Below are 54,402 nucleotides of genomic sequence, written 5' to 3'. Positions count from 1 at the left end.
ACCGGAATCGTCCCCAATCTGTTCCGCGAAGGCTCCGGAGTGGTCGCGGAAGGGCGCTTCCAGCCCGACGGCCGCTTCGTCGCCAGCGAGATCCTCGCCAAGCATGACGAGAATTACATGCCGCCCGAGCTGTCCGACCGCGGCCTCCACAAGACGGAGACGATCGAATGATCGCCGAAGCCGGCCTCGCCGCATTGTGGCTCGCGGCTTCGCTGTCGCTGCTGCAGATGTTCCTCGGCTGGGCGTCGGTGCGCCCGGGGCAGGAGGCGATGCTTCGCTTCGTCCGCCCGCTCGCCGTGGCGCAGGGCGCGCTCGCCGCCTTTTCCTTCGTGATGCTGCTGTGTCTGTTCCTGCGCACCGACCTGTCGGTCCAGCTCGTCGTCGCCAACAGCCACTCCGCCAAGCCGTGGATCTACAAATTGGCCGGCGCGTGGGGGAATCACGAAGGCTCGATGCTTTTGTGGGTGACCGTGCTCGCGGTCGCCGGCGCCGGCGTCGCCCTGTTCGAGCGCAAGCTGAGGCAGGACACCCATGTCGCGACTCTCGCGGCGCAGGCGACCATCTCGCTCGGCTTCTACGGCTTCCTCTTGTTCGCCTCGAATCCGTTCACTCGCATCTTCCCGATCCCCATGGACGGGAACGGCCTCAACCCCTTGCTCCAGGACCCCGGCCTCGCCTTCCACCCGCCGACCCTCTATTTCGGCTATGTGGGCGTCTCGGTCGCCTTCTCCTTCGCGGTCGGCGCGCTCGTTACCCGCGACGTCGGTCCCGCTTTCGCCCGCGCGATGCGGCCCTGGGTGCTCGCGGCCTGGATCTTCCTCACGCTCGGCATCGTCGCCGGCAGCTACTGGGCTTATTACGAATTGGGCTGGGGCGGCTGGTGGTTCTGGGACCCGGTCGAGAATGCCTCGCTGATGCCGTGGCTCGCCGCCACCGCTCTTCTCCACAGCGTCACCGTGCTCGCGACCCGCGACGGGCTTCGCGCCTGGACGGTGATGCTCGCGGTGATCGCCTTCTCGATGTCGATGATCGGCACCTTCCTGGTCCGCTCGGGAATCCTCACGAGCGTCCATGCCTTCGCGGTCGACCCGCAACGCGGCGCCTTCATCCTGATGCTGCTGTGCGTCTATATCGGCGGCGCGCTCGCTTTGTTCGGCGCCCGCGTCGGCACGGTGAAGGAAGGCGCGGCATTCGATCCGGTGAGCCGCGAGGGCATGCTGGTCGTCAACAACCTGTTGCTCTCGATCATCCTCGGAATCGTGATGGTCGGAACCCTCTATCCGCTCGGGGTCGAGGCGGTGACCGGCGAGAAGCTGTCGGTCGGCCCGCCTTATTTCAACAAGGCCGCCGGCCCGGTCGCTCTCGTCCTCGTCGCCTTGATGGGGGCGGGGCCGCTGCTGCGCTGGCGCCGCGACAGCGCGAAGGCGCTCGCCCAGCGCATGGCCGTGCCGATCCTTGCCGCCGCCGTCTCGCTTCTGCTCGTCGTCCTGCTCGCCCCCGGAATCGGGCTTCTGCCGCTGCTCGGCCTCGCGCTCGCGCCGGCGGTGGCGGTGGCGAGCCTCGCGCCCTTGTGGGGCCGCAACCTGCGCCGCACGCCGCTGATCACCTGGGGCATGGTCATTGCCCATCTCGGAATCGCCGTCAGCATGGCCGGCATGGCGGCTGAGAGCGCGTTCACCAAGGAGACCCTGATCGCCGCCCGGGTCGGCCAGCAGACCAGCGTCGGCCCGTGGACCATCCGCTTCGAAGGCGTCGAGCCAGTCGCCGGCCCGAACTGGACCGCGATCGCCGCGCGCCTCGTCGTCCGCCGCGGCGACGGCCGCGAGCTTCTGCTGCGCCCGCAGGCGCGCATGTTCAGCTCGCCGCCGACTCCGACCAGCGAGGCCGCCATCCTAACCCGCCTCGACGGCCAGCTCTACACCGTGATCGGCGAGCCTGACGGGCAGGGGCGCTGGCAGCTGCGCCTGTGGTGGAAGCCCGCCGTCACCCTGATCTGGTATGGCGGCGGCCTCGTCGCCTTCGGCGGCTTCCTGTCCCTGATCGGCCGCCTTCGCCGCGCGCGCCGCACCAAGCGCCAGGACGAAGCCGAGCCGACTCCCGCGTTCGAGCCCGGCCGCGAGGCGCTGGCATGAAGCGGGGCCTCGTCCTGTGGGTGCCGCTTGTCGTCTTCCTGGCGATCGGCGCCGTCGCCGCCTGGAACCTCTATTCGCCGTCCGACCGGCTCATCCATTCGCGCCTCGTCGGCCAGCCGCTGCCGGCGTTCGTGCTGCCCGCGGCCTTGCCGGGCCGGGCGACCGTGAGCCGCGCCGATTATGCCGGCGAGCCGCGAATCCTCAACATCTTCGCCAGTTGGTGCGTGCCGTGCATCGCCGAGGCGCCCCAGTTGATGGCGATGGCGCGCCGCGGAATCCCGATCGACGCGGTCGCCATCCGCGACCGGCCGCAGGACATCCAGATGTTCCTCAGCCGCTGGGGGGATCCCTATCGCAACGTCGCGCTGGACGCCGACAGCAGCCTGCAGCTGTCGATCGGCTCGTCGGGCGTACCCGAGACCTTCGTCATCGACGGCAGCGGGACCATCCGCTTCCAGCATATCGGCCCGATCACCGACGCCGACATGGCCCGGCTGATCCAGGAATATGAGGCCGCCCGTGTCCCGTCCTGACCGGCTCTTCATGATCGCGCTGGCCCTCGCGGCCGCCAGCCCGGCGCTCGCCGATTCGCTGCTTCCGCCGACCGAATATGCCAACAAGCAGCTCGCCGATCCGCGCCAGGAGGCGGCAGCGCGCGAGCTGATGCACGAGGTGCGCTGCCTCGTCTGCCAGGGCCAGTCGATCGCCGACAGCGACGCCGACATGGCCGGCGACATGCGCAACAACATCCGCCGACGCATCGCCGCCGGCGAGAGCCCGCAGCAGATCCGCGCCTGGCTCATCCAGCGCTACGGCAATTGGGTGACCTATGATCCGCCGGTCGAGCCGCTGACCTGGCCCTTGTGGTTCGCGCCGATCGTCCTTCTCGGCGCCGGCCTGTTCCTGATGCGCGGCCAGTTCAAGCGGAGGAAGAAGAAGGCGTGATGGGCTGGGTCGTCATGCTGGTTCTCGCTGTGCTGGTCGCCGCCGGCCTGTGGCGGTGGATGCGCGGCGACGTGGGGCTCGTGCAGTTCCTCGGCGCGGCCCTGCTGCTCGCGCTCGCCGGCTATGCCTGGCAGGGCCGACCGACCATGGCGGGAGCGCCCAAGGCCCCGCCCGCGCCGGCGCAGCAATTGCCCGACAGCGCCTTCGCCGAGATGCGCCCGGACCTGATGGGCCAGTTCAACAACGCCGCCCACTGGCTGAGCCTGGCGGAGAGCTACCAGCGCACCGGCAACACCAAGGAAGGCGTCGAGATCATCCAGAACGCGCTTCGCCGCACGCCCGACAATGCCGATCTGTGGGTCGGCCTCGGCAACGCGCTGGTCCAGCATGCGGGCGGGTTGATGACCCCGGCGGCCGAATTGGCCTTCGACCGCGCCCTGCAGATCGCTCCCGACCATCCCGGCCCGCGCTTCTTCTACGGAATCGCCCTCGCCCAGGGCGGCCGCTTCGACGAGGCCGAGCAGGTGTGGCGCGAGCTTCTCGCCTCCGCCCCGCCCAGCGCCAACTGGCGCGGCGCGATCCAGGAGCAGCTCGACGCGCTCGCGCAGGCGCGGGCGTCCGGACGCATCCCGCCGTCGGCGGCACCCGCGCCGGCGCCCGCGCCCTAGAGCGTCATCCCGGCGGAAAGTCGGGACCCACGAACCCGTGTCTGGAATTGAAATCGGGGGCCGGAGCGATGACTCCGACCCCCGTGTTCATGGATTCCCGCCTTCGCCGGGAATGACCCCGCGCGCTTAAGCCGCTTCGTAGGGCAGGCCGAGCGCCTCGGCGACGGCCTGGTGGCGGATCTTGCCGCCCGACACGTTGAGGCCCTCGGCGAGGTGCGGGTCGGCCGCCATCGCCGCCTCGGCGCCCATGTTCGCAAGCCGAAGCACGAACGGCAGGGTCGCGTTGTTGAGCGCGAAGGCCGAGGTCCGCGCCACCGCGCCCGGCATGTTCGCCACGCAATAATGGATGATTCCGTCGATCTCGTAGACCGGGTCGCTGTGGGTGGTCGGGCGCGAGGTCTCGAAGCAGCCGCCCTGGTCGATCGAGATGTCGACCAGCACCGAGCCGCGCTTCATGGTCTTGAGCATGTCGCGGGTGACGAGCTTGGGCGCCGCCGCGCCGGGGATCAGCACCGCGCCGATCACCACCTCGGCATGCTTCACCGCGTCGGCGATGGCGGCCTTGGAGGCGTAGGCGGTCTTGATCTGGCTGCCGAAATGCATGTCGAGCTCGGCGAGGCGGTCGTTGTTGATGTCGTAAATGGTGACGTCGGCACGAAGACCGGTCGCCATCTGCGCGGCGTTGATGCCCGACACGCCGCCGCCGAGGATGGCGATCTTGGCCGGCGCGACTCCGGGGACGCCGCCGAGCAGAACGCCGCGGCCGCCCTGCTCCTTCTCGAGATAATGGGCGGCGACCTGGATCGACATGCGGCCGGCGACTTCGCTCATCGGCTTGAGGAGCGGCAGAACGCCGGAGCGCGACGTCACCGTCTCATAGGCGATGCAGGTCGCGCCCGACTTGATCAGACCGTGCGCCTGATCGGGATCGGGCGCCAAATGGAGATAGGTGAACAGGGTGTGGCGCGCCTCGAGCCGGGCGATCTCGACCGCCTGCGGCTCCTTCACCTTCACGATCATGTCGGACTGGGCGAACACCTCGTCCGCGGTCCCCACGATCCGCGCGCCGACATTCACATAATCCTGGTCGCTGAAGTCGATTCCGGTCCCGGCATTGGTCTCGACGACGACCTCATGGCCCGCCGCGGTCAGCTCGGCGACCGACGCCGGGGTCAGGCCGACCCGATATTCGTGAACCTTGATCTCCTTCGGCACGCCGACGCGCATCGTTGTTGCTCCCGCTGATTCTGTGGAAATTGCGGTGCCCTATAGCGACGCACTTCGGCCTTGTCGCCTGTGCCCCTTGTTGCACCCCCCATAAGGGAATGTTAATGCGCCGCCCGCTTCGGCAGGCCGAGGCGGCTTTTGATGAAGGCAGGTTTGGACACGTCCCCTCGATGAGCGACAGCGCCGCACCTGCCGCGCCCGCGGAATATTCCGCCGGGCACCACCACTCCGATTCCGGCCTTCTCAAGCTGTCGATCGGGGCGATCGGCATCGTCTTCGGCGACATCGGCACCAGCCCGATCTACGCCTTCCGCGAGACCTTCGCCGGCCACCATCCGCTCGCTCCCGACGCGCTTCACATCCACGGCGTCCTCAGCCTGATCTTCTGGTCGATGATGATCGTGGTGTCGTTCAAATATGTCTCGATCATCATGCGCGCCGACAACAAGGGGGAAGGCGGCAGCCTCGCGCTGCTGGCGCTGATCAGCCGGCGCTCGGGCGCGACGATGCGGTTGAAGACATCGGGCATCGTCCTGCTCGGCGTGTTCGCCTGCGCGCTTTTCTACGGCGATTCGATGATAACGCCGGCCATCTCCGTGCTGTCGGCGGTGGAGGGCCTGACTACGGTTCAAAGCGCCTTCGAACCCTTCGTGATTCCGATCGCGGTGGCGATCCTGGTGGGGCTGTTCGCCATCCAGTCGCGCGGCACGGCCAGGGTGGGCGCTTTGTTCGGCCCGATCATGCTGGTCTATTTCGCGGTGCTGGCGGCGCTCGGCATCTTCCACATCGCCAAGGACCCGAGCATCATCCTGGCCACGCTCAATCCCTGGAACGCGATCCAGTTCTTCATCACCGACCAGTGGCGCGCCTTCCTTGCGCTCGGCTCGGTGGTGCTTGCGGTGACCGGCGCCGAAGCGCTCTACGCCGACATGGGCCATTTCGGCCGCAAGCCGATCGGCCTGTCGTGGCTGTGCTTCGCCATGCCGGCGCTGATGCTCAACTATATGGGGCAGGGGGCGATGATCCTGTCGCTCGATGCCGCCGCCGCAGCCGAGACGATCCGCAATCCCTTCTTCTTCCTCGCGTCCGAGGCCTATCGCTTGCCGCTCGTCATCCTCGCGACGCTCGCGACGATCATCGCCAGCCAGGCGGTCATCTCCGGCGCCTTCTCGGTGACCCAGCAGGCGATGCAGCTCGGCTTCATCCCGCGCCTCAGGATCCTCCACACCAGCGCCTCGGCCGCCGGTCAGATCTACATCCCGATCGTCAATTGGGCGCTGATGGTGATGGTGATCCTGCTCGTCCTGTTCTTCCGCAGCTCGAGCAACCTCGCCGCCGCCTATGGCATCGCGGTGACCGGCGCGATGTTCATCGACACCTGCCTGCTCACCGTCGTCCTTTTCTCGCTGTGGAAGTGGAAGCCGTGGTTCGCGGTGCCGCTGCTGGCGCTCTTCTTCCTCGTCGACATCGCCTATTTCACCGCCAACCTCACCAAGGTGCCCGCCGGCGGCTGGTTCCCGCTGCTGGTCGGCCTCGTCGTCTTCACCATGCTGACGACCTGGGCGAAGGGCCGGCGGCTGATGATCGAGCGCATGAACGAAGGCACCATGCCGGTGTCGATCTTCATCAAGTCGGCCGCGGCGAGCGCCGCCCGCGTCCCCGGCACGGCCGTGTTCATGACCACCACGCCGGACGGCATCCCGCACGCGTTGCTGCACAATCTCAAGCACAACAAGGTGCTTCACGAGCGCGTGTTGCTGCTCACCGTGAAGATCGAGGACGTGCCCTTCGTCGATCCCGAGAAGAGGATCGACCTCAAGGAGCTGGGCAGCGGCTTTTATCGCCTCATCCTGCGTTACGGCTTCATGGAGGAGACAGATGTTCCGGCGGCGCTGGCGAAGGTCGAGAGCTGCGGGCCGCAGTTCAAGATGATGGACACCAGCTTCTTCCTCGCCCGCCAGACCCTGATCGCCTCGTCGCGGCCGGGCATGGCGCTGTGGCGCGAGGGCCTGTTCGCCTGGATGCTGCGCAACGCAGAAAGCGCGATGCAATTCTTCAAGCTGCCCACCAACCGCGTCGTCGAGCTCGGCAGCCAGGTGGAGATTTGAGCGGCCCGCTCATCGTCACCGCGACCTTCGGCATCGACGACCATGCCTGGCTCGAGGGCCTGCGCCGCGCCCATTATCCGGCCGAACTCAACCGGGTCCCGGTCCACCTCACCCTGTTCCATCACCTGCCGCCCTCGACCGAGCGCGAGCTCGGCCAGCGGCTCGGGCATCTTGCCGCCGCGGCGCCCCCGCGGGCGCGCATCGTCGACGTCATGGACCTGGGGGAGGGGACCGCCTTCCGTGTCGCGAGCGACGAGCTCGATGACATCCGCCTCGATCTCGCCGAGGCGTTTCGCGGCCTGCTGATGCCGCAGGACCAGGCACCGTGGCGCCCGCACGTCACCGTCCAGAACAAGGTTGTCCGACGCGACGCGATCGCGCTGCAGAAGGAGCTTCAGGCGGGAATCTTCCCGAAGCCGCTGGCCATCCGCGGACTGGCGTCGTGGCGCTACATGGACGGCCCGTGGGAGCCGGTCAGGGCCTATCCGTTCCGGGGCTAGTCCAGCTGCCCCACGTCGTCGCAGCTGTAATCGAACGCGGCGAGGCCGCTCTCGAGATTGCCCGCCAGCGTCGGCATGTTCATCAGCTCGTCGATCCGCTCGTCGGCGTCGAGGTCGTTGGCCTCGGCGCAGGCGTCCTCCCATTCGGTCGAATCGAACGTCCCGACGCCGACCCAGGCAAGTGCCAGCACCTCGGCGAGCTGGTCCTCGGCAAGGTCGTCGAGCGCCGCTGCGATTTCCTCTTCGACGCTGTTCATTTCGTCGTTGAGCACCGACAGCACCTGCGCCGGATCCTCGTCGTCGTCCGACGTGTCGTCGACATTGTCCGGATCCTCGTCGGGATCCTCGGCCGGCACCTGCGCTTCCATCTCGCGGGCGCGAAGGATCAGGCGGCAATAGGTTTCGAGCGGCGTCAGCAGGTCCATCTGCCCTGTTCTCCGATTGAGCTGTGCCTCCCGAAACGACAGGGGGTGCGGCGGGTTCCGGCCTTGATTTCGTGACGCGCTCTCGCCAGTTGACCGGCCGGGCGGCGCTTTCTATAGCGCCGGCTCGCCGAACGGGGCGGAGTAGCTCAGCTGGTTAGAGCAGCGGAATCATAATCCGCGTGTCGGGGGTTCAAGTCCCTCCTCCGCTACCATTGCCACCCTCGTCGACAAGGGTGGCCGTGGAAAGGTGAGTACAGACGCTAGTCGGCGGCTCGCTCAGAAACGCTTGCGGGCAATTCCTCGATATCGTCGCCGACGGGCACTTCCATCTCGAGTTGATCCCTGTCACGCCCCGTGGAATCGAGGCGATCGTAGAGCTCCTCGCGGCGCGCGCGCAGTTGCTGGCCGAGGCCCACGAGATCGATCCTGCCCTGCTTCCATGCCTCCTTGGCGTGGCTCGAAGAGCTTGGAATCCTCCTCGTCGATGTGGTGCATAGTCTCTTCGCCCAGCACGTGGACCTTCGATTTGAACAACTCCTCGCGGCCGGTCATGCCGGCGATGTCGAGGATGAGGGCCCCCGCCACCTGATGCTCGACGATGCCCTCGTCCACTTCCTCGACACCGATGGCCTCCTTCAGCGCCGGATAGAGGATGTCCTCCTCGATCTTCATATGGATGAGGAGCCGGGCGCCGATCTCTCCGGCCAGCGCGATCAGCGCGTCACCTTCGGCGGCCTCGACCCGGTCGAAGAGCTCCCGGAACAGCTGATGCTCTTCCTTGATCAGAACGATCGACGGCGGATCATCGCCCATGATGGCGTGGGGCGGTGTCCGGCCGCGCGCTGCATAGTTGCTCATCTCTGGCCCTCTCTTCCCGTCACGCATCGACCGCCGCGGCCGTCCCAGTTGCGCCCGACGCATAGCCCGTCCCGCGCTTGCGCCGCGCTGACCGTCGTCAATGCCGAGCGCGCCGATGACGGGCAGGACGGGGCGGCGCCTCGATCGAGGGCGCCGCGCGCCGGCGACCGCGCCGATCGCCGGTGCCGACCGGCGCCGCCCGGCAGGCAGGGAGAAATCGCCGTGGACTATCGGGAATTCGTCGGGTTCGTCGAGGACCGCAGCGGGCTGACCCACAGTGTCGCCAAGCAGGCCGCCTGCCTGGTCCTGCGCAGGATAACGAGCCGGATCAACCGGGGGGAACGCAGGGACATCGCGGCCTTGCTGCCGCATCCGCTCGGCCAGTGCATCCCGCTCGGCGAGCGGATCGAGAAGTTCGATCTCGACCGGTTCATTCGGCGCGTCGCCGAGGAGCTCCACGTCGATCGGGCGACGGCCGGACGAACCGCCGCCGCCGTGCTCGCGGCGCTGTTCGCCGTGATCGGCGACGAGGAGTTCGCCCAGATGCGGGTGCAACTGCCGCAGGATTTCAAGCCGCTGATCGAAGCCGCCGAGCGAGCGGCGCCTTCGTCCGCAGAAGCCGCGCCGTCGCGGGTCTAGCGATCGGCGTGACAGGCGACGAAATCACCCCGTGCTGGTTAATCGAAGGGGGGCGGCGCGTCAGGGAGCTTGATGAACTCGGACCTGCGCTACCACCTTTCATCGCGAGGTCAGCGCCGGGATCAGCTCGAGGATCTCCAGCGTCGCGCCGTTGGCCGGCGCGGGCATGACCAGGCGATAGCGGAACTGGCCGACCCGCTCGAGGATTCCGACGACGTTGCGCTCGCCGCTGTCGCCATAGGCCGGCGGTCCGCTCTCGCGCCCGCGCGCAGCGGCGCCGATGAAGATCATCCGGCCGTCGCCGTCCGCCCACAGATAGCCGCCTGGCCGCTCCGGGCCGCTCTGCTGGGTCAGCGACAGCATCTCGGCTGCGGCCCCGACATCGCAGAAATAGGGAACGCTCGACGTGAAGGCGCGGACGCGGCGGCTGCCGGGGCGGATTCGGATCAGCCGGCAGCGATAGGAGCCCGGCGCCGGCGCCGCGCGCGGCAGAGCGCCGGCGGGGTCGAGCAGCGCGCCCTCGTTGGCGACGCGCCGCGTGAAGCCGCCGCGCCGCGCTTCCTCCAGCGCCGTCGTCCAGGAGGAATCGAGACCGTCGAGCCGCGCCTGGTCAGCGGGGCTGAGGATGTCGCGCCAGCCCGGCTCGGGTTGCTCGACGACCGCTCGGTTCGCCTGTCCTCGCCCCGTCGCGCAGCCCGCGAGCAGGGCCAGCGCCGCGAAGGCGGCCAGCCCGCGGCGCAGCCGCGGCGGCAATCGGGAACCAGGGCGAGTCATGTCGCGCTCCCACACGCGCAATCATTAGCACGGGCGTGCGCCGAAAGGGTTGATGAAGGATGAAGCCCGGGCACGGGCTCACCGGGCCGAGCGGCGGATCAGTCGCCGGGATTCGTGTCGGCCGCGGCCGCTCGCTGACCCCGCGACGCGGTGATGAGGCGATCGGCCTGCGCGATCAATTCGCTGTTGAGATCGATCGTGTGGCGAAGGAGCGCCTGCTGCGTCTCCATTTCCCCACTCTGCCCCGGCTCAGACTTTTCAGACATTTAGCAACCAAAGATTGATTCAGATTAATCTGCAATGTCCTCGCTCAACGCCTTCGGGCCGAGTTGGTTGCGCCAAAGGGGCGGAAAATCGCGACTGTTTCCGCCGCGCAACAGTCGGCTCAGAGCTTCGCCGGAATCCGCTCGAGATAGCCGTTGGCCCACAGCTTGCGCAGCACGCGCCTGGGGTCTTTGCAGGGCAGGTCGGCGACTCCGAACGGCTTGCCGGATAGGGCGACGTCGAGGGCATCGCCGTCGTCGTCGTCGAAGAAGATGTCGCCGCCCGGACCGATCAGCGCCAGCTTGCCGTCATCGTCCGCGACCTGCCACGGCACGAGCGCGCGCTTGCGGAAGCGGTCGCCTTCGCGCGGCACGTCGGGCGTCCCGGCGATCACGCCGGCGAGATTGGGCCGCCGCAGGCGCAGGAACTCGTCGGCCATCAGGTCGAAGGCGCTGTCCATGCTCGCTTTCTCGGCGATCAGCGCGGTCAGAGTCTCGAAATGGCGGCGCGCTTCTTCACGGTCGAACTCCTGGCGGGCATAGCCGGCGGGGAGCGAGCGGCGGAAAGCGGGCTCGCTCAGCGCCAGCTCCGACACCGATTCGAGGATGAGGTCGGCCCAGGTCTTGGTTATGAGGCCGACTGTTATGTGAAGCGACGGCGCGTCGCCCGCGTTGGGCGCCGCGTGCATCACGCCGCGCGGGACATAGACGCAGTCGCCCGGAGTCAGCGTGAAGCTCTCGGTCACCGGGCCCGGCTCGTGGCGGCCCATCTCGAAGCCCTCGCCGCGATAGGGGGTGGTCACCGGAGCGCCGTAGAAGCTCCACTGCTTGGCGCCGGAGATCTGCATCACGAACACGTCGTGATTGTCATAATGGATCGGAAAGCCCTGGGCGCTGGCCGGAGTGAGATAGACATTGGTCTGGACGTGGCAGGAGAAGACCCCCTCCAGCGCACGCGCGAACTCGCCGAGCTCGGCCATCGATTCGTGGAGGTGGGGAAGGATGATCGTCGCGCCCTCGAGATATTTCTCGGCGACGACCGGGGTGATGATCCGCCCGCCTTCGTTGATGTAGCTGTTGGCCTCGATCCGGTTCGCCTGGTTGGCGAGGTCGAGCATGCCCTGGCGGAGGTCGGCGCTGTTGATGAACGAATCGAGCGTCTCCAGCGTCAGCATGTCGGCATAGAGATCGGGCTTGCCGCGGGCGGTGAGCAGCGGCGCCCGCTCGAAATAGCGTTCGAAGAATTCCTCGCTGGTGACCGGGGCGATCAGGAAGCCGAGCGGGTCCTCGGACCAGTGCGGCACGGGCCCCCCGGCCGTCTCGACACCACGAACCGTCGTCGCCATTTCCCTCACTCCCTCTTCGTCCAGAAGGACGGCTTCACGCGCCTGTGGTCAAGTCCCTTTCCCTCGCTTGCGTGGGGGCCGGGCGCCCCCTAACTCGGTCTCGAAGAAAGGACCTTTCGTGACCGTCACCCACAAATCGCGCATGCTGATCCTCGGCTCCGGCCCCGCCGGCCTCACCGCCGCAATCTACGCGGCCCGTGCCGGCCTCAAGCCGATCGTCGTCCAGGGCATGCAGCCGGGCGGCCAGCTCACCATCACCACCGACGTCGAGAATTATCCGGGCTTCCGCGACACCATCCAGGGCCCGTGGCTGATGGAGGAGATGCAGGCCCAGGCCGAGCATGTCGGCGCGCGCATGGAGTGGGACCAGATCGTCGAGGTCGATTTCTCGCGGCGCCCGTTCGTCCTCAAGGGCGACGGCGGCACCGTCTATGAAGGCGACACGCTCGTCATCGCCACCGGCGCCCAGGCCAAATGGCTGAACCTCCCGAGCGAGGAGCATCTCAAGGGCAGGGGGGTCAGCGCCTGCGCCACCTGCGACGGCTTCTTCTACCGCGGCAAGAAGGTCGTGGTGATCGGCGGCGGCAACACCGCGGTCGAGGAAGCGCTGTACATGACCAACCACAGCGATGACGTCATCCTCATCCACCGCCGCGACAAGCTTCGCTCCGAGAAGATCCTCCAGGAGCGGCTGTTCGCCCACCCGAACATCCGCGTGATGTGGAACCGCTCGGTCGGCACCTTCGTCGCCGGCGGCGAGCCCGAGAAGCTGGTCGCCCTCGACCTCGTCGACGAGAATGGCGCGCCCGCCGAGCGGATCGAGGTCGACGGCGCCTTCGTCGCGATCGGCCACGCCCCCGCGACCGAGCTGTTCCGTGGCCATCTTGAGCTCGACTCGGACGGCTATATCGCAGTCGAGCCGGGCACGACCCGCACCAGCGTCCCCGGCGTGTTCGCCTGCGGTGACGTCATGGACAAGATCTACCGCCAGGCGGTGACCGCCGCCGGCACCGGCTGCATGTCCGCGCTGGACGCCGAGAAGTTCCTCGCCGAGGCCGACTTCGAGGCCGCCCACCACGAGCCGGTCAGGGAAGCCGCGGTCGGCTGATCCGCTCGTCAGCCGCGCGACGACGGGAGGGCGTCGAGGATCGCCGACGTCAGCGCCTCGATGTCTCCCGGCTTCGCGAAGGTATGCGAGTCGGTGGCGATTTCTTCGGTCCTGGCGAGGCCTTGGAACGATCGCGCCCGCATTTCCCGAGCCGCGGCAATCGCGGTCGCGTCTCCCGTCGCAAGGATGAGCACGGCTGGCTCACGGCTGTTGCGCAGCGCGTGCGCGACTTCAGCGGCGAGTTCCGATCCCTCGATCGGCTTGGCGGCCTTGGTGACGCCTCTCAGCAACTTGCGATAAGACACTGATCCGCGGAAGAATCTCTTCCATCCGGAGAGGCTGAGAAGCTGCTCGCGATAGTGCCGGCGGATCGCCGCGGGCGGCGGCGCGTCGGCCTCGGCCTCGACCAGCCAGGGGTTGATCATGACGACGCCGTCGATGCCGGCCTCGGCGCCGTAGAGCGCCAGCGCTGTCGCGCCGTCGCACAGTCCGATCCCGACGACGTGGCGGAGGTTGGGCCGCTCGGCGCGGAAGCGGGCGGCCGCCGCAGCGAGGTCCGCCGCCGAGCCGCGATAGCCGGGATCGTCGCCGGCGCTGTCGCCGACTCCGCGCCGGTCGAAACGGAAGCACGGAAAGCCTCGCTTTGCCAATGAGTTGGCGAGTCGTTCGTAGAGACGGTGCGAACCGATCCGGGTCTGGCTACCGCCGGTGACCATGAGGATGCCGGTCGCGCCGTCCGCCTCGTCGAGGCTGGCGCAGAGTTGCGCGCCTTCGCAGTCGAAGGTCAGGAGGCGGCGCATGTCCGGCTCCACTTGATGAGGTCGTCGGCGAGCGCCTCGGCCAGCTCTGCGGACGTGCCCGGCTCCGAGCGCCGCCACAGCGCCGGCCCCGCCACCTTGTGGTCGGCCGCGCCGGCGTCCGTTTCGAGCCGAACCGTGCGCAACGGCGTGACGTCGGCCGCAATTGAGGCGCGCAGAGCATCCCGAAGGCCAGGGGAGGCGGGATAGCCGGCCCATTCCGCCCCGCCGGTCAGCGATGCCCGGTCGAGGTCGCGCGCCAGGGCCGCCCCCGTCGCCGGGGCGAAGCGCCACCAGCCGATGGCCTCGACGCCGTCGTCGATCAGGGCGCCGCCGCGCAGTGACGCCATGACCGGCCGCTTGCCGCTCTCCTTGGCGATGTGCCCGGCCGCGGCGCTGACGTCATGACGCCAGTCGTCCCAGGTCACCTCCTCGACAGCGAGCAGGCTTTCACCGGTGCCGCGCAGGTCGGGCAGCCAGCAGCCATTGCCCTCCGCCGCCACGCGCCGCATCACCGCGACGATCAGCGCGCGGGTGCGGTTCAGCTCCTCGAACAAAGGCGGGACGAACAGGATCGGCGGCGTGCGCGGGTCGCCCAGGCGCAGCAGCCACTCATTGGTCCGTCCATTGTAGAAGCGCTCATAGGAAAGAGCGCCGCCGCTCACCGAAGCGCCTTGGCCCGCGCGAAGGTCAGCAGAGCGCCGAAGCTCTCCATCATGTCGGCGTCGACCTCATGGTCCTCGATGAGGATCCCGAGCCGTTCCTCGAGCTCGGTGAGGAGGCCGGCGACCGCGAGGGAGTCGAATTCGGGCAGGGCGCCGAACAAGGGCGTTGCCTCGGTGAAGGTCGCGACCCGTGCGGGATCGAGCCCCAGCACGTCGGCGAGCACCGCCCGCAGCGTGTCTTCAACCTCCGTGGCGTCGTCGAGCGCCAAATCCGCCTCCGTTGCGCGACCGTACAGAAAGCGCGCCCTAGCGGCTCGCTTTTGCGCGGACAAGCGCCCTGATCCGCTGCCGGGCAATGCCGGCCAGGCCCCGCAAGCTGCGGGGATTGCGCGCGATGATCCGCCACAATTGGCGCCTTTCGTCCATCCAGTCGCGCTTATAGGCGTCGTCGCCCGTCCCATAATCGATCAGCGCCACGCCATCCTGGTCGATCGCTCGGCGGAACATCGCCTCGCCGAGCACGGTGCCCGGCGACATCGCCTTGGCCTCCTCGGCATAAGCGAGCTTGTGGATCGTCGCGACGCCGCCCTCGACCAGCCACAGCTGCGCGGCGACCGGACGGCCTCGATGATAAGCGAGACCCAGGCGCAGCGTTCCGGCCGCACCTTCCTGCTCGGCGAGCGCGCGGAGGAAAGGGAAGGAGCCTTCCTCCGGTTTCCAGCTCGATCGATACACGGATTCGTAATCGGCCCAGGCCGCGGCGTCGAAACGGTCGTGAATGACGATGTCGAGATCGGCCGCCTTGGCCTTGCGCTTGGCGGTGCTGCGCAATTGCCCGGGTCGCCTGCTCCAGTAATCGTCGAAGTCCTTCTCGGTGCGCGCGATCCAATTGCCGAAGGCCGGCTCGACGACCACGGACCAGCCGGCGCTGCGAAAGGCCGCCGCAAGCGTCTCGGGCTCATCGACCGGAGCCATTTCGACCTTGGCCAGACCCTTACCCCTCAGAAATTCGGCAATCTCGGGCGCGAGGCTCCGATCGCCGATGAGGCCGAAGCGCAGGCTGTACCAGGCGGCATAGGCGTCGGCGCTGCGTCTGTCGGCGGCGAGAAACAGCCAGGCCCGGCGGCCGTCCTGCTCGGCGCGCACGGCCTGCAGCTTCCCCTTCGGCGGGCAATGGGGCTCGAGCAGGCGAAACCAGCTCAGGCGGTCGTGCAGGCAAGGTTGGTTCGCCCGATCCAGGGCGCCCCTTGCATCCTGTTCGACCGCATCGAGGTCGTCGAACAGTGTCACGTTAACCATTGCACGCTATCTCCGCCGCTCAGAGCCCCTTAGCATGACCGCTTTAAGCAGGAGTGAAGCTGTCCGTGGTTGAACCGAGCGCGCCCGATCCCACTCCGCGCCCGCTCGATCATTTGCCGCTGTGCGGCGCGCGGGGCGACGTCGCCCTCACCGATCGCGACGGGCGTCTCGATTATGCCGGCCTGGAGGCCGCGGTCGGGGCTCTCGCTGCCGGCCTCGCCGCCCGCGGCCTTCCCAAAGGCGCGCGCGTCGCGAGCTGGCTGCCCAAGACCCGGATGACCAGCCTGCTGCCGCTCGCCTGCGCCCGCGCCGGCCTCGTCCATGTGCCGATCAACCCCCTGCTGAAGCGCCTCCAGGTCTCGCATATTCTCTTAGACAGCGGTGCCAAGCTCCTCATTTCCGGGCAGGTTCGCCTCGACTCGCTCGAGTCGGGCGATGTTCCCGCCGGCTGCGAAACATTGAACGAGGAAGCGGGCAGGGCGCTGTTCGAAAGAGAGCCGCTGCCGCCGTCCACCGCCGACCCCGACGACCTCGCGGCCTTGCTCTACACGTCCGGATCGACCGGCCGGCCCAAGGGCGTGATGCTGAGCCACGCCAACATGTGGCTCGGCGCGATCAGCGTCGCCCATTACACCCGCCTCAGCCCGCAGGATCGGGTGCTCGCGGTGCTGCCCTATAGCTTCGACTATGGCCAGAACCAGCTGCTCTCCGCCTGGGCGGCGGGCGCCTCGGTGGTGCCGCTCGACTTCCTTGCGCCGCGTGACGTCATTCGCGCGGTGGCGGCGCACGGGATCACCACCCTGGCCGGCGTTCCGCCGCTCTGGGTCCAGCTGATCGAGGCGCCGTGGCCGCCGGAAGCGGCGCTCAGCCTCAGGCGCCTGACCAACAGCGGCGGCAAGCTGCCGCCCTCGGTCACCCGGCGCCTTCGCGAGCTGTTCCCCGCAGCCGACATCTATTCGATGTACGGCCTAACCGAGGCGTTCCGCTCCACCTATCTCGAGCCGGCCCTGCTCGACATTCATATCGACTCGATCGGTAAGGCGATTCCCTTCGCCGAGATCCTGATCGTCCGCGACGACGGCAGCGAGACCGCGCCCGGCGAGGAGGGCGAGCTCGTCCATGCCGGTCCGCTCGTCGCCCAGGGCTATTGGAACGATCCGGAGCGGACCGCCGTCCGCTTCAAGCCGGCGCCGCCGGGCTCGCGTTACGGCGGTACCGCCGTGTGGTCGGGCGACCGCGCGCGCCGCGACGAGGAGGGGCTGCTCTACTTCGTCGGCCGCGCCGACGGCATGATCAAGTCCGCCGGCAACCGCATCAGCCCGACCGAGATCGAGGAAGCGGCGATCGCCTCCGGGCTCGCGACCGAGGCGGTGGCGCTCGGCTATCCCGATCCTTTGCTGGGGCAGGGCATCGCCCTCATCGTCCGCCCTGTCGAGGAGGCTGCCGAGGACAAGCTGCGCGCCCATCTGAAGCGCCTCTTGCCCAATTTCATGCAACCCGGCGTGATCCTGTGGAGGCCCGAGCTGCCGCGCAGCCCCAATGGCAAGATCGACCGCAACGCGCTCGAAGCGGAACTGACGTCATGACCAAGCCGACCGGCCCAATTCCCGACGGCTTCGCCTCGGACCGCGATTATATGCTGCTGATCGGCGGCCGCCGCGCCGACGACCTTGCCGCCGAGGCCGGCGACACGCCGCTCTTCGTCTACGACATGGCGCTGGTTGATCGCCGGGTCGCCCGTTTCCGCGCCGCTTTCCCGGGGGTCGACCTCCATTATGCGATGAAGGCCAACCCGCATCCGGGCGTGCTGCGCCACATGCTGGCCCAGGTCGACGGCATCGACCTCGCCTCCGGCGGCGAGATGCGCACCGCCATCGCCGCCGGCGGCGACCCGCGCCGGATGAGCTTCGCCGGACCCGGCAAGCGCGACAGCGAGCTCGAGGCGGCGATCGCTGCCGGCGTCACCATCAATCTGGAATCGGAAGGCGAGGCGGGCCGGGCGCTCCTCATCGCCGAGCGCCGTGGCGTCATGCCGCGCCTCGCCGTTCGGGTGAACCCGGATTTCGAGCTTAAGGGCTCCGGCATGCGCATGGGCGGCGGCGCCAAGCCGTTCGGGCTCGATGCCTCCCGTGTTCCCGCCCTGGTCCGCCGCCTCGTTGAAGCCGGCGCCGAATGGCGCGGCTTCCACATCTTCGCCGGCTCGCAGGCCCTGTCGCCCGACGCCCTGATCGAGGCCCAGCGCGCGAGCGTCGCCCTCGCGGCCGATCTCGCCGAGAAGGCCGGCGCCGAGCCGCCGCTGGTCAATCTGGGCGGCGGTTTCGGCATCCCCTATGTCCATGGCGACCAGCCCCTGGACATCGCCCCGATTGGGGAGGAGCTCACACAAAATATCGGCAATCGGCCGCAAGCTCTTGCCAGAAGCCAATTCGCTATCGAGCTCGGCCGCTGGCTGGTCGGCGAATGCGGTGTCTATCTGACCCGAGTGCTCGACCGCAAATACAGCCAGGGCAAGACCTTCCTCGTCGTCGACGGCGGCATGCACCACCAGCTCGCCGCCTCGGGCAATTTCGGCCAGGTCATCCGCCGCAACTATCCGGTCGCCATCGCCACCCGCTTCGGCACCCCGGCGGAGGAGCAGGTGTCGATCGTCGGCTGCCTGTGCACGCCGCTCGATATCCTGGCCGATGACGTCATGATGCCATGCGCCGACGTCGGCGATCTCGTCGCGGTCTTCCTCGCCGGAGCCTACGGCCTCACCGCCAGCCCGCAGGCGTTCCTGAGCCAGCATCCGGCTGGTGAAGTGGTCGTTAACCCGGCCGTTTAACGGCTGCCCCGCCGCCAGTCCCGCGCCGGGACGCGGCCGACAAGCCCCTAGCGCCTAACCGTAATTTTACCCTTTGCTCCCATAGGGGAAGCTTAAAGGCACGCGTCCCGCTCCGGGGCGCACCGGCGGCTTCGAAGCAAGGGACTGGGTTCACATGAGGCTTCTCAACTCCCGAAGCGCTCTCGCGGTGGTGCTGGCCGCGGCGGCGCTCGGCGGCTGCGCGACCGGCCGCACCGGCAACGTGCTTCCACCGGCCAGCTTCGTCGGAGGCTCCGACGCGGTCGGCGAGAATTATCTGATCGGCGCCTCGGACGAGCTCAGCATCTACGTCTGGCGCAACCCCGAGCTGTCGACCCGCATCGCGGTCCGCCCCGACGGGCGCATCACCACGCCGCTGATCAGCGACATGGTCGCGGTCGGCAAGACCCCGGCCCAGCTCGCCGACGACATCCGCCAGGTCCTCAATCGCTACATCCAGGACCCGATCGTCTCGGTGATGGTCGAGCGTCCCAACGGCACCTTCTCGCAGCAGATCCGAATCGTCGGCGCGACCGCGCGCCCCGCGGCCCTGCCGTACCGCGCCAACATGACCCTGCTCGACGCGATGATCGCGGTCGGCGGGCTCAACGAATTCGCCGCCGGCGACCGCGCCCGCCTCGTCCGCACTGACCGCGAGACCGGCAATCAGCGCCAGTACGACCTTCGCATCGCCAGCCTGCTTCGCCGCGGCGACGTCAGCGCCAACGTCCGGCTCGAGCCGGGCGACGTGATCATCATTCCTGAGAGCATGTTCTGAGGAGCCCCGCACTCACGCGTTGAAGGAATCCCGCCCGGATGGACGGACTTTACGAACAGTTCCGGATCGCTCTGCACCAGGTGTGGCAGCGCCGCTGGCTTGCCATGGCGGTGGCGTGGTGCGTCGCCTTCTCCGGCTGGGTCGTGATCGCGCTCATCCCCAACAGCTACCAGGCCAAGGCCAAGCTGTTCGTCGCCTTCGACAATATGGTGCCGACCGCCGCCGCCGCGTCGCAGAACCCCCAGAACGACATCCTCCGCCTCAAGCAGACGCTGACCTCGAACGAGAATCTGACCCGCGTCGTCCGCCGCACCGATCTCAACAAGCTCGTCACCAGCGACGCGGCGCTCGGCGGGGTCGTCGCCGGCCTTCGCCAGCGCATCGCCATCGTCGCCCAGCCCGACAGCCTGTTCGAGATCACCGCGACGTCGAGCTTCGCTGGCCTGTCCAATGCCGAAAATGCCCGTACCTCGGCCGCGATCGCCCAGCAGCTGGTCGAGATATTCACCAGCGGCGAGATCGCCGGCGACCCCCAGCGCACGCAGCAGTCGCTGACCTTCCTCGACGAGGAACTGCGCCGCCGCGAGCAGCAGCTTCAGGAGGCCGAGCAGCGCCGCATGGAGTTCGAGCAGCGTTATATGGGCATGCTCCCCGGCACCGGCTCGGTCGCCGACCGAATGTCCGCCGCGCGCACCGAGCTCGCCCAGCTCGAGCAGACCATCGTCGCCGCCCGGAGCGCCGTGAACGCGATGCGCGGCCAGCTCGCCGCGACTCCAGCGACAGTGCCGATCCCCGGCGCCGAGAACGCCTATGGAGGCACCGCCAGCGGCCAGGTCGCCGGGCTCGAGGTCCAGCTCAACCAGTATCTCGGTCGCGGCTTCACCGAGCAGCATCCCGACGTCATCTCGCTTCGCTCGCAGATCGCGCGCCTCGGCCCGCAGGCGGCTCAGGAGCGCAGCCGCGGCTCGGCCGGCGGCAACGGAATCCCCAATCCCAGCCACGTCTCGCTGCGCGCGATGATGTCGGAGCGCGAGGCCCAGCTCGCCGCCGCCGAATCCCGCCGCGCCCAGCTCCAGGCCGATCTCGCCCAATTGGGCCAGCGCGACTCGGCCCAGCCCGGCGCCGCCGCCGAGCAGGCGCGCCTGACCCGCGACTATGACGTGCTTCGCCAGCAATATGACCGGCTCCTCGCCGACCGCGAGCAGCTCCGCCTGCGCTCCGACATGCAGACCCAGGCGAGCGCCATGGTCGTCCGCGTCGTCGAAGCGCCGCGCGCACCGAGCGGACCGACCAGCCCGAACCGGCCGCTGTTCCTCACCATCGTGCTGGTCCTCGCGGTCGGTGCCGGAATCGCCGCCGCCTTCCTCAAGGGCCAGCTCCAGACGACCTTCCCGACCGCCACCCGCCTCGCCGCGGTGACGGGCCTGCCGGTGCTGGGCGCGGTCGGCGAGGTGGTCGGCCGGGCCGAGCGCACCCGCCGCCGCCAGCGCCTGGTCTGGCTCGCCGGAAGCGGCGGCGCCTTGGCTGCCAGCTACGCCCTGCTGATGGCGGCCGAGATGCTTCAGCGCGGGCCGGTGGCGTGAGGAACGAGAAATGACCGCACGCCCCTCCCTGTTCGAGCGCGCCGCCGAGATCTACGATTTCGAATCCGGCCTTCGGGTCGACCCGCTGCCGCACGAGGCGCCGCCGGCCGAACCGCGCCCCGAGCCGGTCGAACCGGTTCAGCCTGCCGTCCGGCAGACGAAAGCCGCGCCGCGGCCCGCCCGCACCGTTACCCGCCGGAGCGCGGAGATCGACCTCGCCGCTCTGGAAGCGGGCGGCTATTTGCTCCCCGACGCATCGTCCTCGGCGCTCGCCGAAGAGACCCGGATCATCAAGCGCCGCCTCATCAAGGCCATCGACGACCGCGCCGAGCGCGATCCGCGCGCCCGCGTCGCCCTGATCGCGTCGGGTCAGCCGGGGGAGGGGAAGACCTTCCTCGCGCTCAACCTCGCTTTGTCGATCGCCGGCGAGCACGAGCGCGCCGTCCTGCTCATCGACGGCGACACATCGCAGCCGGAGATTGCCGGCCGCCTCGGCATCGACCCCGACGCCGGCCTGGTCGACGCGCTCGCCGACCGCGACGTCGATCCCGAGAGCCTCGTCATCGACACCGACATCGACGGCCTGTCGATCCTTCCCGCCGGCCGCCGCGAGCGCAACGTTCCGGAGCTGCTCGCCTCGGCGCGCACGGAGGAGGTGCTCGAGCGCCTGCTCGCGGCCGATCCGCAGCGCATCATCCTGATCGATTCGCCGCCGGCGCTTGCCGCGTCCACCGCGTCGGTTCTCGCCGGCCATGCCGGCCAGACCCTCGTCGTCGTCCGCGCCGACACCACCAGTGAAGCCGACCTCAAGGAAACGGTCGGCATGCTCGGTGGCCCCGCGCGACTGTCGCTGGTGCTGAACAGCGCGTCGCTCTCGACCGGCGGTCGCCGTTTCGGCCAATATGAGGAAAGTCGCTGATGCGGTTGATCCTCAAAACCTTTTTTGCCGCCGCTGCGCTTCTTGGAGCATCGTCGGCTTTTGGCCAGGCCGGCGTCAGCTATGAGCCGCCGCCCGTCGACTTCGTCGAACCGGCCGAGGCGCCGCCCCTGCCGCTCGCAGCCGCCGGTCCGGGAGTCGTGCCGGAAGGCGCGATCCCGGTGCAGGAACCGGCCTTCGCTCCGGCGCCCGATGCGCCGCGGCCCCGCCTGCGCGTCGACGTTGGCGCCTATGTCGAACTCAACCAGGGCGTCTCCGTCGAGCTCGCCGGCAACGGTCCAGGCGACGACGTCGTCACCTACACCGCCGTCGCCGCCGGAGTCGAAGGCCAGGTCCGCACCCGCCGGGTCACCGCCAGCGGCGCCTATCGCTACGAGCGCCGCCTCGGCTGGACCGAGGATCTTCCCGACGAGGACGTCCATAGCGGCATCGCCCAGGTCCATGCCGAGCTGGTTCCCGGCCGCGTCAGCGTCGACGCCGGCGGTCTTGCCGCGCGCACCGGCGGCACCGGCCGCGCCGCCGGAGTCAGCGACCGCGAGGCCGGCACCGAAATCTACAGCGCCTATGCCGGCCCGACCCTGACGACCCGCGCCGGCCCGGTGACGATCAACGCCGCCTATCGGCTCGGCTATGTCCATGTCGACGACGACAGCCTCGCCGGCGCCGCGGCGCCGACCGACGATTTCGACTCCACCGTCCATGTCGCCAGCGCCAGCGTCGGAATCGCGCCGGGCGGGCCGCTGCCGATCGGCGTGACCGCCAGCGCCGGCTATGTCCGCGAGGATTCGGGTGCGCTCGACAACCGCTTCGAGGGTCGCTTCGTCCGTGGCGACGTCGTAGTCCCGCTCAGCCCGACCTTCGCCGTCACCGGCGGCGTCGGCTATTCGCAGACCGAGGTCAGCCAGCAAGACGTCCAGCGCGGCCCGGGTGGCGTTCCGCTTCGCGACGCCAATGGCCGGCTCATCCCCAACCCGGCCGCACCGCGCCTGACCACGCTCGACACCGACGGCGTCTATTGGGACGCAGGCTTCATCTGGCGGCCCACGCCGCGCGCCGAGGTCCAGCTGCGCGCCGGCCAGGACGACGATGGCGACACGCTGGTCATGGGCAGCGCCACCGTGCAGGTCGGCCGCCGCTCGGGCATCTCCGCGATGGTGTTCGACCACGATACCAGCTTCGGTCAGGGAATCATCAGCGGTCTGAGGCGTTTGCCCGCGGCCTTTAACATTGCGCCTGATCCTCTGCGCGAGCGCCGCTTCGGTGACTGTGTATTCGGCGAGGAGCCCGGGCAGGGCACCTGCCTCGCCAGCTCGCTCCAGTCGATCAGCAGCATCGCCTTCCGCGCCCGCGGCGGCAGCCTCGTCTTCACCAGCACTGGCCGGCTGTGGAATATCGGCGCCGGCGTCTCCTACACGCACCGCAGCTTCTATCTTCCCGATGATCCTCTGTTCGCCAGCGTGTTCGCGCGCGAGGACGAGGATCTCACCGCCTTCCTCCATGTGAGCCGCCGCCTGACCCGCGACGTCACGCTCACGCTCAATCCGTTCTTGAGCTTCTACGACAACGATCTCGACTTCGGCCTGGGTCTCGGCGGCCTTGGCGGCTTCGGCGACGGCTTCAGCACCGGCACCTCGTTCGGGCTGAGCCGCTCCTTCCTGTCCAACCGCCTGCAGCTGCTGCTGAGCCTGGGCATCAACTATTCGACGCTGCGCGGCGACGACAGCCTCATCGCCGACGGTCTCGTCGGCGTCCGTTACGTGTTCTGAAGGGTAGGCGAATGTACACCGACCATTATGGCCTCTCGGGACCTCCCTTCCAGCTGACGCCCGACGCGCGCTTCTGGTTCGAGAGCCGCACCCACCGCAAGGCGATGGCCTATCTCGGCTACGGCCTTGCCCAGGGCGAGGGCTTCATCGCCATCACCGGGGAGATCGGCGCCGGCAAGTCGACCCTGGTCGCCCATCTGATGGCGCGGATCGACCGCGCCCGCCTCAACGCCATCCACATCGTCTCGACCCAGGTCGAGGGCGACGACATGCTCCGCCTCGTCGCGCAGGGCCTCGGCCTTCCCGCCGAGGGCGCGTCCAAGGCCGGCCTGATCGAGCGGGTCGAGCAGCGCCTCGAGGAGGAATATCGCGCCGGCAAGCGCACCCTGATCGTCGTCGACGAAGCGCAGAACCTGCCGACCTCCTCATTGGAGGAGCTGCGCATGCTGTCCAACTTCCAGCTCGGCGGCCGCGCCCTCCTCCAGACCGTGCTTCTCGCCCAGCCCGAGTTCCGCGAGCGCCTCGCTGCGCCCGGCCTCGAGCAGCTGCGCCAGCGGGTCATCGCCAGCCACCATCTCGACCCGATGGGCCCCGATGAGATCGAGGCTTATGTGCGTCACCGAATGACCGTCGCCGGCTGGAGCGGTCGCCCGGAATTCGCGCCCGACCTGTTCGACGGGCTGTACCGGTCGAGCGGGGGCATTCCGCGCCGCCTCAACCAGCTGCTCGGCCGCCTGCTTCTCCACGGCGCCGTCGAGCGGCTCGATCGGATCGACGCAGCCGCGCTCGACTCGGTCTCGGCCGAGCTCGAGGGCGACGCCGCGCCGGTCGAGGAGAAGGCGCAGGTCCTGCCGCTGCGCGCCGCCGCGCGCATTGCCGAGCCCGAGCCGGCCGAGCCTGTCCAGGCGGTGCAGCCCGTGCAGTCGGTCCAGCCGGCGGCGGGCGCGTCCGCGGCCGCCGAGGCGCGGATCGCGGCGCTCGAGGCGCGGCTCGACGAGCAGGATGCGGCGATCCGCCGGGTCCTGGCGCTGCTCGTCGACTGGGCCGAGCAGGACCGAGTCCCCCAGCGCCCGGCCGACCGGCGCTTCCACGCTGTCTGATGGTGCGGCCATGGAGCCGCGGATGCTCAACGCTCTCTCGGTCGACGTCGAGGACTGGTTCCAGGTCGGCGCCTTCGAGGGCGTGATCGACCGCGCCGACTGGGACCGCCTTCCGGTCCGGGTCGAGCGCAATGCCGATGCGGTTCTGGCGCTGTTCGACAAGGCGCAGGTCAAGGCGACGTTCTTCACCCTGGGCTGGGTCGCCGAGCGTTTCCCCGCCCTGATCCGCCGGATCGCCGACGAAGGCCATGAGGTCGCCAGCCACGGCTGGGACCACCAGCGCGTCTTCACCATGGACGCCGCCGCTTTCCGCGCCGATCTCCACCGCGCCCGCGCCGCCATCGAGCAGGCCGCCGGCGTCGCCGTGACCGGCTACCGCGCCCCCAGTTTCTCGATCGACCAGCGCACGCCCTGGGCGCACCCGGTGCTGGCGGAGGAGGGCTATGCTTATTCCTCCAGCATCGCGCCGATCGCGCACGACCATTATGGCTGGCGCGCGGCGCCCCGCTTCGCCTTCCGTCCGCTCGCCGGCAGCGATCTCATCGAGCTTCCGGTCACCACGGTCGAGCTCGCCGGACGTCGCGCGGCCGCGGGGGGAGGCGGCTTCTTTCGCCTGCTGCCCTACGGATTCTCGCGCTGGGCGATCGACCGCGTGAACCGCCGCGATGCCCGCCCGGCGATCTTCTATTTCCACCCGTGGGAGATCGATCCCGGCCAGCCGCGGGTCGCCGGCGCGCCATTGAAGTCGCGCCTTCGCCATTACACCAACCTGTCCAGGATGGAGCCCAAGCTCCTCAAATTGCTGGGCGCCTTCCCGTGGGGCCGCACCGACCAGGTGGTCGAGCGCGAGCGTGCTCGGCTGTTATGAACGCGCCCGCCCATATCGCCCGGGTCGCCGTCCGCTCGGTGGATCTCGGCGATTCGATCGTCGCCGATCGGGTCGAGGCGTTCGTGCGCGGCCATGGCGGCGGCACGCCGTTCCATCTGCCGCAGTGGAGCCGCGCCGTCACCGCGGGTGCCGGCCATGCTTCCCACTATCTGGTCGCCGAACAGGGGCCGGCGCTCGTCGGCGTGCTGCCGCTCACCGAAGTCCGCTCCTTGCTGTTCGGCAGGGCCCTGGTGTCGGTCGGCTTCGGCGTCGGCGGCGGCATCCTCGCGCTTGGCGCCGAGGCCGAGGCGGCGCTCGCCGAGGCTGCGCGGGCGCTGGCCGAGGAGAACGGCTGCGCCGGTATCGAGCTTCGCGGGGGTACACTCCCACACGGCTGGCACCGACATCAGGGTGTCTATGCCGACTTCGCCCGGTCGCTGCCTCAGGATGATTCGGCGATCCTGTCGTCGATTCCGCGCAAGCAGCGCGCCGAAGTGCGCCGAGCTTTCGGCAACGACCTCTCGGTCGCGATCGATGCCGACCTTACCGACCATTATCGGGTCTACGCCGAGAGCGTCCACAATCTCGGTACGCCGGTCTTTCCGCGTCGCCTGTTCGAAGCGATGCTCGACGCGTTCGGGGAGGATGCCGATATCCTGGTGGTGCGTAGCGGCGGAAAGCCGCTGTCGGCGGTGCTCAGCCTCTACATGAACGGGACGGTCTATCCCTATTGGGGCGGCGGCACGTTCGCCGCCCGCTCGGCCCGGGCCAACGAGCTCCTCTATTTCGAGCTGATGAAGCACGCCGCCGCGCGCGGCTGCACCCGCTTCGACTTCGGCCGCTCGAAGCTCGGCACCGGCGCTTATGCGTTCAAGAAGAATTGGGGCTTCGACCCGACCCCGCTGACCTATGCCAGCTGGGGCGAGGCGCGCGACACCAACCCGCTCGATCCGCGCTACGCCCGCAAGGTCGCCGCGTGGAAGCGCCTGCCGCTGTGGGCGGCCAACCTGATCGGACCGCCGATCGCGCGGGGGCTGGCGTGACGGGCGAGATCCTTTTCCTCGCCCACCGAATCCCGTTCCCGCCGGACCGGGGCGACAAGATCCGCTCGTGGCACGTGCTGAAGCATCTGTCGGGGCTCGCCCGGGTCCATCTCGCCTGTTTCGCCGACGACGCAGCAGACGCCGCTCACATCGACGGCCTGCGCCGAGCGCTCGGCGACCGGCTCGGCGAGATCCATGTCGAGGTTCGGCGCACCGGCAGGGCGATGGCCGCCGCGCGAGCGTTCGCGACCGGCAAGCCGGTGTCGCTGACCCTGTTCGATTCGGCCCGGATGCGGGCGTTCGTCGCGGCGCGGCTGGCCGACCCGCGGGTCGCCGCGATCTACGCCTTCTCCGGCCAGATGGCGCAATTCGTTCCGGCCAACGCCCGCCAGCGCTTCATCATGGACTTCGTCGACATGGATTCGGCCAAGTTCGAGGCCTATGCGAAGGCGGGCGGCCTGCTGTCCCGAGTCCATGCCCGCGAGGCCGAACGCCTGTTCGCGTTCGAGCGCGAGGTCGCCGCCCGCGCCGACGCGAGCCTGTTCGTCAGCGAAGCCGAGGCCGCGCTGTTTCGCGGCCGCGCCGGTGCCGCCAACGTCCATGCTCTCGCCAACGGCATCGATTCCGTCCGCTTCGACCCCGCCGCCGCTTTCCCGCGGCTGACCGCGGGCGAGCGTGGGGAGGAGCCCGTCCTGCTGTTCACCGGCCAGATGGACTATCGCCCCAATGTCGACGCGGTCCGCTGGTTCGCCGCCGAGGTCCTGCCGCGCCTGCCGGAGGCCCGCTTCGTCATCGCCGGCCGCAGTGCCACGTCGGAGGTGAAGGCGCTCGGCGGCGATCGCATCACCGTGACGGGCGCGGTGCGCGACATGCGCTCCTGGCTCGCCGCCGCGGATGTCGTCGTCGCGCCACTGCGCATCGCCCGAGGAATCCAGAACAAGGTCCTTGAAGCGATGGCGATGGCGCGCCCGGTCGTCGCCACTCCGGCTGCCTTCGAAGGAATCGAGGCCGAGCCGGGCCGCGACCTCATCGTCGCCGACGGCGCGGAGGCGATGGCCCGCGAGATCGAAGGTCTGCTCGCGTCGCCCGACCGCGCCGCCTCGCTCGGCGCGGCGGGCCGCCGGCTGGTCGTCGCCCGCTACGGTTGGGACGCACGGCTTGCCCCCCTCGACGGTCTCATCTTCCCGGCCGCCGCCAAGCGGGAAGCGGCATGAGCACGGCCTTCACCGCGGCCGCGTCCGGCGCTGTGCCGAGCGCCTGGCTCCGCCACCTCGCCGCCCTTGCCGCCGTCGCCGCCGCGATCCTGCTGCTGTTCGCCCGCGACGCCGCCGACATGGTGGGAATCTGGTGGAACAGCTCGACCTACAATCACTGCCTGCTCATCGGGCCGCTGATCGCCTGGCTGGTGTGGCAGCGCCGCCCCGAGCTGCTGCGCCTGACGCCGCAGGTCTGGCTCCCGGGCCTCGTCCTCGTCGCGCTCGGCGCCTCCGCCTGGCTGCTCGGCCATGCCGCCAGCGTCGGAGTCGCGCGCCATGCCGGCCTCGTCATCATGCTCGAGGGCGCAGTCGTTACCCTGCTCGGCAAGGCGGTCAGCCGCGGCCTGCTGTTCCCGCTCGCCTACGCTTTGTTCCTGGTCCCGTTCGGCGACGAGGCGGTGCCGGCGATGCAGACCGTCACCGCCGAGATCGCCATGGCCCTGCTCGACGCCGCCGGCATGCCGGCGCATCTCGAAGGCGTTTTCATCACCACCGCCGCCGGCTATTTCGAGGTCGCCGAAGCCTGCGCGGGCGTCAAATTCCTCATCGCCATGGTCGCATTGGGAGCGCTCGTCGCCAATCTCTGCTTCCGCTGGTGGCAGCGCCGCGCGCTGTTCATGGCCGCCGCGATCGTCGTTCCGGTCCTCGCCAACGGCGTCCGCGCCTTCGCCACCATCTATGTCGCCGACAGCGCCGGGATCGCCTTCGCCGCCGGCTTCGACCATGTCGTCTATGGCGGCATCTTCTTCGCCATCGTCATCGCCCTGATCCTCGGCGCCGCCTGGCCCTTCTTCGACCGCAATGTCAGCGAGCCTTGGTTCGACCCGGAGCGCATCCAGCCAGGCCCGGTCGCCGCCGACCCGCCGGCCCGCCTGTGGCGGACCGCCGGCGTCGCCGCCGCCATCGCCTGCGCCCCTCTGCTTTGGGGCTCCGCGGTGGCAGCAAGCGGGACGCATCAGGCCCCGCGCCTCGCGATGCCCGAAGTCCCCGGCTGGACCCGCATCCCCGCCACCGGCCGCCCCTGGCAGCCAACCTTCGCCGGCGCCGACCGTCTCGAGGTCGCCCGCTACCGCGATCACGAGGGCAGGGAGGTCGACCTCGCCGTCGCCGTCTTCGCCCGCCAGGAGGAGGGCCGCGAGCTGTTCGGCTTCGGCCAGGGCGCCGCCGGCCCCGGCTGGGCGTGGACCGCCGACGCCCCGGCGCCGCCGAACGGACGGGCCGAACGGATCGTCAGCCATGGCGAGGTGCGCGAGGTTGCCAGCTTCTACGCGGTAGGGAATATCCTCACCGGCGACATGCTGGGGGCGAAGCTCGAGATGATGAAGGTGCGCCTCCTCGGCGGACCGCAGCGCGCGGCGGCGATCCTCGTCTCCGCGCCCGAGGCGGCGACCGGGGCAAGCCCGCGCCCGGCCATCGACCGCTTCATCGCCGCCCTGGGCCCGCTCGATCGGCTCGCCGACGGAACGCCGCGCTGATGTGCGGAATCGCCGGCATCTTCCATCTCGACGTGCCCAAGCCCGTCGACCCCGAGCGGGTCGGAGCGATGGCCGACACGCTCGCCCATCGCGGCCCCGACGGCAGCGGCGTGTGGACCGCGCGCGGCGTCGGCCTCGGCCACCGCCGCCTCGCCATCATCGACCTCGAAGGCGGCGTCCAGCCGATGCTGTCGCCCGACCAGCGCGCGGTCATCACCTTCAACGGCGAGATCTACAATTACCGTGAGGTCCGCGACTCGCTGGAGGCGAAGGGCCACCATTTCCTCACCGCCGGCGACACCGAGACCCTCCTCGCCGCGTACCGCGAATGGGGCCCCGACTGCCTCGCGCGCCTCAACGGCATGTTCGCCTTCGCCATCTACGACGCGCGCAGCGACAGCCTCTTCCTCGCCCGCGACCGCCTCGGCGTGAAGCCGCTTTTCTACGCCGAGCTCGGCGACGGCACCCTCCTGTTCGCCTCCGAGCTGAAGGCCTTGCTCGTCCACCCGCGCTTCCGCCCCGAGATCAGCCCGCAGGCGGTCGAGGACTATCTCGCCTTCGGCTACGTCCCCGACGACGCCTCGATCCTCGAAGGCGTTTGCAAGCTCCCCGCCGGCACCTACCTCCATCTGCGCCGTGGCCACCCCCTGGCGCAGCCGGTCACCTGGTGGGATATCGATTTCTCCACGCCCTCCGCCGCCAGGGAAGCGGACCTTCAGGAGGAGCTGGTCGAGCGCCTGCGCCAGGCGGTGCGCTCGAGAATGGTCGCCGACGTCCCGCTCGCCGCCTTCCTCTCCGGCGGAGTCGACAGCTCCGCCGTCGTCGCCTTCATGGCCGAGGCGAGCAAGCAGGCGATCCGCACCTGCTCGATCGGCTTCGACCGGGCCGATCACGACGAGACCCGCTATGCCGCCGAGATCGCCGAGCGCTTCGCCACCGATCACCGCACCCGGACCGTCGACGCCGACGATTTCGGCCTGATCGACACGCTCGCCGCCGCCTTCGACGAACCTTTCGCCGACGCCTCGGCGCTCGCCACCTACCGGGTGTGCGAGCTCGCCCGGGATCGCGTGAAGGTCGCGCTCAGCGGCGACGGCGCCGACGAGGCTTTTGCCGGCTACCGCCGCTACCGGATGTTCATGGCCGAGGAGCAGGTGAGGGGCCATCTGCCGCAGGGCCTGCGCAGGGGGATTGGCCGCCTCGGCGACGCCTGCCCGAAGCTCGACTGGGCGCCGCGGCCGCTGCGCGCCAAGACCACGCTTCAGGCCATCGGCAAGGACAGCGGCGAGGCTTATGCGGAGGCCGTGGGCGCGACGCCACCGGCTATAAGATCAATGCTTTACGGCGAGGATTTCAGGCGAGCTCTCCAAGGCCACCGCGCCGAGGACCGCTACGTGAAGGCGATGGCCGAGGCGCCGGCGCGCGACGCGCTGGGCCGCGCCCAATATGCCGATCTCAAGATCTGGCTGCCCGGCGACATCCTGACCAAGGTCGACCGCACCAGCATGGCGGTCAGCCTCGAGGCACGCGAGCCCTTGCTCGACCACCGCCTCGTCGAATTCGCCGCCAAGCTTCCGCCGCGGCTGCGCCTGCGCCGCGGCCAGGGCAAATATCTCCTCAAGAAGTCGCTCGAGGGCCGCCTCCCGCGCGACATCCTCTACCGGCCCAAGCAGGGCTTCGTGACCCCGGTCAGCGAATGGCTGCGCGGGCCGTTGGCCGCCGAGGCGGCCGCCATCCCGCAGGGCTCGGCCTTGGCGACCCTCGGCTGGTTCGACCCCGCCGCAATCGCGCGCCTCGCCGACGATCACCGCCGCGGCCGCTCGGATCACGGCCGCCTGTTGTGGCAGCTGCTCATGCTGGAGCGCTCGCTTTGCCGGCTCACCGCCCCTGCAGCGCCCCATCATACAGAGCCTCGACGAAATACAGTCCGTCTGGCGGCGCGTGGAGGCCGAGTGCGGCGCGGTTGCGTGCCTCCAGGGCCGCCTTGAGATCCTTCGCGCTCCACTTGCCGCGCCCGACCAGCTGCAGGCAGCCGACCATCGACCGCACCTGGTGGTGGAGGAACGACCGCGCCGCCGCCTCGACCTCGATGATCGGTCCGAGCCGCCGGACGGTCAGCCGGTCCAATGTCTTCACCGGGCTGTCCGACTGGCAATGAGCCGATCGGAACGTGGTGAAATCGTGGCGCCCCACAAGCACTTGCGCCGCTTTGTTCATTTCATCCGCATAGAGAGTCACCGGCACTCGCCATGCTCGCCCCTGGTCGAGCGCCAGCGGCGCGCGCCGGTTGGCGATCCGGTAGATGTAGCGCCGCCCGACGCAGCTAAAGCGGGCGTGCCAGTCCGCGGGTGCTTCCTCGCTGTGTAGGATGGCGATCGGCTGCGGCCGAAGCTTGGCGTTGGTCCCCTCCATCAGCCGGAAGGCGCTGATCTCCCGCTCGACATCGACATGGGCGGTCATCGCATAGGCATGGACTCCGGCATCGGTCCGTCCTGCGGCGTGGAGCACGACCTTCTCGCGCACCACCTCGGCCATCGCCCGCTCGATCGCCTGCTGGATCGACGGGCCATGGTCCTGCCGTTGCCAGCCCATATAGTCGCGGCCGTCAAACTCGATGGTCAGGCGGAAACGGGTCATCCGAGGCGCGTCCCTGCCGGGATGGCGAAGCCGCGCAGCAGCTCGTCCGCAGTCATCGCGCCCTTGCCGGCGCGCTGGACCAGCGTCGGCAGCAGAACTCCGGTGCCGCAAGCAATGGCGAAATGCTCGTCTAGAACCGTGCCAGGCTCGTGATCGCCGGGAATGGCGCGCGCGGCGAGCACCTTCACGCGCTCGCCCTGATGCTCGAAATAGGCGCCCGGCACCGGATTGAAGGCACGCACCTGCCGCTCGACCTCCTCGGCGGAGCGAGCGAAATCGATCCGCGCCTCGGCCTTGTCGATCTTGTGGGCATAGGTGACGCCGTCATCCGGCTGCGGTTCGGGGACGAGGTCGCGCAGGCGGCTCAGCACGTCGGCCATCAGCGCACCGCCCATGCCGGCCAGCTCCGCGGTCAGCTCGCCCGCCGTCTTCCCGCCGATCTCCGTTTCCCGGCACGCATAGACCGGCCCGGTGTCGAGGCCCTTCTCCATGCCCATGATGCACACGCCCGTCGACTCGTCGCCGGCGAGGATCGCGCGCTGGATCGGCGCCGCCCCCCGCCAGCGCGGCAGCAGCGAGGCGTGGACGTTGAGACAGCCGTGGCGCGGCGCCTGAAGGATCGGCTCGGGAAGGATCAGCCCGTAGGCCGCGACCACCGCCGCATCGAGGTCGAGCGAAGCGAACGCCGGCTGCTCCTCGGGCCCACGCAGCCGCTCGGGCGTGCGCACCTCGATCCCCGCCGCCTCGGCGCGTTTGTGGACGGGGGAGGGGGTCAGCTCCTTGCCCCGCCGCCCGCCCGGCCGCGGCGGCTGCGTGTAGACGGCAACGACGTCATGCCCCGCCTCGAGCAGGGCGTCGAGCGTCGGCACGGCGAATTCCGGAGTTCCCATAAAGGCAAGGCGCATGGGCCCCGCTTAGCGGCGCGGCTCGGCCTTATCTATCCTCCCTGTCCGCGTAGCGGATGGGGAGGGGGACCATGCGCAGCATGGTGGAGGGGCTTTGCGCGAAGCCCGAACAAAGCCCCTCCACCATCCGCCTTCGCTGCGCTGCGGCGGACGGTCCCCCTCCCCACGAGGCTGCGCCTCGCAGGGAGGATTGCTGGAGCCGCCCCTGCACTCTACCTCCTCCCCATGTCGTCCCCCGAACTCGACGCGCTGACCCAGGCGCTGGCGCGGCTGCCCGGCCTTGGCCCGCGCTCCGCCCGCCGCGCCGTCCTTCATCTCATCAAGAAGCGCGAGACCGCGCTTCGCCCGCTGCTCGCCGCGCTCACCAATGTCGCCGACCGGCTGTCGGTCTGCTCGACCTGCGGCAATGTCGACACGCGCGATCCCTGCGGCGTCTGCTCCGATCCGCGCCGCGACGCCAAATTGCTGTGCGTGGTCGAGGGGGTCTCCGACCTATGGGCGCTTGACCGCTCGCGCCTGTTCCCCGGCCGCTTCCACGTCCTCGGCGGCCGCCTCTCGGCCCTCGAAGGCGTGCGTCCCGAGGACCTCGCCATCGACAGCCTCGTCTCCCGCGTCGCCGCCGGCGGTATCGACGAGGTCGTACTCGCCATGAACGCCACCCTCGAGGGCCAGACCACGGCCCACTATCTTGCCGATCGCTTGGAGCGGATGCCGGTGCGCCTGACCCAGCTGGCCCACGGCCTCCCGGTCGGCGGCGAGCTCGACTATCTCGACGAGGGCACCCTGGCGCAGGCCTTGCGAGCGAGACGGCCGGTTTCGTAGTGATCGCAAAACCCCTCGCTCGTCCCGAGCGAAGGGTTTGAGCCTCGCATTTCCTTGATTCCCGCAGCCCCAAACCTTATTTTCCGCGCATGGCCATCCTCCCCATCGTCGAAGTTCCGGATCCGCGTCTGCGGCAGATTTCCAAGCCTGTTGACCAGGTCGACGACGACCTGCGCCGGCTGATCGACGACATGTTCGAGACGATGTACGCCGCCCCCGGAATCGGCCTCGCCGCAATCCAGGTCGGCGTTCCCAAGCGCGTGCTGGTTATCGACCTCCAGGAGCAGGAGACGGAGGAGGGCGAGCCGGTCCGCGACCCGCGCGTCTTCGTCAATCCCGAGATCCTCTCCACCTCCGACCATGACGTGCCCTATAACGAGGGCTGCCTGTCGGTACCGGAAATGTATGCCGAGGTCGATCGCCCGGACCGAATCCGCGCGCGCTGGCTCGACCGCGACGGCACGCAGCGCGAGGAGGAGATCACCGGCCTGCTCGCCGTATGCCTCCAACACGAGATGGACCATTTGAACGGCATTCTCTTCATCGACCATCTGTCGCGCCTGAAGCGCGAGATGCTCCTGAAGAAGCTCGCCAAGCTGCGCCGCGAGCAGGGCAAGAAGGCCGCCTGAGCCTGCCGACACGAGGCGGCCGGACCATCGGGCCCGACCGCCTCGTCCCCCCTATCCGTAGAAGTCGGTGGTGACACCGGCGAACTGGACGTTGTCGATCGACATCGTGCCGGTGCCGTTGCCCGAGCCGAGCGCGATGCTCCAGCCGAGCACGAGGCTGTCCTCGTTGAACGTGAGCCCACCGACCACGGTGTGGCCGTCGGCGTCCGCCCAATCGCTGAACTCGGTCATGTTGGCGATCTGGTCCCAGTTCTGGCCGTTCGAGCGCTGCCAGGCGACCCAGTCGCCGCCGACCAGATCGGCATGCTGAAGGCTGCCCTGGGTCACCGCGCCGAAGCCCTGATAGGCCCATTCGAACACCAGCTCGCCGCGGTCGTGGGTTGTGGCGAGGTTGCCGTCCGCGTCGATGACCAGCCGGATCACCGGGATGACGTCGCTGCGGTCTGAGCTGTGCACGATATAGTCGAAGTTGAGCGCGTCGAGATCGCCCAGCGTGACCTGCTGATCGCTGTCCAGCACCGTGTGGTAGCGCAGGCGGCCGTTGTTGTTGTCGGTCTCGAGCGTGAGGCCGTCCGCGCCGGTCGAGATCGAGCCCTGGCGCACTTCGGTGATGACGCTGCTGCCGTCGGCCAGCGTGGTCGGCGTGGAGGTCTGGCTCACCGCGGTCGGATTGTCGTGGTCCACGCCGGTGACCCGGATCGTGTAATGGCCGTCGGCCATTTCCTCTTCGGCGCGCTTCTGGTGGCCGACGCCCTTGCCCTTGTGATTCTCGTAGCCGCGGCCCGGGAAATCGACCGCAATCGAACTGCTGATCGGCATGCTGTCCCCCTCTGCTGGCAGGCTTGCCCTGCGGAGCGGCAAGGAGGCTGGGCCTGCCACCCCGCAGAGTCAACCGCGGGTTAACCATAACGGGACGCTCAGGGATCGACGCTATCCACAGGTTTGATCGGTTCACGTCTTGTTCCTGCGCGGGAATGAAGTAGGATTGCGATGCGAGCGCCTGAGCTCGACGATTAAGGGAGGCAGCGCATGGGTCCCTAATCAGCCGATCGAAGCATCCAATCCGCTGTGCTTGTTGCGAGCCCCCGCAGGCGTTTAAGTGAGACCATTGCCCCTGGTTGGCGTGGAGCCTCATCTCATCCCTAGCGGCCTTCACCTCAGGTCCGGCGATCCCCGCAACCTTGCGAGAGTGAGGGAGGCGAGAATGGATGAACCACCAATTTTCCCGCATTTGGACAGGGATTTCTCTTGGCGCGCCGTCGTTCGGGACGCTGACGGCAACCTTGTCCCTTTGTCACCGCCTTACTTTAGTTTGGCGGAGGCTGAGCAAGCGGTGAAGGTGCTCTCCAAACCGAAGGCACCGTAGCCGAGGCTTAATCAGGCGCTTGTGGTGGGGCGGCTCCGGCCGCCCACCTTAGGAAGGGCGGCAATGGAACTACTAGATATTATCGTTGTGGCGGTCGCGATGGCGGCGGGTGTCCTTCTCGGCTGGTGGCTAGGCAGCCGCTCGGCCGTCGCTGCTCAGAAGGAGCGGGACGAGGCGCGGACCGAGCGCGACGCGCTTCGCGCCGAGGGCGAGACTTGGCGCGGCAAGTTCAACGAGGCCGTCGTCAACCTCGCCGCGGAAGCCGAGAAGGTGAAGCGTCTCGGCGATGTCGAGGCGCAGCTTGCCGGCGAGCGCGAGCGCAGCCGCACGCTCGGCGAGCAGGTCGCCGCCTTCCAGCGCGGCGAGGCGGAGCGCCAGCGCGCCCATGACGCCCAGCTCGCCCAGCTCAAGGAGCTGGAGACTAAGGTCGAGGCGCGCTTCGCCGATCTCGCCTCGAAGGCGGTCGACGGCGCCCATGACAAGTTCCTTAAGCAGGCCGCCGAGCGCTTCGGCCATGCCGAGAAGCAGAGCGAGGAGAAATTGAAGGCGCTTCTCCAGCCGGTCGAGACCACTCTGAAGCGCTATGACGAGAAGCTCGACCAGATCGAGAAGTCGCGCAACGCCAGCTATGGCGAGCTCCAGGCCGCGGTGAAGATGCTCCACGAGGGCCACGCCCAGGTCCGCGACGAGACCCGCAACCTCGTCCACGCGCTGCGTGCCAGCCCCAAGGCGCGCGGCCGCTGGGGCGAGCAGAGCCTCAAGAACGTGCTCGAGCAGGCCGGCCTGTCGCCCTTCGCCGATTTCCAGACCGAGGTGTCGGTCGACACCGACGACGGCCGCCTGCGCCCCGACGTGATCGTCCGCCTGCCCGGCGGGCGCAAGCTGATCATCGACGCCAAATGCTCGCTGAACGCCTTCCTCGACGCCAATGAGTCGGCCGACGACGATGCCCGCAAAACGCACCTCAAGGCGCATGCCGCCTCGATCCGCCGCCATGCCGAGCAGCTCGGCTCGAAGAATTACTGGGACCGCTTCGGCGACGCCGCCGACTATGTCGTCATGTACATTCCCGGCGAGCATTTCCTCACCGCGGCGCTCGAGCAGGACGAGCGGCTGTGGGACTGGTCGTTCGAGCGGCGGGTGCTGCTGGCGACGCCGATCAACCTCATCGGCCTCGCCCGCACCATCGCGATGGAGTGGCGCAAGGAGAATCTCGCCGAGCAGGCCGCTGAGATCGCCCGCCTCGGCAAGGAGCTTCATTCCCGCATCGCCACGATGGGCAGCCATGTCGAGAAGGTCGGCCGCAATCTCGGTCTGGCGACCAACGCCTACAATGCCTTCGTCGGAAGCCTCGAGAGCCAGGTGATGAGCCAGGCCAAGCGGTTCGAGGCCCTCGAGGTCGCGAGCGGCGCCAAGGAGATCGAGCCGCTGCCGGTGGTCGAGGTCAGCCCGCGCCCGCTCACCAAGCTGGCCGAGCTTCCGCCCGCGGCCGAATAGCCTAGATCGACCGCCTTAGCCGGATCTCGCCGCCGGCGACCCCGCGCATGATCAGCGTGTCGCCGTCGGGATAATAGAGCCGCACCCGCCCCGCGAGGAGCCGCGCCACGGCCTGCTCATGTGCCATCCGAGCACCGGGGCAGGCCATCCGGGTCATCGCCAGCGGCCCGGCCTGGAAGCCGTCGCTGCTCACCCGATAGGAACCGCCGAAGCGGTTGCAGCCGGCGCGGCCGCTCAGCCGGTTCGCCTCGAACTGAATCTCGTAGCCGTCCTCGCGCGACACGTCGGCGCCGTCGATCGCGACGATCCGCCAGCTCGTGTCGTCAAGCGTCGCCGGCGGCAGGATCGCGCCGCCGCAGCCGCGCAGCTCGCGGCCGTCGGCAAGGACCAGCACGGTGTCGGCATAGACGCGGTCGCTCATCCCGTCGCTGCAGCGGCCGTGCGTGATGTCGATCGTCAGGCGCTGGCTAACGTAGCGCCGCCCGTTGAAGCTCGGCCGCGGCTCGGGCGTGGGCACGTTAATCACCCGCTGCTCCGCATCCTGGTAGACCATCCGTCCGTCCACGATGGTGACGTTCCAGAAAGGCTCGGTGCCGAGCGCTCGGTAGGTGGTTCGGTCAGGGGCTGCGGGAACCGCGGGTGCGACGGGGCTATCGATGATCGGCGCGGTGCAGGCCGCAAGCGGGGCGAGTGCGCAAAGAGCGAGGAGCGGATGATGTTTCACATCCGGTCCAATGAGGGCTGTCAGATGAAGTTCTGCTGACCGGCAGCGGCGCGAAGCTCAGTTGGCGAGCTTGAGGGCCTGGCCTTGCGCCGGCGCCGGCTTCTCGGCCGCGGCCGCGCTTGGGGCGCTCGCGGTCAGTGCCGGATAGGCGCTCGCCGCCATCACCGCGAGCATGATCCATGCCGGCCATTTCGGCATGGTCACCTTGGTTGAACCGTCCCCGTCCATCACGCCCCCGAAGTCCCCGATCGCCGGCGGAGTTCCCGCGCCAGCACATTGATCCACAAGAGCTTTACAGGGGGTTACGTCAATCTGGGGATTTCCCGGTGTGGCGCCGCTGGTTGATCACCTCATAGGCCATCACCGCGGTCGCCACCGCGGCGTTGAGGCTGTCCGCCTTGCCCAGCATCGGCATTTTGACGAGCAGGTCGCACTCCTGCTCATAGGCCTCGGGAAGCCCTGCCTGTTCGTTGCCGACGAGGATGAAGGTCGGCGCCGGATAGCGCGGCTCCTGATAATCGTGGGTCGCCTTAAGGCTGGTGCCGACCAGCGTGCCCGGCCCCTCGCGAAGCCAGCGCACGAAGTCCGGCCAGGGCGCCGCCGCGACCTTCTGGGTGAAGATCGCCCCCATCGACGCCCGCACCGCCTCGACCGAGAAGGGATCGGCGCAGTCGTCAATCAGGATCAGCCCGCCCGCGCCGACCGCATCACCCGTGCGCAGGATGGTGCCGATATTGCCGGGGTCGCGCAGCGCCTGGGCGACGACCCACAACGGTGCCGCGCCGCGGTCGAGATCCGTTAGCCTGCCCCCGAACATTCGGTAGGCGCCGATCACGGTCTGCGGATTGTCCTTGGCGGTGATCTTGCCGATGATCTCGGCATTGGTCTCGACGACGTCGCCGCCGGCCGCCGCGGTCGCCTCGATCAGCGCGTCGAGAAGCGGGTGGCGATGCCCGCTCGCGAACAGCAGCACCTCCGGAAGCCGGCCGGCCTCGCGCGCTTCCGTCAGGATGCGAAGCCCCTCGGCGAGGAAAAGCCCCTCGGCGCGCCTGTTCTTTTTCTCGCGAAGGCCGCGGACCTGCTTGATCAGCGGGTTTGAGAAAGCGGTGATCTGGCGGGTCATGCGCGCCCGCTCATTCCTCGCCGAAGCGGGCCTCGACCAGCTCGGCGAGCGCGTCGAGCGCCGCCTCGGCGCCGTCGCCCGCCGCGCTGATCACGATCGTGTCGCCCTTGGCGGCGCCCAGCATCATCAGGCCCATGATCGAGGTGCCGCACACTTTCGACCCGTCCTTCTCGACCTCGATCTGGGCGGGTAGCGAGGCGGCCAGGGTCACGAACTTGGCGCTCGCCCGCGCGTGCAGGCCGCGCTTGTTGGTGACCGCGACGGTCCGCGAGGCCGAGCTCAACCCGCCGTCTCCCCGAGCACCTCGGAAGCGACGGAGATATATTTGCGGCCCGCCTCGCGCGCTGCGGCGACGGCGGCGCGGACGTCCATCGTCTTGCGCGCACCTTCGAGGCGGATCAGCATCGGCAGGTTGACGCCGGCGATCACCTCGATCTCGGCCGACTTCATCAGCGAGATGGCGAGGTTCGACGGGGTCCCCCCGAACAGGTCGGTGAGGATGACGACTCCGTTGCCCTCGTTGACCGCGGCGATCGCCTTGGCGATGTCGTCGCGGCGAGCCTCCATGTCGTCCTCGGGACCGATGCAGACCGGCAGGATTCGTTCCTGCGGCCCCACCACATGCTCCATGGCGACGATGAACTCGCGGGCAAGCTGCCCATGCGTCACCAGAACCAGACCAATCATTCACTCACCTTGGACAGTTCGGCGGCTCGCCCCCGGGCCGCCATCTCGGTCTCGCCGCCGCCCTCCAGCTGGTCGCGGGGCGGGAGCGCGAGATCACGATGTTCGACCGTGGGCGAAAAACCCGCCTCGCGCAACCGTGCGGCGACCCGTTCGGCGACATGGACCGAGCGGTGTCTCCCTCCGGTGCAGCCGAAAGCCACCGTCACGTAGGATTTTCCTTCCGCCCGGTAGCGCGGCAGCAGGGTGACGAGCAGGTCCTCGATCTTCGCGAGCGCGGAGTCGTAGGCCTCGTCGGCCGCGACATAGTCGCGGACAGCGGCGTCGGTGCCGGTCAGCGGCCTCAGCGCCTCGTCCCAATGCGGGTTCCTGAGGAAGCGCATGTCGAACACGAGGTCGGCGTTGCGCGGCACGCTGCGCGCGAAGCCGAACGATACCACCGACAGATGCGGAATGTCGCCGCCGCCGGCGAAGCGGGTGCGGATCGCCTGGCGCAGAGCGTTCGAGTCGGTGTCGGTCGTGTCGATGACATGATCGGCCCAGCGTCGGAGCGGCGCCATCAGCTCGCGCTCCTCGGCGATGCCGTCGGTCGCGGGGCGGTCCGGAGCCAGCGGATGGCGGCGGCGCGTCTCCGAATAGCGGCGCAGCAGCTCGGTTCCGGCGCAGTCGAGATAGAGCAGCTCGACCGGGTAGCGGTCGTCGCTGGCGAGCTTCTTGACCTGCCGCACGATCCGCTCGGCGTCGAAACCGCGGGTGCGGGTGTCGAGACCGATCGCCAGCGGCCTCTGCTCGCCGCCGCCCGATCCCGGCGGCGTCGCGAGCAGGTGATTGAGCAGTGACAGGGGCAGGTTGTCGACGACTTCCCAGCCCACGTCCTCGAGGGTCCGAAGCACGGTCGACTTGCCGGCGCCGGACAGGCCGGTGACGAGCAGGAGGCGCTGAGGATGGGCTAGGGCGGGCAAGAGGAGCCGAGTCCGTGAAGGAGGAGCGCTTTCTCTACCTTGATGGGTGCCGACGGCTCAAGGCCGTGCAGGGTTATTACGGGGATGGCGACTCCGGCGATGTCACGGGTGCCCGGTTCCGGCAAGCGGTCCGGATCGTGGTCGAGATCGACGATCAGTGCGGCGGGCACGCCGCTGTCATGCGCCAGGTCGATGATGCCGACACCCCGAAGCTCCATCTTGCCGGCGATCGTCGCCGGCGGGGACGTGACAAGGGCGCCGCCCCGCGCCGCGACGATCGTGTAGTCGTCGCTGACGAGCGTGGCGCCGCGGTCGATCAGGCGCAGCGCGAGGTCGGATTTGCCCGCGCCCGAGCGGCCGAAGATCAGCACCGCCCGCCCGCCGATCGAAACGCAAGTCGCGTGAACCGTCTCGCTCATGATTGCCCCACCGGTATGCGCAGCTGGAACCAGGCGCCGGGCCGTCCGTCGGGACGGTCGCCGACTTCGATGCTGCCGCCATGGCCCTGGGCGATCGCCTTGGCGATGGCGAGGCCGAGGCCGGAATGGCGGCCGAAATCCTCGTCCGGGCGGACGCTGTGGAAGCGGCCGAAGATCGCCTCGCGCTGGTCGGCGGGCACGCCCGGTCCCTCGTCCTCGACGCTGACCAGCATGTCGTGCTGCTGGCGCAGGATGCGGATCGTCACCAGGCCGCCGGAGGGCGAGAAGGACAGGGCGTTGTCGACGAGGTTGTCGATGAGCCGGGCGAGGCGCGATTCATCCCCCATGACCACCGCGCTGCCGCCCTGCGGGCGGGCGAAGGCGACTCGCTGCCCGTCCTGCGCGCGCTGTTCCCAGCCGGGCAGCATGACGTCGATCAGCGCGCCGAGATCGACCGGCTCGAAGCGCGCGCGTGACAGCTCCGCGTCGACCCGCGAGGTGTCTGCGATGTCGACGACGAGCCGGTCGAGCCGGTTGACGTCCTGGCGGACGATGTCGAGCAATTGCGCCTGGAGTGCCGGGTCCTGCGTCCGTTCCAGGCTGTCGACGGCCGAGCGAAGCGAAGCGAGGGGGTTCTTGAGTTCATGGGTGACGTCGGCCGCGAACGCCTCGGTGGCGTCGATGCGGTGACGCAAGGATTGCGTCATGTCGTGGAGCGCTCGGGCGAGCAGGCCGATCTCGTCGCGCCGCTCGGGAAGTCGCGGCACGTCGACCTCGCGCGAGCGGCCGAGCCGGACCCGGTGCGCGGCCAGCGCCAGCCGCCGCAGCGGGCCCGCCACCGTTCGGGCGAGGAAGCGGGACAGAAGCACCGATACGGTAATCGTCGCGACCAGGATGATGACGAGGGTCAGCCGCTCGGCGCGAACCACCCGGCGGATCTCGGTGGCATTGTCGCTGAGAAGCAGCACCGCCCGCCCGTCGCTTTCGATCGGCGCGGCCGCGGTGACGAAGGCGGTGCCTTCCGGCGCGCGGCGAAGCGCCGTCGTCGTGGTCGTCCGGTCGTGGGCTTCCATCGCTTCCGGCCAGCTCTGCAGGCGGTCGTCCTCCGGCAGCTCGAGCAAGGGCGGCTGCGGAGCGCCGACGATCGCGTCGAAGCCGTTGTCGAGAGCGCGCGCGAACCAGCGCGGCCACGGCTCGTCGGCGGGGTCGGGAAGCTGGTAGGTCGGCTCGGCGTCAGACCAGCTATCGGCCTGCTTGGTTCCGTCCGGGCTGTAGATGCGCAGCCGGGCGCCGCTATCGCGGCCGAGGCGGACCAGCAGGGGCTGGTGGAGGGGATCGGGCACCTGGCTCAGCGAGCGGGCGATCATCGTCACTTCGGTCGCGGCCTGCTCGACGCGCGCCTGGGTGAGACGGCTGCGGAAGCTGTCGAGATAGAGGATCGATCCGGCGAGGATCGCGATGGCGAAGATGTTGACCGCGAGGATTCGGTGGCGGAGCGAGACCCGCCGGGTCCAGTTGACCGAGAGCTCCTGCGGGTCACTCCTCGGCAAAGCGATACCCGATGCCGTAGAGCGTCTCGATCGCCTTGAATTCGGAATCGACGACTCGGAACTTGCGGCGCATCCGCTTGATGTGGCTGTCGATGGTGCGGTCGTCGACATAGATGTCGTCCTGATAGGCGACGTCCATCAGCTGGTTGCGGTTCTTCACCACGCCCGGCCGCTGCGCAAGCGCTTCCAGGATCAGGAACTCGGTGACGGTGAGGGCGACTTCCTTGCCGTCCCAGCGCACGCGGTGGCGGGCCGGATCCATGCTTAGGCGCCCGCGCTCGATCTCGCTCGCCTCGGCCTCCGCGCCGCTGCCCTCGGGCTGAGCGCGCATCTCGGTCCGTCGCAGCACCGCGCGGATTCGGGCGATCAAAAGCCGCTGAGAGAAGGGCTTGGCGATATAGTCGTCGGCGCCCATGGCGAGGCCGAGGGCCTCGTCGAGCTCGTCGTCCTTGGAGGTGAGGAAGATGACGGGAATCGCGCTCTTCTCGCGCAGGCGACGGAGCAATTCCATGCCGTCCATCCGCGGCATCTTCACGTCGAGCACGGCGAGATCGGGCGGATTGTCGCTGAGCGCCTTCAGCGCGCTCTCGCCGTCGCTGTAGAGGCGCGTGACGAACCCTTCCGACTGCAGGGCCACCGACAGCGAGGTGAGGATGTTGCGGTCGTCGTCGACGAGCGCGATCGTGATCGCCATGCGCGAAACCAGGCCCTTCGTTCCGGAACGGGCGGGTTTAGCGGTGGCGTAGGCCCAAGGCTACCCGTCCTGCCAGCCTTTGACGGATCGGCCCCCTTTCGATATGGGGCCGGGCCATGAACGAGCGGGGCAAAACCATGGCCCAACGCTCGCATTGGCTATTGCAGGGAGTATCCAGGTGATCGACCGCGTGCCCGCTTACGGGCTTTCCAACCAGGGCATCGAGACCGGCGCCAAGCTCAATTGGAATTTCGGTCCGGCCGCGCTCGTCGAGCAGGCGGTGAGCCGCGGCGAGGGCATCCTCGCCAAGGACGGCCCGCTCGTCGTCAAGACCGGCAAGCACACCGGCCGCTCGGCCAAGGACAAGTTCATCGTCCGCGACTCCGAGACCGAGAGCACCATCTGGTGGGACAATAACGCGTCGATGACGCCGGCCCATTTCGCCGCGCTCAAGCAGGATTTCCTCGCCGCCGTCGCTGACAAGAGCGAGCTGTTCGTCGCCGACCTGTTCGGCGGCTCGCAGCCCGAGCACCGGGTCCGGGTGCGCGTGATCAACGAGCTCGCCTGGCACAATCTGTTCATCCGCACCCTGCTGGTCCGCCCGCAGCCGGAGGACCTCGCCGAGTTCGTGCCCGAGTTCACGATCATCGACCTGCCGAGCTTCAAGGCCGACCCGGCCCGTCACGGCACCCGCGGCGAGACCGTGATCGCGGTCAACCTCACCGACAAGCTGATCCTGATCGGCGGCACCGCTTATGCCGGCGAGATGAAGAAGTCGGTGTTCGGAATCCTCAACTACCTGCTCCCGGTCGAGGGCGTGATGCCGATGCACTGCTCGGCCAATATCGGCCCGAACGGCGACACCGCGGTCTTCTTCGGCCTGTCCGGCACCGGCAAGACCACCCTGTCCGCCGACGCCAGCCGCACCCTGATCGGCGACGACGAGCATGGCTGGTCGGATACCGCCGTCTTCAACTTCGAGGGTGGGTGTTACGCCAAGATGATCCGTCTCTCGCCCGAGGCGGAGCCGGAGATTTTCGCGACCACCAAGCGGTTCGGCACGGTGCTCGAGAACGTGGTCATCGACCCGGTCACCCGCGAGCTCGACCTCGACGACAACAGCCTCGCCGAGAACACCCGCGGCGCCTATCCGATCGACTTCATCCCGAACGCCAGCGCCGAGAATATGGGCCCGGTGCCGAAGAACATCGTGTTCCTGACCGCCGACGCGTTCGGCGTCCTCCCCCCGATCGCCCGCCTCACCCCCGACCAGGCGATGTACCACTTCCTGTCGGGCTACACCGCCAAGGTCGCCGGCACCGAGATCGGCGTCACCGAGCCGGAAGCGACCTTCTCGACCTGCTTCGGCGCCCCGTTCATGCCGCGCCACCCGACCGTCTACGGCAACCTCCTCAAGGAGCGCATCGCCAAGGGCGGCGTGACCTGCTGGCTGGTCAACACCGGCTGGACCGGCGGCAAGTACGGAGTCGGCAGCCGCATGCCGATCAAGGCGACCCGCGCGCTGCTCAACGCCGCGCTCGACGGAAGCCTCAACAACGCCGAGTTCCGCAAGGATCCCAATTTCGGCTTCGAGGTGCCGGTCGCGGTCCCGGGCGTCGATTCGAAGATCCTCAACCCGCGCGACACCTGGGCGGACAAGGCCGATTACGACGCCACCGCCGACAAGCTGGTGACCCTGTTCAACGACAATTTCGCCAAGTTCCTGGCCCATGTCGACGACGGCGTCCGTGCCTCGGCGCCCGGCGCCCGGCAGGTTCAAGTCGCCCGCCCGGAGGTGACCGCCGCCTGACGCGAACCTCCCCTCCCGCAGGCGGGAGGGGAGCATTTACAGGGAGCGTGTCGGCGAGGGCCGGCGCGCTCCCTTTCTTTTTGGGGAGACACGCATGACGACCGAACACGAGCCGCGCCTGTTCGCGGACGATGCGAGCATCCGCCGGGTGGGCGAGGGCATGATCGCCTGTACCCTGGCCAAGGCGGAATGGACCCACGAGGCCCATCTCGCGACCTGCGCCTGGCTGATCCTCGAGCGCCCGGACATCGCCCCCGAGCGCGACCTGCCGACCCTCATCCGCCGCTACAATGAGAGCGTCGGCGGCGTGAACAGCGACAGCGAAGGCTATCACGAGACGATCACCCAGGTTTACATCGCGGGCGTCCGCGCCGCCCTGGCGCGAAGCGCGGGCAGGGGCCTCGCCGACCGGGTCAACGCGCTCCTGAGCGAGCCCGAAGGCCGCCGCGACTGGCCGCTTCGCTTCTACAGCCGCGACCTCCTCTTTTCGCCGCAGGCGCGGCTGGGCTGGGTCGAGCCGGATCTTGCGCGTCTGGCGCCTTGCCGTGACTCACCCAATGATATACATGTATAGCAGGAGACGCGCCATGCTTGCGGTACGACTTGACGAGGCAACCGAGAGACGGCTGGAAGTGCTGGCCGCGAGGACCGGACGCACCAAGACCTTCTACGCGCGCGAGGCGATCGAGACCCATCTCGACGATCTGGAGGATTTCTACCTGGCCGAGGAGCGGATGCGCGGTTTCCGTGAGGGGGACGCCATCCCGCTGGAGCAGCTGAAGACCGAGCTTGGCCTGGACGATTGAATTTCACCCGGACGCCGCCAAGGAGCTGAAAAAGCTCGACCGCGCGGTTGCGGCACGCATCGTCAGGACGCTCGAGACGCGCATCGCCCCGCTCGACGATCCGCGCAGCCTCGGCGCGGCGCTCAAGGGAGAGCATGGCGGCTTCTGGCGCTGGCGTATCGGCGACTACCGCGTGGTGGCGCGGATCGAGGATTCACGCATCACCATCCTGGTCGTGCGGGTGGCCCATCGCCGGGACGTCTATCGTTAGGCTGTCCTGGTCCTTGCGCCGAGCCGTATTATTCCTATAATACACCTTCACGAAAGGAAGGTGTCATGCTCGACAATCCCGTGGCGAAACGAACGGCGATCGCGGCCGGGATCGGCGCCCTGATCGCGATCCCGCTGCCCTTCGTGGGCCCGATCGTCGGCGCCGTGGTCGGCGGCGCCTACGGCTTCGCGACCGCGAACCGGCGGGGGTGAGGCGCTAACCCTCGACGTCTGCTCGGGGTGGAAATCCGCCAACCCCGCGGGGGCTGGAGTCTGCTTCTGGCCGGAAGCGGACGGAACCGTGAGTCCGATGATGTAGCTACACACCGGGAACCTAGAGATGGTTAACGGGTTGTGCCGGCACCCGGTTTTCATCCTCTTTCACCGGGCTCCGACGACGAGACGGGCGCTCAATTCTTTCCCTGGTTGAGCGCCCTTTTTCTCGCGTGCTGCTTTGAGACCCTTCTCGATCAGACGATGTCCGGTTTCTATCGCTGCGCCCACCGAGGCGGCGAGCAATGCTGGCTAATAGGCGTCCGTCCTGCCGCCCGAAAACGGCAGGACGGATCAGGATCAGGGCGTCAAAGTGACCGTCGCTACCTCACAAAGGTTCACGCCGCGCATGTCGCCGGTATCGCCGTCATCGTAGGTGACGCGGATGTCCCAGAGGCACTGGTCGCTTCCACGCTGGAAAGTGACCTCGGCCGTTTCACCATTGGCGAGCGTATCGGTGCCAAGAATGTCCGGGCCCCACTCGTTCTCGTTGGAGGGCGAGACGTTCAGGGTCATCACGACATGACCGGTATTGTTGACCACCGAGAAATCCTGCTGGGCAGCGCCGCCCTGGAGAGCGCCATCGGCTGCCTCGCCGCTGGCGTTGCTGGAAGTCCCGCCAGCGGGCGCGGACTGATTGGCGGCCGCTCCGGTGTTCCGGTCGGCGCCGTCCTGACCACAGGACGCGAGTGTCATGGACGCGGCCAGCATGGCCCCAGCGTACAAAATCGATTTCATGCTCTTCCCCCTCTTTAGATGCTGTTCTGGTTATTGTGCCGCGGCACCCGAATTGGTCACGACAAGACGCGAAACCACGCACACGTTGACTCGGCGGGTAATGTGCTCGCGCCCGTTCGCCATCACGACCTTGAAGTCGTAATTGCATTCAGTGGTGCCGTTATCGATGTTCGCGGTCACGCTGGCACCGGCGGCGACGGTGCCCTGGCCGAGAAGATCCTCCTCCCAATTGTTGCTCGTGACCGGGGAGGCGTACAGATAGTGGATCGCCTGATCGCTGCGGTTCTGGACCTGCACGCGTCGATCATTCTCATCCGCGGCAGCCGCGGAGGCGCTGATCGAGATCAGGGCTGCCGCGCAGGCGGCAAGCGCAAAGACTTTTTTCATGGAATCCCCCGGTGTGCGCGAAAGGAACTCCGCGCAGGCTTCCGCACGTAGACTACCCCATCCCCCGAGTATAGCTGCAACGCCATTGGAGAATGTCCGCGATGGGTCAAAAGCGGACGTTGAGCGAACTGCCTACAACGCCCGAACACTCGGCCTTCCGCGCTCCTTGTCGAACAGCTCGGTCATCGCCCACACCATCGCGTCGGCGCGGTCGGGGCTGCCGGCGGCCTGGTAGCCGTTCCAGGTGAGGGCGCAGAGCTGGTCCTCGAGCTCGGGGAAGCGGCCGGCGAGGCGGGCGCGGCCGGTCTCGAAGCGAAGCGCGATCGGCTCGGCGCGGGCGGCCTTGCTCTTGGTCGCGGCGACGAGGCGGACGGGAAGGTCGGCGTCGACCGCGCGAAGCACGCTGGCGATCATGTCGCCGCCCTGGTTCTTCTCGGCGACCACCCGGCCCGCGCCATATTGCGCCGCCGCCTCGGCGACCCGCCGCGCCCACGCCTCGGGCGACAGGCCGCCGGCGCTGAGATCGGCGAGCACCCAGGCGACGCCGTCCGCGTCCCGGCCGCACACCACGATCCCGCAGCTATCGCCGCCGGTCGAGGCCGGAGGATCGAGCCCGATGACGACCCGCCGAAAATCCTCCCCGGAACGGGGAGGGGGACCGCGACGCGAAGCGTCGTGGTGGAGGGGGCCCTCCGTCAGCGCGAGTCCCGGGGCCCCCTCCGTCTCGGCTTCGCCGAGCCACCTCCCCGCTCCGGGGAGGATCCCACGCGCCTTGTCGATCAGGGTGCGGCTCCACAGGGCGCGTTCGTGGTCCTCGAGGAGCTCGCCCTCCAGCTCCTGCCGGCCGAGGCGGGTGCCGCCGTACATCGCCGTCACCGCGTCGCGGAAGTCGGCCGGCAAATGGGGGTTGTCGGCGGTGCGGCCTTCGGTCCGCGCGGTGAAATCGAGCGCGAGGATCCGCTTCAAGAGCGCCGCCGGCTTGGGCGTCGTGGTGACGATGGTGCGCGGGCGCTCGCCGAGCCTGAGGCCGAGCATGAGATTGTCCCAGGTCGCGTCGGCGTTCGGCCATTTGGCGAGCTCGTCGCACCAGGCATGGTGGTGCTGCGGCCCGCGCAGCTTGTCCGGCACCTCGGCCGAGAAGGCATGGCCTTCCGCGCCGGTCGGGAATTCCAGCACTCGGCGGCTGGCGATCCAGCGCGGGCGCTCGTCGCAGCGGGCGAGCGCGAGCAGGCCGCTCTCGCCGCGGATCATCACCCGCTCGACCTCGTCCAGGGTCGCGGCGACGAGGGCGATGCGCGCCGCCTCATTCTCCCGAGCGCGCGCCCACACCCATTCGGCGCCGGCCCGGGTCTTGCCGAAGCCGCGCCCGGCGACGATCGCCCACACCCGCCAGGGATCGCCGTTCGGCCCGCAGTCGGGCTCGGCCTGGCCGCCATGCGCCTGCCACCACCATTCCTCCAGGATCGCCCGCTGCGCCGGATCGGGCAGCGCCATCCACACCTTTCGCCGCTGCTCCGGCGGCAGCGCGCGAAGGTCGATCAATATGGCGAGCAGCTCGGCGCGGTTCATGTCAGGGCCTCACGCGCTTCTTCATTCCACGGGCTCCGAAGGCGGCGGGAGGCGGCGGGCGCCGAGGGCGCGGAGCTTCTTGTCGAGCAGGGCCATCGACTCCTCGAAGGTCCAGCGCTTGAGCGCGCCCTGGCCGCGCTGGCGCATGCCGATGCGGCCGTCGCGCCGCTCCAGCCGCGCAAGCAGCTGGATCACCCGCTCGAACTCCTTGGCGCCTTCGCCGATCGGCTGCGGCTCGAACGGCGCCCGCCGAAGGGCCTCGAGCCGCTGGCGCACCGCCTCCGCCTCGAGCAGCGCATAGGCGCGGCGAAGCGCGTCCTCATTGCCCTCGGCGAACACCGGGTCGATGCGCAGATGCTTGTACACGGTCGACATGTGAACGCCGGCCGCGTCGGCGGAGGCCTGGAGGTCGGCGGTGCCGGCGAAATGGTCGAGATAGACCTGCTTGCGGCTGTCGGTGAAGCGGATGCCGCGCGCCCGCCGCCGCTGAAGCATCCGCCTGTTGTTGCTCTCGATCGGGTCGCCCTCGGCCTCCCGCGCGAGCGACGCCGCCCGCTGCGCCTCGCGCTGGTCGCGGGCCGACAGGTCGATCGCCCAGATCCAGGCGAGCCGGAACACGGCGTCGCGCTTGCGTAGGTAATAGAAGGCCTCCGCGGTGAAGCCCTGCGCCGCCGCCGCCTCGTCCCGCGCCGTCCCGTTCCTCAGCGCGGCGACGAAGCCCGCCTTTGCCGCCTCGTCCACCCGCCGCCGCTGCGGCCGCCCCGAATCAGTCCCGCCCATCCGGCAGTATAGAACATAAACGGTACGCTGTAGGAAAGTTGTTTTTACCGGATAGGTTACGCGCGCCGCTTGGCCGCGGCCGACCGGGCGTGCCGGCTTTCGGGCCGGCGCATGCATCCATGACGGCCGCGGCACGTTCTACCGGCAAACCCAACCAGGATGGAGGAGCAAAGCAGATGGCCGATCTCAGCAAGGTTCGCGAGCATATGGAGATCATCGGCGCCGACGGAGTCCATGTCGGCACCGTCGACAAGGTCGATGGAGACCGGATCAAGCTGATCAAGCTCGACAGCGGCTCGCACAGCCACCACCACCATTATATTTCCGGCGGCCTCGTCGCGGCGGTCGAGAACGACAAGGTGCGGCTGACCGCCAATGCCGACGCCGCGATCCTGCTCGAGGAGGAGAAGGGCGGCGGAGCGATCATGGATTCGGGCGGGATGTGGAAGAAGGCGGCGATCGGCGCGGTCGTCATCGGCGCAGCGGCCGCGGCCGGAGCGGTGATCTACAACCGCCGCAAGGGCAGCGCGACCGACGCGCGCGGCGGCGAGACCGAGGTCGACGTCGTGTTCGAGCCGGAGAACCGTCCGACCGCCGCGGCGACCCCGCAGCCGGCGACCACCGCCTAGCCCTCGTCCAGCGCCGGCAGCGGCGTCACCTTGAGGCAATTGCCGTCGGCGCCGTGGATCCGAACCCGGCTGCCGGCGGCGACGTCCGGGCCGCGCGCCGACCACACGCTGTCGCCGACGCGGACCCGGCCCTCGCCATTCTCGATGGCGACGACGACCGTGACGACCTGGCCGATGAGCTGGGCGGTGCGGTCGTTGAGCAGCGGGTCGCCGCCGCCGGCCCGCGCCGCGCGCTCGTAATGGCGGCGGCCGACGATCACCGACAGGATCGAGAACAGGCCGAACAGGACGAGCTGGAAGGGCAGGCCGATCGGCAGCAGGAAGGCGGTGATCCCGGTCAGCAGGGCGGCGCCGGCCACCCAGATCAGAAAGAAGCCGGGGGTGACCAGCTCGATCGCCGCCAGCGCCGCGGCGGCGACCAGCCAGAGCCAGGCGGCGTCGACCTCGCCGAGGTTCATCTCTGCTCCGGCATCGCGACGATTCCGACCGGCCGCGAGCCGGCCTTGTCGAGCGCCTCCCTGGCGATCTCGCCGATCCCGCCGAGCGTTCCGATCAGCTGGGTCGCCTCGACCGGGAACAGGATGGTCTTGGCGTTGGGCGACGTCGCGAACTGGCCGACCGCCTCGACATATTTCTGGGCGATGAAATAGTTGATCGCCTGGGCGTTGCCGCCGGCGATGGCGTCGCTGACCACCTGGGTCGCCTTGGCCTCGGCCTCGGCCTCGCGCTCGCGCGCCTCGGCGTCGCGATAGGCGGCCTCGCGGCGGCCCTCGGCCTCGAGGATCCGCGACTGCTTCTCGCCCTCGGCCTTGAGGATGGCGGCGGCGCGCAGGCCCTCGGCCTCGAGGATCGCGGCGCGCTTCTCGCGCTCGGCCTTCATCTGCCGCGCCATCGAGTTGACGATGTCGGTCGGCGGGCGGATGTCCTTGATCTCGATGCGGGTGATCTTGACCCCCCACGGAGTCGTCGCGTGGTCGATCACGTCGAGCAGCCGGGCGTTGATCTCGTCGCGCTTGGACAATGTCTCGTCGAGGTCCATCGACCCCATCACCGTGCGCAAATTGGTGGTCACCAGGTTGAGGATCGCCACATACAGATCCGAAACCTCATAAGCCGCCTTCGCGGCATCCAGAACCTGGAAGAACACCACCCCATCCGTCGAAACCATCGCGTTGTCCTTGGTGATGATCTCCTGGCCGGGGATGTCGAGGACCTGCTCCATCATGTTGATTCGGCGGCCGACGCGGTAGAAGACCGCGGGGTAGAAATTGAGGCCGGGGCGGGCGACCGCGGTGAAGCGGCCGAAATGCTCGATCGTGTAGTGATAGCCTTGGCGGACGATCTTGACGCTCATGGCGAGGTACAGAAGCACCGTCGCGACCACCGCCATCAACACAGCCTCGATCATCGCCGCCGCTCCCGGGTCTAGAGGAATGTCGGCGACATCATGCGGCTAAGCGCCCGCGCTTCCAAGCGGAATCGCCGCGCGCTGGGTTGGCCGGGCGGCGGCGCGCAGCGGGGGCGTGGGCCCGGAGGGATTCGAACCCCCAACCTAGCCGTTATGAGCGGCCAGCTCTAACCGTTGAGCTACAGGCCCCGCCGTCCTCAGCGATAGCGAAGCGGTGGACGGCGCGCCAGTGGGCGGTCAGGCTTCGGCCCCGGCGCCGCTGCTGCCGCTGGCCGGCGCCTCGTGGGCGGCGACCGGCAGATAGAGCCTGAACCGCTCCTCGCCGATCTCAAGCGCGCCTCCGGAGGCCTCGGCGAGCTTGCGGACGAGACGAAGCGCGAAGCCGAGCCCGAGCGACGGCGCTCCGGGCCAGTCGCCGTCCGGGCTGTAGCCGGGATGGAGCAAGGCCATCTCGTCCAGCCCGTGGATGGCCAAGGGCCGGTCGATGGCGAGGCACAGCATGGCGTCGCGCCCGCGCCGGCCCAGAGTGAAATCGCCATGGATGGTCTCGCCCTCGCCGGCGAGGCCGATGGTGGCGGCGAGCATTCGCGACAGCATGCGCTCGGCGGCGGCGGGCTCGAGGGCTGCGGGCGGCAGGTCGTTGTCGATGCGGATCGCGACGGCGGCGCGGTGCTGGGCGGCGTCCTGCTCGTAGGCCTCGTGGAGGCGGGCGAGGAGAGCGGCGGCATCGACCTCGCTCTGCCCCGGAGCGGGGCGGGCGGTCTCGATCCGCGCGGCGGTATCGAGGTCGTCGACCGCGCCCAGCAGGCGCCGCGCCTGATCGACGATCTCGCCCGCGCGGCCGCGATATTGCGAGCCGGCCGGGCCCATATACTGGCCCTCGATCAGCTCGGCGAAGCCGATGATCGCGTTCAAGGGGGTCTTCAGCTCGTGGACGAGCTGGCGAAGCGCTTCGGCCGGCAGGTTGCTTCCGAACAGGCCGGACTCGTCCGGAACGGCGGCGACCTCGCCGAGGCGCGGGCGGCGCGCGGTGCCGCGATAGCCGAGGAAATTGCCGCGATGGACGTCGAAATAGGGAACGCCCGAGATCCGCCAGTCGCCCGAGGCGGCGCCATAGCCGGCGACGTTGAAGCGGGCATCGCGGAACGGCGCGCGCTTGTGGAAGGCGCCGGCGGCCTGGCCGTCGACGCCGTAATGGCCGTGCTCGCCGATTGTCGCGATGCTCTGGCCGACGAGCGGCCCGCGCGGCGCGCCGTCGACCCACATGATCACGCCCTCGGGACCGGTTTCCCAGCGGAACTCCTCGGCCGTCTCGGCGGACTCGGGGACCGCGCTGTCGCGATTGCGCTGGAAGGCCTCGATCCGTTCGACCAGCTCCCAGATCTGGCTGCGCTCCTCGGGCGGCGCGGACTCCGCGTCTTCATCGGTCAGCGTCGCCGAGGCTTGCTCCGCCGCGGCGACGCCGTCGGATTCGAGCACGAAATCGGTGCTTCCGAACGAGGCGAGCGCCTGCCGCACATCCTGAGGGAGGTCGCGGCGGTGGCGCAGGACCGCCCGCCCGGTCGGCGACAGGCCGGGCAGCAGGTCGATCCACTCGCGACCCGTGAGCCGGGCGCTGCGCAGCAGCGGGGTCGCCACCACGGGCTGATCCTCGGCGAAGAATGCGACCAGTTCCGGCGCGACGCGCAGGCCGACGAGCGCGACGGCGGTCCGCTCCCGCATCTGGAGCGGAATCTCGGCGCGATGGGAGCGCAGGAACGCATAGGCCGCCGCCACCTCCGGGCCGTCCGCCGCCTGGCGACGCTGAGCGAGCAGGTCGACGAGCTGGCGCCATTGCGCGGCGCGCTCGTCCGGGCGCCCGGAAGGACGCTCCAGCACCGTCGCAATCATGTCGTCGAAACGCACGCGCGGTCAGCCCTTGAGGAAGGCGCACATCGCCATTCGGACGAGGCTAGCCCGCCATCGTCGCGCGTCCAAGCGCCGAGTGCCGCCGCGCACCGTTTCGGGACGGCATTTGCCGCGATTGTTGGGGAAAAGTTCGCGCGGTCAGCCGGCGACAGGCGCCGCGGGGCGCTGGGCGAGCCAGACCAGCCACAGCCGCGCCAGCTCGGCGCGTTGCCCGCCGACCGCCTGAAGCGCCACCTGCGCCTCCGCCGTCTGTCCGGCAAGCGCCAGCGCCTCGCCGAGCCTCAGGTTGACGAGATCGGCATCCTCGCCGGTCTTGGTCAGCGCGAGGCGGTAGAGCTCGGCCGCCTCGGCATGCCGGCCCTGGCCGAGCAAGGCGTCGGCCGCGGTGCGCGCGGGGGCGCCTGCCGCGGCGGTGCGGGCGGAGGCGATCC

58 protein-coding genes, 2 tRNA genes and 2 pseudogenes (1 of these 62 only partly in view) are annotated in these 54,402 nt (G+C 69.0%); 31 read left to right on the top strand and 31 right to left on the bottom strand.

The features are described 5' to 3' along the window. The 5 genes in view from ccmE to G7B71_RS07050 are tightly spaced (each overlapping or abutting the next) and all read left to right on the top strand, a layout consistent with a single transcriptional unit that may run on beyond the window. On the top strand, positions 1–171 hold the 3' portion of the coding sequence (gene ccmE, locus G7B71_RS07070; RefSeq protein WP_166039322.1) for a cytochrome c maturation protein CcmE. The gene continues 267 nt to the left of window position 1, outside the view; only the last 171 of its 438 coding nucleotides appear in the window; the start codon falls outside the window, past its left edge; its stop codon occupies positions 169–171. Then, positions 168–2,132 (top strand): heme lyase CcmF/NrfE family subunit, encoded by a 1,965-nt coding sequence (locus tag G7B71_RS07065; protein WP_166039320.1) that lies wholly within the window; start codon positions 168–170, stop codon positions 2,130–2,132. Before ccmE ends, G7B71_RS07065 begins: the two co-directional genes overlap by 4 nt. Next, positions 2,129–2,665 (top strand): redoxin family protein, encoded by a 537-nt coding sequence (locus tag G7B71_RS07060; protein WP_166039318.1) that lies wholly within the window; start codon positions 2,129–2,131, stop codon positions 2,663–2,665. Before G7B71_RS07065 ends, G7B71_RS07060 begins: the two co-directional genes overlap by 4 nt. After that, positions 2,652–3,077 carry a cytochrome c-type biogenesis protein gene (locus tag G7B71_RS07055; protein ID WP_347708441.1) on the top strand — a complete coding sequence of 142 codons (426 nt, stop codon included), beginning with the start codon at positions 2,652–2,654 and terminating at the stop codon, positions 3,075–3,077. The genes G7B71_RS07060 and G7B71_RS07055 overlap by 14 nt, the downstream gene beginning before the upstream one ends. After that, the gene (locus G7B71_RS07050; protein ID WP_243406147.1) at positions 3,077–3,745 is read left to right on the top strand and encodes a tetratricopeptide repeat protein; all 669 of its coding nucleotides are present in this window, start codon (positions 3,077–3,079) and stop codon (positions 3,743–3,745) included. Before G7B71_RS07055 ends, G7B71_RS07050 begins: the two co-directional genes overlap by 1 nt. Positions 3,746–3,871: 126 nt before the next feature. On the opposite strand, the gene ald is transcribed toward G7B71_RS07050, so the two are convergent. After that, positions 3,872–4,972: an alanine dehydrogenase gene (gene ald, locus G7B71_RS07045; protein ID WP_166039312.1), complete on the bottom strand. Its 1,101-nt coding sequence runs from the start codon at positions 4,970–4,972 to the stop codon at positions 3,872–3,874. Between the two features lie 170 nt (positions 4,973–5,142). Between ald and G7B71_RS07040 the strand changes: the two genes are divergently transcribed. Together G7B71_RS07040 and G7B71_RS07035 are read left to right on the top strand one after the other, a co-directional pair. Beyond that, positions 5,143–7,080, top strand: coding sequence for a potassium transporter Kup (locus G7B71_RS07040; protein WP_166039310.1), 1,938 nt, complete (start codon positions 5,143–5,145; stop codon positions 7,078–7,080). Beyond that, a complete protein-coding gene (locus G7B71_RS07035; RefSeq protein WP_166039308.1) occupies positions 7,077–7,580 on the top strand; it encodes a 2'-5' RNA ligase family protein in 504 nt (167 codons plus the stop codon). The genes G7B71_RS07040 and G7B71_RS07035 overlap by 4 nt, the downstream gene beginning before the upstream one ends. Here G7B71_RS07035 and G7B71_RS07030 read toward each other — a convergent pair. Then, a complete protein-coding gene (locus tag G7B71_RS07030) occupies positions 7,577–8,005 on the bottom strand; it encodes a DUF3775 domain-containing protein (protein WP_166039306.1) in 429 nt (142 codons plus the stop codon). The two genes, G7B71_RS07035 and G7B71_RS07030, sit on opposite strands and share 4 nt — an antisense overlap. A 135-nt stretch (positions 8,006–8,140) precedes the next feature. On the opposite strand from G7B71_RS07030, the gene G7B71_RS07025 reads away from it, so the two are divergent. Beyond that, positions 8,141–8,217 (top strand) — tRNA-Met (locus tag G7B71_RS07025). Between the two features lie 133 nt (positions 8,218–8,350). Here the strand turns inward: G7B71_RS07025 and G7B71_RS07020 are convergent. Beyond that, positions 8,351–8,863 (bottom strand): hemerythrin domain-containing protein, encoded by a 513-nt coding sequence (locus G7B71_RS07020; protein ID WP_243406146.1) that lies wholly within the window; start codon positions 8,861–8,863, stop codon positions 8,351–8,353. 222 nt (positions 8,864–9,085) lie between these two features. On the opposite strand from G7B71_RS07020, the gene G7B71_RS07015 reads away from it, so the two are divergent. Further along, a complete protein-coding gene (locus G7B71_RS07015; protein WP_166039304.1) occupies positions 9,086–9,502 on the top strand; it encodes a DUF2267 domain-containing protein in 417 nt (138 codons plus the stop codon). A gap of 99 nt (positions 9,503–9,601) precedes the next feature. On the opposite strand, the gene G7B71_RS07010 is transcribed toward G7B71_RS07015, so the two are convergent. From G7B71_RS07010 to G7B71_RS07005, 3 genes are all read right to left on the bottom strand, one after another. After that, positions 9,602–10,276, bottom strand: a complete 675-nt coding sequence (locus G7B71_RS07010; protein ID WP_166039302.1) for a DUF4893 domain-containing protein — start codon at positions 10,274–10,276, stop codon at positions 9,602–9,604. Between the two features lie 98 nt (positions 10,277–10,374). Further along, positions 10,375–10,506: a hypothetical protein gene (locus G7B71_RS15775; RefSeq protein WP_279338395.1), complete on the bottom strand. Its 132-nt coding sequence runs from the start codon at positions 10,504–10,506 to the stop codon at positions 10,375–10,377. Between the two features lie 155 nt (positions 10,507–10,661). Then, on the bottom strand, positions 10,662–11,885 hold the full coding sequence (locus G7B71_RS07005; protein WP_166039300.1) for a cupin domain-containing protein: 1,224 nt from the start codon (positions 11,883–11,885) through the stop codon (positions 10,662–10,664). Between the two features lie 118 nt (positions 11,886–12,003). Between G7B71_RS07005 and trxB the strand changes: the two genes are divergently transcribed. Continuing rightward, positions 12,004–12,993 carry a thioredoxin-disulfide reductase gene (gene trxB / locus G7B71_RS07000; protein WP_166039298.1) on the top strand — a complete coding sequence of 330 codons (990 nt, stop codon included), beginning with the start codon at positions 12,004–12,006 and terminating at the stop codon, positions 12,991–12,993. 8 nt (positions 12,994–13,001) lie between these two features. Here the strand turns inward: trxB and G7B71_RS06995 are convergent, their stop codons facing one another. From G7B71_RS06995 to G7B71_RS15650, 4 genes are read right to left on the bottom strand one after another with little or no spacing between them, the layout of a single operon-like run. Then, complete coding sequence (locus G7B71_RS06995) at positions 13,002–13,793, bottom strand: hydrolase 1, exosortase A system-associated (protein ID WP_166039296.1); 792 nt, start codon at positions 13,791–13,793, stop codon at positions 13,002–13,004. Beyond that, positions 13,778–14,455, bottom strand: a complete 678-nt coding sequence (locus tag G7B71_RS06990) for a hypothetical protein (RefSeq protein ID WP_166039294.1) — start codon at positions 14,453–14,455, stop codon at positions 13,778–13,780. Before G7B71_RS06990 ends, G7B71_RS06995 begins: the two co-directional genes overlap by 16 nt. Next, entirely contained in the window at positions 14,452–14,724 is a 273-nt protein-coding gene (locus G7B71_RS15655; RefSeq protein WP_243406145.1) for an acyl carrier protein, read from the bottom strand. Before G7B71_RS15655 ends, G7B71_RS06990 begins: the two co-directional genes overlap by 4 nt. 37 nt (positions 14,725–14,761) lie before the next feature. Then, positions 14,762–15,754 carry a GNAT family N-acetyltransferase gene (locus G7B71_RS15650; protein WP_243406144.1) on the bottom strand — a complete coding sequence of 331 codons (993 nt, stop codon included), beginning with the start codon at positions 15,752–15,754 and terminating at the stop codon, positions 14,762–14,764. Positions 15,755–15,819: 65 nt separating this feature from the next. On the opposite strand from G7B71_RS15650, the gene G7B71_RS06980 reads away from it, so the two are divergent. The 12 genes from G7B71_RS06980 (at position 15,820) to G7B71_RS06925 (ending at position 31,390) form a co-directional block, all read left to right on the top strand. Next, positions 15,820–17,340, top strand: a complete 1,521-nt coding sequence (locus G7B71_RS06980; RefSeq protein WP_166039289.1) for an acyl-CoA ligase (AMP-forming), exosortase A system-associated — start codon at positions 15,820–15,822, stop codon at positions 17,338–17,340. After that, the gene (locus G7B71_RS06975) at positions 17,337–18,578 is read left to right on the top strand and encodes a pyridoxal-dependent decarboxylase, exosortase A system-associated (protein ID WP_166039287.1); all 1,242 of its coding nucleotides are present in this window, start codon (positions 17,337–17,339) and stop codon (positions 18,576–18,578) included. The genes G7B71_RS06980 and G7B71_RS06975 overlap by 4 nt, the downstream gene beginning before the upstream one ends. A gap of 154 nt (positions 18,579–18,732) precedes the next feature. After that, positions 18,733–19,374: an XrtA/PEP-CTERM system exopolysaccharide export protein gene (locus G7B71_RS06970; RefSeq protein ID WP_166039284.1), complete on the top strand. Its 642-nt coding sequence runs from the start codon at positions 18,733–18,735 to the stop codon at positions 19,372–19,374. 38 nt (positions 19,375–19,412) lie between these two features. Continuing rightward, the gene (locus G7B71_RS06965) at positions 19,413–20,957 is read left to right on the top strand and encodes an XrtA system polysaccharide chain length determinant (protein ID WP_166039282.1); all 1,545 of its coding nucleotides are present in this window, start codon (positions 19,413–19,415) and stop codon (positions 20,955–20,957) included. A gap of 10 nt (positions 20,958–20,967) precedes the next feature. Beyond that, on the top strand, positions 20,968–21,876 hold the full coding sequence (locus G7B71_RS06960) for an AAA family ATPase (protein ID WP_166039280.1): 909 nt from the start codon (positions 20,968–20,970) through the stop codon (positions 21,874–21,876). Then, a complete protein-coding gene (locus G7B71_RS06955) occupies positions 21,876–23,660 on the top strand; it encodes a hypothetical protein (RefSeq protein WP_166039278.1) in 1,785 nt (594 codons plus the stop codon). Before G7B71_RS06960 ends, G7B71_RS06955 begins: the two co-directional genes overlap by 1 nt. Before the next feature lie 11 nt (positions 23,661–23,671). Then, the gene (locus G7B71_RS06950; RefSeq protein WP_166039276.1) at positions 23,672–24,760 is read left to right on the top strand and encodes an AAA family ATPase; all 1,089 of its coding nucleotides are present in this window, start codon (positions 23,672–23,674) and stop codon (positions 24,758–24,760) included. A gap of 22 nt (positions 24,761–24,782) precedes the next feature. Further along, the gene (locus G7B71_RS06945) at positions 24,783–25,628 is read left to right on the top strand and encodes an XrtA system polysaccharide deacetylase (RefSeq protein WP_166039274.1); all 846 of its coding nucleotides are present in this window, start codon (positions 24,783–24,785) and stop codon (positions 25,626–25,628) included. Continuing rightward, positions 25,625–26,671: a FemAB family XrtA/PEP-CTERM system-associated protein gene (locus tag G7B71_RS06940; protein WP_166039272.1), complete on the top strand. Its 1,047-nt coding sequence runs from the start codon at positions 25,625–25,627 to the stop codon at positions 26,669–26,671. Before G7B71_RS06945 ends, G7B71_RS06940 begins: the two co-directional genes overlap by 4 nt. Continuing rightward, positions 26,668–27,885 (top strand): TIGR03087 family PEP-CTERM/XrtA system glycosyltransferase, encoded by a 1,218-nt coding sequence (locus tag G7B71_RS06935; RefSeq protein WP_207774731.1) that lies wholly within the window; start codon positions 26,668–26,670, stop codon positions 27,883–27,885. The genes G7B71_RS06940 and G7B71_RS06935 overlap by 4 nt, the downstream gene beginning before the upstream one ends. Continuing rightward, complete coding sequence (gene xrtA, locus G7B71_RS06930) at positions 27,882–29,402, top strand: exosortase A (protein WP_166039268.1); 1,521 nt, start codon at positions 27,882–27,884, stop codon at positions 29,400–29,402. Before G7B71_RS06935 ends, xrtA begins: the two co-directional genes overlap by 4 nt. After that, positions 29,402–31,390, top strand: coding sequence for an XrtA/PEP-CTERM system amidotransferase (locus G7B71_RS06925; RefSeq protein WP_166039266.1), 1,989 nt, complete (start codon positions 29,402–29,404; stop codon positions 31,388–31,390). Before xrtA ends, G7B71_RS06925 begins: the two co-directional genes overlap by 1 nt. Here the strand turns inward: G7B71_RS06925 and truA are convergent. Together truA and fmt are read right to left on the bottom strand one after the other, a co-directional pair. Beyond that, the gene (gene truA / locus G7B71_RS06920; RefSeq protein WP_166039264.1) at positions 31,281–32,039 is read right to left on the bottom strand and encodes a tRNA pseudouridine(38-40) synthase TruA; all 759 of its coding nucleotides are present in this window, start codon (positions 32,037–32,039) and stop codon (positions 31,281–31,283) included. The genes G7B71_RS06925 and truA overlap by 110 nt on opposite strands. Further along, the gene (gene fmt / locus G7B71_RS06915) at positions 32,036–32,944 is read right to left on the bottom strand and encodes a methionyl-tRNA formyltransferase (protein WP_166039262.1); all 909 of its coding nucleotides are present in this window, start codon (positions 32,942–32,944) and stop codon (positions 32,036–32,038) included. The genes truA and fmt overlap by 4 nt, the downstream gene beginning before the upstream one ends. Before the next feature lie 225 nt (positions 32,945–33,169). Here fmt and recR point away from each other — a divergent pair, with 225 nt between their 5' ends. After that, positions 33,170–33,766, top strand: a complete 597-nt coding sequence (gene recR / locus G7B71_RS06910; protein WP_166039260.1) for a recombination mediator RecR — start codon at positions 33,170–33,172, stop codon at positions 33,764–33,766. 89 nt (positions 33,767–33,855) lie between these two features. Next, positions 33,856–34,395: a peptide deformylase gene (gene def, locus G7B71_RS06905; protein WP_166039258.1), complete on the top strand. Its 540-nt coding sequence runs from the start codon at positions 33,856–33,858 to the stop codon at positions 34,393–34,395. A gap of 51 nt (positions 34,396–34,446) precedes the next feature. Here def and G7B71_RS06900 read toward each other — a convergent pair whose 3' ends face one another. Then, entirely contained in the window at positions 34,447–35,214 is a 768-nt protein-coding gene (locus G7B71_RS06900) for a hypothetical protein (RefSeq protein ID WP_166039256.1), read from the bottom strand. Positions 35,215–35,860: 646 nt separating this feature from the next. Here G7B71_RS06900 and rmuC point away from each other — a divergent pair. After that, complete coding sequence (gene rmuC, locus G7B71_RS06895; protein ID WP_243406143.1) at positions 35,861–37,258, top strand: DNA recombination protein RmuC; 1,398 nt, start codon at positions 35,861–35,863, stop codon at positions 37,256–37,258. 1 nt (position 37,259) lies between these two features. Here the strand turns inward: rmuC and G7B71_RS06890 are convergent, their stop codons facing one another. The 9 genes from G7B71_RS06890 to G7B71_RS06850 form a co-directional block, all read right to left on the bottom strand. Then, positions 37,260–37,982: an META domain-containing protein gene (locus G7B71_RS06890; protein WP_166039252.1), complete on the bottom strand. Its 723-nt coding sequence runs from the start codon at positions 37,980–37,982 to the stop codon at positions 37,260–37,262. A 57-nt stretch (positions 37,983–38,039) separates the two neighbouring features. Beyond that, positions 38,040–38,186 (bottom strand): hypothetical protein, encoded by a 147-nt coding sequence (locus tag G7B71_RS06885; protein WP_166039251.1) that lies wholly within the window; start codon positions 38,184–38,186, stop codon positions 38,040–38,042. 103 nt (positions 38,187–38,289) lie between these two features. Then, complete coding sequence (locus G7B71_RS06880; RefSeq protein ID WP_166039249.1) at positions 38,290–39,105, bottom strand: RNA methyltransferase; 816 nt, start codon at positions 39,103–39,105, stop codon at positions 38,290–38,292. A 10-nt stretch (positions 39,106–39,115) separates the two neighbouring features. Continuing rightward, positions 39,116–39,388, bottom strand: coding sequence for an HPr family phosphocarrier protein (locus G7B71_RS06875; protein WP_166039248.1), 273 nt, complete (start codon positions 39,386–39,388; stop codon positions 39,116–39,118). Continuing rightward, positions 39,385–39,792: a PTS sugar transporter subunit IIA gene (locus G7B71_RS06870; protein ID WP_166039247.1), complete on the bottom strand. Its 408-nt coding sequence runs from the start codon at positions 39,790–39,792 to the stop codon at positions 39,385–39,387. Before G7B71_RS06870 ends, G7B71_RS06875 begins: the two co-directional genes overlap by 4 nt. Further along, positions 39,789–40,751 carry an RNase adapter RapZ gene (rapZ, locus tag G7B71_RS06865; protein WP_243406142.1) on the bottom strand — a complete coding sequence of 321 codons (963 nt, stop codon included), beginning with the start codon at positions 40,749–40,751 and terminating at the stop codon, positions 39,789–39,791. Before rapZ ends, G7B71_RS06870 begins: the two co-directional genes overlap by 4 nt. Further along, a complete protein-coding gene (locus tag G7B71_RS06860; RefSeq protein WP_166039246.1) occupies positions 40,739–41,170 on the bottom strand; it encodes an HPr kinase/phosphatase C-terminal domain-containing protein in 432 nt (143 codons plus the stop codon). Before G7B71_RS06860 ends, rapZ begins: the two co-directional genes overlap by 13 nt. Next, the gene (locus tag G7B71_RS06855; RefSeq protein ID WP_166039245.1) at positions 41,167–42,720 is read right to left on the bottom strand and encodes an ATP-binding protein; all 1,554 of its coding nucleotides are present in this window, start codon (positions 42,718–42,720) and stop codon (positions 41,167–41,169) included. Before G7B71_RS06855 ends, G7B71_RS06860 begins: the two co-directional genes overlap by 4 nt. Continuing rightward, positions 42,707–43,414 (bottom strand): response regulator transcription factor, encoded by a 708-nt coding sequence (locus G7B71_RS06850; RefSeq protein WP_166039244.1) that lies wholly within the window; start codon positions 43,412–43,414, stop codon positions 42,707–42,709. The genes G7B71_RS06855 and G7B71_RS06850 overlap by 14 nt, the downstream gene beginning before the upstream one ends. Positions 43,415–43,592: 178 nt before the next feature. Between G7B71_RS06850 and G7B71_RS06845 the strand changes: the two genes are divergently transcribed. The 5 genes from G7B71_RS06845 (at position 43,593) to G7B71_RS06825 (ending at position 46,492) form a co-directional block, all read left to right on the top strand. Continuing rightward, the gene (locus G7B71_RS06845; protein ID WP_166039243.1) at positions 43,593–45,224 is read left to right on the top strand and encodes a phosphoenolpyruvate carboxykinase; all 1,632 of its coding nucleotides are present in this window, start codon (positions 43,593–43,595) and stop codon (positions 45,222–45,224) included. Positions 45,225–45,318: 94 nt separating this feature from the next. After that, the gene (locus G7B71_RS06840) at positions 45,319–45,798 is read left to right on the top strand and encodes a hypothetical protein (protein ID WP_166039241.1); all 480 of its coding nucleotides are present in this window, start codon (positions 45,319–45,321) and stop codon (positions 45,796–45,798) included. Between the two features lie 13 nt (positions 45,799–45,811). Continuing rightward, on the top strand, positions 45,812–46,030 hold the full coding sequence (locus G7B71_RS06835) for a TraY domain-containing protein (RefSeq protein WP_166039239.1): 219 nt from the start codon (positions 45,812–45,814) through the stop codon (positions 46,028–46,030). After that, on the top strand, positions 46,014–46,280 hold the full coding sequence (locus tag G7B71_RS06830) for a type II toxin-antitoxin system RelE/ParE family toxin (RefSeq protein WP_166039236.1): 267 nt from the start codon (positions 46,014–46,016) through the stop codon (positions 46,278–46,280). Before G7B71_RS06835 ends, G7B71_RS06830 begins: the two co-directional genes overlap by 17 nt. A 65-nt stretch (positions 46,281–46,345) precedes the next feature. After that, on the top strand, positions 46,346–46,492 hold the full coding sequence (locus G7B71_RS06825; RefSeq protein ID WP_166039234.1) for a hypothetical protein: 147 nt from the start codon (positions 46,346–46,348) through the stop codon (positions 46,490–46,492). Positions 46,493–46,852: 360 nt separating this feature from the next. Here the strand turns inward: G7B71_RS06825 and G7B71_RS06820 are convergent, their stop codons facing one another. The 4 genes from G7B71_RS06820 to G7B71_RS06805 form a co-directional block, all read right to left on the bottom strand. Continuing rightward, entirely contained in the window at positions 46,853–47,290 is a 438-nt protein-coding gene (locus G7B71_RS06820; RefSeq protein ID WP_166039232.1) for a hypothetical protein, read from the bottom strand. A 30-nt stretch (positions 47,291–47,320) separates the two neighbouring features. Then, positions 47,321–47,677: a hypothetical protein gene (locus G7B71_RS06815; protein ID WP_166039230.1), complete on the bottom strand. Its 357-nt coding sequence runs from the start codon at positions 47,675–47,677 to the stop codon at positions 47,321–47,323. A gap of 132 nt (positions 47,678–47,809) precedes the next feature. Then, positions 47,810–49,246, bottom strand: a complete 1,437-nt coding sequence (locus G7B71_RS06810) for a terminase family protein (protein WP_166039228.1) — start codon at positions 49,244–49,246, stop codon at positions 47,810–47,812. Between the two features lie 21 nt (positions 49,247–49,267). Beyond that, a complete protein-coding gene (locus tag G7B71_RS06805) occupies positions 49,268–49,987 on the bottom strand; it encodes a hypothetical protein (RefSeq protein WP_166039226.1) in 720 nt (239 codons plus the stop codon). Positions 49,988–50,202: 215 nt separating this feature from the next. Between G7B71_RS06805 and G7B71_RS15645 the strand changes: the two are divergent. Beyond that, positions 50,203–50,436 (top strand): annotated as a pseudogene (locus G7B71_RS15645) (DUF2171 domain-containing protein); the annotation flags it as partial. Positions 50,437–50,651: 215 nt separating this feature from the next. Here G7B71_RS15645 and G7B71_RS06795 read toward each other — a convergent pair. The 5 genes and pseudogenes from G7B71_RS06795 to G7B71_RS06775 all read right to left on the bottom strand — a co-directional run. Continuing rightward, entirely contained in the window at positions 50,652–51,113 is a 462-nt protein-coding gene (locus tag G7B71_RS06795; RefSeq protein ID WP_166039222.1) for an NfeD family protein, read from the bottom strand. Further along, positions 51,110–52,063 (bottom strand): SPFH domain-containing protein, encoded by a 954-nt coding sequence (locus G7B71_RS06790; protein WP_166039220.1) that lies wholly within the window; start codon positions 52,061–52,063, stop codon positions 51,110–51,112. Before G7B71_RS06790 ends, G7B71_RS06795 begins: the two co-directional genes overlap by 4 nt. A 116-nt stretch (positions 52,064–52,179) precedes the next feature. Beyond that, positions 52,180–52,252: transfer RNA gene (locus tag G7B71_RS06785), tRNA-Ile, on the bottom strand. A 48-nt stretch (positions 52,253–52,300) separates the two neighbouring features. Then, the gene (locus G7B71_RS06780) at positions 52,301–53,968 is read right to left on the bottom strand and encodes a HAMP domain-containing sensor histidine kinase (protein WP_166039218.1); all 1,668 of its coding nucleotides are present in this window, start codon (positions 53,966–53,968) and stop codon (positions 52,301–52,303) included. 141 nt (positions 53,969–54,109) lie between these two features. Continuing rightward, positions 54,110–54,402: pseudogene (locus G7B71_RS06775) on the bottom strand (tetratricopeptide repeat protein); the annotation flags it as partial.

The sequence above is a fragment of the Sphingosinicella sp. YJ22 genome (genome assembly GCF_011320075.1).
In the GTDB taxonomy this organism is placed as follows: Bacteria; Pseudomonadota; Alphaproteobacteria; order Sphingomonadales; family Sphingomonadaceae; genus Allosphingosinicella.
The sequence above is the reverse complement of the archived record's forward strand: the minus strand, read 5'-3'. Positions and strand labels throughout refer to the sequence as shown.

Bases quoted from the DNA above. Each gene is read 5' to 3' on its own strand.
- G7B71_RS07065 (WP_166039320.1), top strand. From the start codon at position 168: ATGATCGCCGAAGCCGGCCTCGCCGCATTGTGGCTCGCGGCTTCGCTG.
- G7B71_RS07060 (WP_166039318.1), top strand. From the start codon at position 2,129: ATGAAGCGGGGCCTCGTCCTGTGGGTGCCGCTTGTCGTCTTCCTGGCG.
- G7B71_RS07050 (WP_243406147.1), top strand. From the start codon at position 3,077: ATGGGCTGGGTCGTCATGCTGGTTCTCGCTGTGCTGGTCGCCGCCGGC.
- ald (WP_166039312.1), bottom strand. From the start codon at position 4,972: ATGCGCGTCGGCGTGCCGAAGGAGATCAAGGTTCACGAATATCGGGTC.
- G7B71_RS07040 (WP_166039310.1), top strand. From the start codon at position 5,143: ATGAGCGACAGCGCCGCACCTGCCGCGCCCGCGGAATATTCCGCCGGG.
- G7B71_RS07030 (WP_166039306.1), bottom strand. From the start codon at position 8,005: ATGGACCTGCTGACGCCGCTCGAAACCTATTGCCGCCTGATCCTTCGC.
- G7B71_RS07020 (WP_243406146.1), bottom strand. From the start codon at position 8,863: ATGAGCAACTATGCAGCGCGCGGCCGGACACCGCCCCACGCCATCATG.
- G7B71_RS07010 (WP_166039302.1), bottom strand. From the start codon at position 10,276: ATGACTCGCCCTGGTTCCCGATTGCCGCCGCGGCTGCGCCGCGGGCTG.
- G7B71_RS15775 (WP_279338395.1), bottom strand. From the start codon at position 10,506: ATGGAGACGCAGCAGGCGCTCCTTCGCCACACGATCGATCTCAACAGC.
- G7B71_RS07005 (WP_166039300.1), bottom strand. From the start codon at position 11,885: ATGGCGACGACGGTTCGTGGTGTCGAGACGGCCGGGGGGCCCGTGCCG.
- G7B71_RS06995 (WP_166039296.1), bottom strand. From the start codon at position 13,793: ATGCGCCGCCTCCTGACCTTCGACTGCGAAGGCGCGCAACTCTGCGCC.
- G7B71_RS15650 (WP_243406144.1), bottom strand. From the start codon at position 15,754: ATGGTTAACGTGACACTGTTCGACGACCTCGATGCGGTCGAACAGGAT.
- G7B71_RS06975 (WP_166039287.1), top strand. From the start codon at position 17,337: ATGACCAAGCCGACCGGCCCAATTCCCGACGGCTTCGCCTCGGACCGC.
- G7B71_RS06970 (WP_166039284.1), top strand. From the start codon at position 18,733: ATGAGGCTTCTCAACTCCCGAAGCGCTCTCGCGGTGGTGCTGGCCGCG.
- G7B71_RS06965 (WP_166039282.1), top strand. From the start codon at position 19,413: ATGGACGGACTTTACGAACAGTTCCGGATCGCTCTGCACCAGGTGTGG.
- G7B71_RS06960 (WP_166039280.1), top strand. From the start codon at position 20,968: ATGACCGCACGCCCCTCCCTGTTCGAGCGCGCCGCCGAGATCTACGAT.
- G7B71_RS06955 (WP_166039278.1), top strand. From the start codon at position 21,876: ATGCGGTTGATCCTCAAAACCTTTTTTGCCGCCGCTGCGCTTCTTGGA.
- G7B71_RS06950 (WP_166039276.1), top strand. From the start codon at position 23,672: ATGTACACCGACCATTATGGCCTCTCGGGACCTCCCTTCCAGCTGACG.
- G7B71_RS06945 (WP_166039274.1), top strand. From the start codon at position 24,783: ATGCTCAACGCTCTCTCGGTCGACGTCGAGGACTGGTTCCAGGTCGGC.
- G7B71_RS06940 (WP_166039272.1), top strand. From the start codon at position 25,625: ATGAACGCGCCCGCCCATATCGCCCGGGTCGCCGTCCGCTCGGTGGAT.
- xrtA (WP_166039268.1), top strand. From the start codon at position 27,882: ATGAGCACGGCCTTCACCGCGGCCGCGTCCGGCGCTGTGCCGAGCGCC.
- G7B71_RS06925 (WP_166039266.1), top strand. From the start codon at position 29,402: ATGTGCGGAATCGCCGGCATCTTCCATCTCGACGTGCCCAAGCCCGTC.
- truA (WP_166039264.1), bottom strand. From the start codon at position 32,039: ATGACCCGTTTCCGCCTGACCATCGAGTTTGACGGCCGCGACTATATG.
- fmt (WP_166039262.1), bottom strand. From the start codon at position 32,944: ATGCGCCTTGCCTTTATGGGAACTCCGGAATTCGCCGTGCCGACGCTC.
- recR (WP_166039260.1), top strand. From the start codon at position 33,170: ATGTCGTCCCCCGAACTCGACGCGCTGACCCAGGCGCTGGCGCGGCTG.
- def (WP_166039258.1), top strand. From the start codon at position 33,856: ATGGCCATCCTCCCCATCGTCGAAGTTCCGGATCCGCGTCTGCGGCAG.
- G7B71_RS06900 (WP_166039256.1), bottom strand. From the start codon at position 35,214: ATGCCGATCAGCAGTTCGATTGCGGTCGATTTCCCGGGCCGCGGCTAC.
- rmuC (WP_243406143.1), top strand. From the start codon at position 35,861: ATGGCGGCGGGTGTCCTTCTCGGCTGGTGGCTAGGCAGCCGCTCGGCC.
- G7B71_RS06880 (WP_166039249.1), bottom strand. From the start codon at position 39,105: ATGACCCGCCAGATCACCGCTTTCTCAAACCCGCTGATCAAGCAGGTC.
- G7B71_RS06870 (WP_166039247.1), bottom strand. From the start codon at position 39,792: ATGATTGGTCTGGTTCTGGTGACGCATGGGCAGCTTGCCCGCGAGTTC.
- G7B71_RS06860 (WP_166039246.1), bottom strand. From the start codon at position 41,170: ATGAGCGAGACGGTTCACGCGACTTGCGTTTCGATCGGCGGGCGGGCG.
- G7B71_RS06850 (WP_166039244.1), bottom strand. From the start codon at position 43,414: ATGGCGATCACGATCGCGCTCGTCGACGACGACCGCAACATCCTCACC.
- G7B71_RS06840 (WP_166039241.1), top strand. From the start codon at position 45,319: ATGACGACCGAACACGAGCCGCGCCTGTTCGCGGACGATGCGAGCATC.
- G7B71_RS06835 (WP_166039239.1), top strand. From the start codon at position 45,812: ATGCTTGCGGTACGACTTGACGAGGCAACCGAGAGACGGCTGGAAGTG.
- G7B71_RS06825 (WP_166039234.1), top strand. From the start codon at position 46,346: ATGCTCGACAATCCCGTGGCGAAACGAACGGCGATCGCGGCCGGGATC.
- G7B71_RS06820 (WP_166039232.1), bottom strand. From the start codon at position 47,290: ATGAAATCGATTTTGTACGCTGGGGCCATGCTGGCCGCGTCCATGACA.
- G7B71_RS06815 (WP_166039230.1), bottom strand. From the start codon at position 47,677: ATGAAAAAAGTCTTTGCGCTTGCCGCCTGCGCGGCAGCCCTGATCTCG.
- G7B71_RS06810 (WP_166039228.1), bottom strand. From the start codon at position 49,246: ATGAACCGCGCCGAGCTGCTCGCCATATTGATCGACCTTCGCGCGCTG.
- G7B71_RS06795 (WP_166039222.1), bottom strand. From the start codon at position 51,113: ATGAACCTCGGCGAGGTCGACGCCGCCTGGCTCTGGCTGGTCGCCGCC.
- G7B71_RS06790 (WP_166039220.1), bottom strand. From the start codon at position 52,063: ATGATCGAGGCTGTGTTGATGGCGGTGGTCGCGACGGTGCTTCTGTAC.